Origin of the sequence: Shewanella pealeana ATCC 700345 (assembly GCF_000018285.1) — a bacterium.
Classification (GTDB): domain Bacteria; phylum Pseudomonadota; class Gammaproteobacteria; order Enterobacterales; family Shewanellaceae; genus Shewanella; species Shewanella pealeana.
On record NC_009901.1, the window covers coordinates 5,087,083 to 5,132,500 of the forward strand.

Here is a 45,418-nt window from a genome sequence, read left to right on the forward strand (position 1 = left end):
TCGATGAGCCCACCCGTGGCCTAGATGTGATGAGTACTCGCGTGCTACGTGACATCTTGCGTGACCTTAAGAATCAGGGCCACTGCGTGTTGTTTTCAAGCCACGTGATGCAAGAAGTGGCCGCCCTGTGTGATCAGGTGATTGTAATGGCCGAGGGCCGAGTCGTTGCCGTTGGTAGCCCAGATGCACTTTGTCAGCAAACTGGTAAGGCTTCTCTGGAAGATGCCTTTATCCAACTAATTGGTACCGACGAAGGCATCGCAGCCTAATACTGGCGATAAAAGGATTTCAAAATGAGTAATAAAATAATTTCTATGATCCGCAAGGAGCTGATCGACGCCGCTCGTGATAAACGCTCTGTGATGGCGGGCCTCTACTACGCTATGGGCGCCCCGCTGCTGATGTGTGGCATGTTCTTTCTGCTGATCGGTCAGCTAACCAGCCCTGAAGATCTCAATATTAAAATCGATAATGCACAGGGCGCACCCGATCTGGTGAAGTTCCTGTCTAGTCGTGGCATTTCTCAGGGTGATGACACTGAAAAAGCAGACACTAAAGACATTCAACTCATCATCAGCCAAGACTATGCCGCCAATATGGCCAAGGGTCTTAGCGCCGAAGTGACGCTGATTGCCGATGCCTCCGATGAGAAACTGCAGATCTCAATTCGACGTCTCAAAAATAGTCTGCTGGAATACAGCTCAGAGATGGGCAGCCTACGCCTAATTGCTCGTGGTATCGACCCAAGAGTGATGCAGCCGTTAAAGCTCAATATTGAAGATGAAGCCACTCCAGATTCTAAGGCCGGCATGATCTTAGGCCTAGCAACCATGACCATGATCTATGCGGTATTTATCTCTGGTATGAACCTGGCCATCGACACCAGCGCCGGCGAGCGCGAGCGTAACTCGTTAGCGCTACTACTGAGCCACCCGGTTTCTACTTGGGAAATCGTTATCGCTAAAGTAACCGCGGTAACTATCTTTGCCATGGTGGGGCTCGTGCTGACGCTAATCGTGTCTAAATTTGCCTATGCCTTTGTGCCTTGGCAGGAGCTTGGCTTTGCCGTGAGCGTTAATACCAGCTTTATGCTGATGATGCTTATTGTCGGTGCGCCAGTAGCGATTATGGCGGCGTGCTTGCAGCTGTTTGTCTCCTTTATGGCTAAGAGCTTTAAGGAAGCCCAGTCTTACATCACGATCGTGTTAATGGTGCCTATGATGTTAGCCATGGCCGCCAGCTACAACATCGCGCCGGAGACCATTCAGTGGTTACCTGTATCGGGCCAACTTCAGGCTCTTATTGAGTTTATTAAGGGCCGTGAGCTGCCAATGTTGCAACTTGCCGTTTCATCGGCGTCGACGCTAGCGATTGCCTTAGGACTTGCTATCGGTATGCAAAAATCGCTCAAGAGCGAGAAGATCGTCTTTGGTTTATAACTAATCAAAAGGGCTTAACGCTATAGCGTTAAGCCCTCACTAGTGTGAACTTTTCTTGAAGGAATAAGGAGTACCACCATGGATATCCCAATGATTGTGTTAATTGTCGCTATCGTGGCTATCGCCACCGCCGGTGAAGCCTTTAAACACTATTTAAAGTCGCGCAAAATCACTAGCTCAGAGATCACTAACAATGAACTTGAACTGCTGCGAAAGCAAAATCGTCACCTTGAGCAACGTGTGCAAGTGTTAGAGAAAATCGTTACCGACAATAGCTACGAGCTAAAGTCTCAAATTAACTCGCTATAAATCCATATAGCCCCAATACTCATAGCGCTAACAAGCCATTAGCAGCAGTCATGAGTATTAAACTTTTGGCGATAAGCTCGCGGCGACAAGCTTGTGGTTTGTATGAATAGCTTCCTAAAGGAACTCACATCCTCATAGCCGACCTGTTCGACTATCTGCTCTATACTGAACGCAGTCGTTTCGAGTAAGCGCTTAGCCTCATCGACCCTAAGCCGCTGAATATAGCTGGCAGGCGTTTGATTAACCGCACTCTTAAAACGGCGGATCAAGGTGCGCTTTCCCACGGCAAATTTGTCGGCAATGTCATCTAACTGCAAGTGATGCTTAAGGTGCAACTGCATCCAATCTTGAATACGAGTCACTAGCTCATCTTTATGTTGCGGCTCAGCATCTAAGGTCACAAAAGCTTGTTGCGAGGTTCGATTCGGATCGATAAGCAGCACTTTAGCCATCTGCATCGCAATTTGCTCTCCCGCCAATTTTTGTACCAGTTGCAACGCCAAACTCAAGTTGGCACTGGTGGCTCCCGCCGTATAGTACTGACCGTCGTTCATGACCACGTGCTCACTACATAAATCAACCCTAGGAAAGCTACGCCTAAACAACTCGGCTAACCACCATACGCAGGTGGCCTTCTTATCGTCGAGCAAACCAGAAGCCGCCAACATTAAGGTGCCCGAACAATAGGCCGCTATCGGTTTATTGGTCTGGGCAAATTTTTTTAGGGTCGCAATATGGGGTTGAAAATCATCTAGGTAGGTGTTGAGCTGCTTACGATTAGTGATAGTCGCCGAAGCGACGACTAAGGCGTCGGCATGACTAAAGTAATGATCGGCTTCATCATGGGCTATGACTGGCAGCTGCATATTATGATCGCTGTTAATCGGCTCACCATCGGGCGAAATAATCGCACACTCAAATAACACCTCATCGGCATCGGGATGAGTCACTTTCCAGTAGGTATTACAGAAACTGAATACATCCATAAAACTCAGAATGCCCCCCGCCACCGCATTGTCGGCCGCTAGCACTACGATTCGTTTCATAAACGCTCCTCCTTCTATACCACTGTCACTTTTCACCTTTATTTTGTCAATAATGACACTTAAAACCCATTTGTCTAGTTTTTATACTGAAGTCAGTTGAAAGACGTTGTCGCAGGAGCGCCGTTATGAAAAGAGATATCGATGGAAATATTGACCAAAAGATAACTAAGCTGATGAATACTATCCCTAACGACTGGAGAAGCAGCTACGGGTCATTGAGCAGCAGAAAAGCCCCCTATAAATTATTAAGCCTAGGCTACTTGATCCCCAGCTGGGGGCTGCTATTTTGGCTCAATTTCAGCACTGAACCTAGCCTGTTTGGCCACTTTATTGCTATTCCTAGCCTGTTTATGATGACCGGATACTGTGCTTATTTAATTGCTCGTAAAGGTGAATAGACAATACTGAGATTAAAGCTAGCACGCTCTCTAGTGCTAGCCTTTAGCCTTATCTCATATTAAATCTTAAACTCTTGTACCAATCCCGACAGGCGCTTGGCCATTTGGGCTAAGTTTTCGCTTTCTTGAGAGCTGCTCATTGTGCCTGCTGCAGTTTCTTCCGCTGCATTACTAATATTGACGATGTTGGTATTAATCTCTTCAGATACCGTGCTTTGCTCCTCAGCTGCGGTGGCAATTTGAGTGTTCATATCGGTAATCGTCGCAATGGCTTTGGCAATACTTTGTAAAACTTCGCCTGCACTACGGGCGTGATTAACGCTGTCATCCACATATTGGCGGCTATCTGACATGGCGTCGGCAGCGAGTTTTGCGCCACCTTGTAACTTTTCAATCATTCTTTGAATTTCTTCTGTCGACTCTTGGGTGCGACTCGCCAGCGTTCTAACTTCGTCGGCCACCACAGCAAAGCCTCGACCTTGCTCGCCAGCACGTGCAGCCTCAATTGCAGCATTCAATGCCAATAAGTTAGTTTGCTCAGCAATCCCCTTGATAACATCCAAAATTGAACCAATTTGATGGCTGTCATCCTCAAGATCTTTAACTACCTGTGATGCTCTTTCAATGCCAACGGCTAAGCCTTCAATGGTTTGCACTGTATTATTCACCACGGTTAAACCAGCTTGAGACTGGGTATCCGTTTGCACAGCAGCATCAGCGGCATCATTAGCATTTTTGGCAACCTCAACCACGGTAGCAGTCATCTCATTCATCGCCGTCGCGACCATTTCTAGTTCATCACGCTGTGTTTGCACAGAACTAGCTGAATCGGCGGTAATTGCTGCCATACCTTGAGATGATTCGGCTAGTGACGCCGAAGTTTCGGCGACACTTTGTAAACTGGTTTGGAATTTATCTAACATCAAATTAAATGACCTTGATAACTGACCCAGTTCGTCTTGAGAGGTTATGTGGATTCTGCGAGTAAGATCTGAATCGGCTTCAATGGAAGTGATAGATAAACGCATACTATCGACGGTACGTAAGATGGTTCGTGAAACAAACAACAAAATCAATCCGGCCAATGCAAACGAGCCAAGTGTAATAGCACATAGCTGTAAGCGCATGCTAGATAACGCACCAGCAGCTTCGGCCTGAATATAGACTCGTAAAACCTCTTCAGCTTCAGTTAAATCTCTGAAAGTACGTCTAGCCTCATTAGCAAACGGGCTAGCGCCTACACGATACTCAGCCCAAGCCTGTTGCAATACCTCTGGAGAACGTTCAACAGATTTAAGAGCTAACATACGATTACGACCATCTTCTAAAAATGCCTCTGTCGCTTGTTGAGATAAATCGGCTAACTGACGAATCTCACTTCGTGATTCATCATTATCAATAGCACTAATTGCTGTATCTAATCCTTCAAAATGGTTATAGATATCTTGGATCCGGGTTTCGAGTAGCTTGTAGTTTTTGCTGAAATCATCGCCTAGCATGATGCTACGAGATAAGCGTGACACGTAATTCATATCGCGGTTGATAGATAACAGATATTTTTGACTACTTACGGCAGCTTGGTCATATTCATTAAAACGCTGCTCAACTGCGGCAGTGCTATTCACCACATCAACTAAAATCGCACATCCGGCGAAGCCAAATACCAACATTACCGCCATCAATTTTCGTTTAATACTAAATGAAGCTAGCCAATCCATTTTACCACTCCGAATATTCTTCCAATGCGTAAGCGCAATTTTCATTCAGAATAGAACAAGTCATTTATAGTTATTGAGATATAAACACATGAATTTTATAAAAGTTTGTGAAGAAATATAAAAGTCGAGTAAAACCCCAGCTCTGCCGTGGCTGGGCAGGGCTGTGCAATAGTTGAATATAAATAAATCGATGTAGAATTTATTTTGCTTAAGGTCTAAAAAGCCCCTAAACACTCCAAATGACGCAATACTCGGGATTTAATTAACATTCTCCGCCAAAACAGCCCTATCTGAACAACAGCAGAATAATTAAAAAATCGACCAAGCAGGCTCTCTAAGTTACTGATAAAGCGGAAGTACATCACGGGGTTGAAAGGGTAATTGATGGCTTGATCACCGACTCATCGCATTCTAGGAATGGACCGTCCATTAGATCGATGCAGTATGGCGTAACAGAGGGGGGGATAATCTCTGATAAATAGAAAGAGCGCGCCTGTTAATGAAAACACGCTCTTTAAATCAAAATCGCCTACTTGGCCTTTGGTCTGAACAGTTTAATCACCGACTCATCACACTCTAAGAATGGACCGTCCATTAGATCGATGCAGTATGGCGTAACTGAGGGTAATCTCTGATAAATAGAAAGAGCGCGTCTGTTAATGAAAACACGCTCTATCTGACCAAACCGCTTACTTAGCCTTAGGTCTAAACGGCTTAATCACCGACTCATCACACTCTAAGAATGGACCGTCCATTAGATCGATGCAGTATGGAATAGCTGGGAATACTGCGTCTAAACACTCACGGATCGACTTTGGCTTGCCCGGTAGGTTAACGATGAGTGAGTCACCACGTAGGCCCGCTGTTTGACGCGATAGAATTGCCGTTGGTACAAATTTCAATGATTCGGCGCGCATCAGCTCACCAAAACCTGGCATCATGCGGTCACATACCGCTTCAGTGGCTTCAGGTGTTACGTCACGCTTAGCTGGGCCAGTGCCGCCAGTGGTCACGATAAGGCTACAATTTTGCTCATCGGCCATCTTAATCAAGGTTGCAGAAATCACATCCTGCTCATCAGGGATCACCTCATAGACAGGCTCCCACTCAGAAGTCAGGTATTCATTCAGTACATCGATAATCGCCTTACCCGAGAGATCTTCATAGATACCCGCACTGGCTCTATCACTTACTGTCACAATACCGATTCTAGCTTTGCTCATTCTCTGTTCCTCAATCTGATCATAGATAAACTGCTTGTCTGATAGTTTATCGTGAACTTTAGCGTCTCTATAGTGTGGCGTTAAAGTAGCACAAAGTTAACGAATTAGACTCGATAAATCTGGCGTTAAATATAAAAACTTCGCCCTATGATTTATTGGTTATTCACTCGTCCACACGCCCCTTGTGCTCAAAATACAGCCACAAATAAATACATTTGCCACAAACGAGATATAGCTCGCATTTTTTTGAGATTACAGCCTGTAGCAACACTTGTTTTCGACAAATTCTACCGTACTCTTGCGCCTACTCGAATTCAGGCCGAATTCATACCATGTCGAGGGGCAATCTTTGAACATCACTCAGGGCTTATTGCGCGTTAGTTTAGCGTTAGCAAGTATGCTTTTTTCTCACCTTATCTATGCCGAGCAAATCCAGCAAACTTTGCCAACAAAGAGCAGCGAACAACCATTCTTCAGTAGCCAACAACAGGCTGAAGAGCGCAGCCAAGCCTACGATGATGCTATCGATACTCTCGACACCAAAGAAGACAATTGCACCACAGACCAAGCTTGTGATGATATAAGTAAAGCCATCACAGATCTTGAGTACGCCAAGCGCAACCATATCGATAAAAATGGCCTAGCCATGTTCGATATTTTAGGTGGCCCAGCGTTCACCCCGGAAAACGGCCTGATGATGGCCCTCGGCGGCTTATACTCCTTTAAAACAGAACGCGAGCAAACTGAACTGCAACGTTCAAGTGTGTCTCTTTTCGGCATAGTCAATAAAGGCGATGGCGATCTTGGTTATAGCATTCGTTCGCGACAAAACCTGTTTTTCGATAACGACGATATCCGCTATAACGGCCTGTTTGTGTTAGCCGATCAGAGCGAAAACTTCTGGGGTGTGGGTTATGACGCAGGTAAAAAGCAGCCGGCATCTGACGATACACTATTAAATAAAACCGCATTGACCTACAGCGGCAACTTAGACTTTAACAGTGGTTACGGCTTCTACTTTGGTCCGGCACTGCGAGTGAATTATTTTAAGCCTGATGAAACTAGCTTGCCGCCTACGGCGATTGAAGATGAAAACTTTCAGCAGTTTAAAGATAAGCCTCTGTCGATAGGTTTAGGTTTCTCTATCAATTACGATAGCCGAGACGTCACGGTTAACGCTTGGCAGGGCCAGTACCTTAACTTTGAATACATCAACTATAACCCAAGCTTTGGCAGCGATAACCGTTACCAAAAAGCCCTTGTCGACCATCGCTACTATCTGACGTTAGCGCTAGGTAAGGTGCTGGCTTTCTATAACGCTTACCAGTGGAGTGAAGGCGATGTGCCTTTTTATGATCTGCCTACCCTTGGTGGCCAATCATCACTACGCGGCCTGTATCAAGGGCGCTACCGCGACAACGAAGCCATAGAGCACACCTTAGAATATCGCCACACCTTCTTGCGTGACAACGGCGAGTTATCGGCTCATGGGGCAACCGTGTGGGCTGGTGTCGGCTCGATTGCGGGCACTGACACAGAACTTTACCAGACACTGCTATACAGCTACGGCTTGGGCTACCGCTACGAGTTACAACCTAGGATGAACGTACGCGTTGATCTTGGCTTTAGTGACGGCGACAGCGGTTTCTACCTCACCTTTACCGAAGCTTTTTAATTTAATCCAGAGATCGAAATAAATGAACAAACACCTTGTTATGGTGATGCTACTCAGTGCAATCACCCTTAATGCCTGGGCCAACAATACTAGCGACACGACCGACATCGAACGCCAACAACCTGCTCACTGGAGTCACCTGCCGATTTGGGGCGATAAGGCTCGCGAGCTTGGATATGAGCTCCCTATTCCTGTTGGCCTGAATATCTACTATAACAAGCAGTCTGTTGCTTATGATGCCAAAGACAACTTCAATCTTGGTCTAACCGGTAGTGGTTGGTTGAACAAAATTAATGCCGATGTAGTGATCCCAGCCGATGACGTGATCATTACCGGCGAAGATGAAAGTATTCAGCTTAGAGCCGATGCTTGGGTGCTGCCATTCCTTAACGTCTATGGCCTTGCAGGCTATACCAAGGGGCATAAAGATATCCTTGCCGATCTAAGCAATGCCGAAGTCATGGTTAACGGTAGCTTAGTTAGCAATGGACTAAACATGACGCTACCAATCCCTATCGAGTACACCGCCTATAACTTAGGCTTTGGTGCGGTGCTGGCAGGGCAAGCCGAGGTGATCCCTGGCATGCATCCGTTTATCTTTACCGGTGTAGCGGCATTTACCAACTCTTGGACCACGACTACCGACAGCACGATTCAAACCTATATCGGCTCAATCCGTATGGGACAAAGATATGATGTGGGCGGTGATAAACTGGCTTTCTTAGTCGGCTACAACTACCAGATGATCAATCAGAAGATTGGTGGCAGCTACGACTTCAATATTCCGTTACTGGGGCGTCCAGGTGGAATTGTCATCGACTATGATGTGCACTTAGTCAGCTCAGAAAGCCACAATATGTCGGTGAGCATGGTGTACGATTTTGGCCCTAAAGATGAGTGGAATGTGTTTATCGAGTACGGCTTCTTAAACTGGGATCAGCTACTACTCTCGGTTGGTCGCCGCTTCTGATCCCGAGCAATAACCCCGAGCAATGTTACTCGCGCTCTAATTAGAGCGCTGCAGGCTCAAAGTGCTCGCTTAAGCAGGCATTTTGAGTCTCTTCATTCACAGTCTTCTCGATAACCAATATTTTTGCTTCCAGTAGCTATTATTCAGGCTAGAGATCATTACGCCTTGGCTGGTTGAAGCATGTAAGAATTGCGAGTCTCCGATATAAATCCCCACATGACGAGTACTCCAGCCTGTCTTGAAAAAGACCAGATCACCGGCGCGTAGCTGACTCTTGCTGACACTGTTACCCATCTCTTTTTGCTGCGCAGTGGTTCTTGGTAGCTGCACGCCAAAGCGACTTTGAAAGGTCATCAATACAAACCCTGAGCAGTCGATACCGCCTTTACTCATGCCACCTAAACGATAAGGTACGCCCTTCCACTCTCGATGCACTTGTATTAATTGGCTTTTTGTCTCGGCAGCATTCGACAGAGAAGAAGGCTTACCCGAAGAGACTGACTCAGATGGCGCACTGGAACAGGCGCTAAGTAGTACCGCAAACAATAAAGCCGCTAGAAGTCTCATTCTTATCCCAATATTAAAACGGTCATTTAAATTTTAACCCACAGTTCTAAAAATAATATTAATCGTAAATAAATTTTCTTATTAGGCGATCAAAGTTGTTTTTTAAACTATACATAATTAAACAGGCTAGCTAATTAATGGAATGCTTATATGGAAAACTACTTTTTTAACACCTATAACCAAAGCAATCTTAACCTCAGTGACTTAGCTCTATGTAAAGTGACCGGTGACGAATCCGATATCAAGGATGAGCATGCTCAGGAGGAGCGTGAGGAGGAAACTCCCAGTTACATTCTGGGCTACAACTAGATGCCTTACTATATCAACATTCGGCCGCGACTCATTAATACAACAGCTTCACTATCAATGACGCGGCTTATTTTTTATTAGTTTGATAGCCTCATTATTCATTTTTTAACGTAAATTAATGCCTTGAAAATACGATACAGGATACGGTTAAAGCTATATAAAATTGGTTTTCAATTAATATCAAACAAAGCCGAGTGCAATTATTTATTCAAAAATAAGTCAACCACCCAACTTATTAAGCATAAAAACAAAATATTAAGTCAATCACTATTAACTAAGGCTACTGAAGCTAGGTTAAATTAACCGAGATTCTTTTTAAAGCGCATCGACGCCACAATTAAGCCAATGACAGTAAATATCGCCAACCAAGTCACATCGTAAGTCATATCGATAATTTCAACATCACGCAGCACTACGCCACGGATCAAGCGCATAAAGTGAGTCGCGGGTAACGCCTCAGCAATATACTGCGCCTCTATCGGCATGCCCTCGTAGGGGAACATAAAGCCCGATAGCAAAATCGACGGTAGCAGCACAAAAATGGTCATCTGCATCGATTGCAGCTGGCTTTTGGCTATGGTCGAGATAACTAAACCTAAGGTTAAACTCGCCATAATAAACAGTAGAGTCGCCCCAGCTAACTGCAATAGGCTACCGTTTATCGGCACATTGAAAACGCTATATCCCAAGCCAAGAATGATGATTACCTGTAGGATCCCGATAAACATATAGGGGATGATTTTGCCCAGCATCAGCTCTATGGAACGGATTGGGGTGGTGATCAGCATCTCTAAGTTGCCACGTTCTCGCTCGCGCACTATGGCTGCCGAGGTAAACATGATCATGGTCATAGTGAGGATCACGCCCACCAGCCCAGGTACAATATTTACCGCAGTGCGCTGCTCTGGGTTATAAAATAGCGCCACCTCAAAGGTCGGTGTCATGCGGTTTGCTGGCATGCCAAGTAACTCTGTTAGCGGCATGGCGCGCAAGCCTTTGATTGCCGCAGCCACCATGGTATCTGAGCCATCCACAATCCACTGCGCTACTGGGCGGCTGGTTTCTTCATCGCTAGACGGTGGCGTACCTAACCCCACGGTTTTATGACGCACTAGACGCTGGCTAACATCTTGTGGGATCACTAATACCGCTCGCACTTCACCACGGGCGATGGCGGCATGAGCCGCCTCGATGTCATAGAAATGCTCGGTAAACTCCACTACTTGGGTCGCTGTTATGGTCTGAACTAACACCCGACTCAAGGCGGTCTGGCTCTGATCCACCACGCCAACGGGGATATCGCGAATATTGGTATTAATGGCAAAGCCAAATAGCATCAGCTGAATAAGCGGGATCATAATCACCATGCCAAAGGTCATTCTGTCACGCTTAAGCTGAGTCAGCTCCTTGACGACTATCGCCTGTAATCGATAAAGGGATTTCATTGGCGCCCCTTCCCCGTACAAGTGACGAATACATCTTCTAGGCTAGGTCGCACCAGTGTTAGCGTATCCAAGCCCAAGGATTGTTTTTCACTTAAAAAACGCACCGGATCACTACAACTGGTTTTGACCAAGACTCTCAGTCTGGAGCCAAGTTGAGCGGCACTGATGACTTCGGGAAGAGCCAATAACTCTTGCTTTAGTCGTCTTAAGTTTGTCGATTCGACTTCTACTACTTGCGCGCCCATATTCTGCATCAGCTGCTCCGGTGAGCCATCGGCGCGCTTTACCCCCGCCTCCAGTATGGCAAGTTTATGGCAACGCTCGGCTTCATCCATATAGTGGGTCGAAACTAAAATCGTGGTGCCTTGTTCACACAAGTCGAATAGCTTCTCCCAAAAGTCACGACGATTCTCTGGATCCACAGCCGAAGTTGGCTCATCAAGGAACAGTAGCTCAGGTTTATGCATGGTGGCCGCCGCTAACCCTAGGCGCTGTTTCTGGCCACCACTCATGCTACCGGCAAGCTGATCGGCCTTTTGGTCTAAACCGTAGGTATCTAATAACTCTTTGATCCGCGCAGCTTGCTCTGCTCGAGATAAGCCGTAAATTTTGGCAATAAACTTAAGGTTCTCTTTCACGGTTAAGTCATCATACAAAGAGAATTTTTGCGTCATATAGCCAATTTTAAGGCGTAGCTTTTCGGCATCTCGTGGCAATTTAAGCCCTAAAATCTCAATCTCACCAGAGGTTGGCAACAGTAGACCGGTGAGCATACGAATAGCCGTGGTCTTGCCGCAGCCATTAGGGCCGAGAAAACCATAGATTTGGCCTTTTTCGACCTCAAAATCGAGGTCATCGATTGCCTTTAAGCTACCAAAATGACGACATAGACCTTTGGTTTTGATGACCGGATTATTACTCTTGCTTGCTGACTGACCGCTTTTGATGACCGGACGATCATTCAGGCTGGCCGACTGGCTACTTTTGATGACCGACTGGCTCATGGCATCTCAACCTGAGCAGGTACACCGCTGGGCAGCGAAGCTGAGCTGTCGGGCAGTTGCACCTCGGCTAAATACATCAGACGTGAGCGCTCTTCTTGGTTAAGCGCATAGTAAGGCGTAAAGGCGGGTTCATTAGAAATCCAACGTACCTTGCCCTCTATGGGATTGTCGATGCCATCGACATGAACCAGCAGCACATCGCCAATACTAATCTTCACTCGATATGGCTCTGGCACATAAACACGCGCAAAAGGCGCTTTACCCGCTAACACCACGGCTAATGGGCTACCTTGAGTGACACGCTCACCTAAGTTCCAAGGCAGATTATCGAGAATGCCATCGCGGGTGGCTCGAATGGTTAGGTCATCGAGTCGCTTCTGCTCACCCAATAATACCGCCTCGCTGGCCTGTAGGTTTGCCAAGGCGAAGCGAATGTCTTCTTCCCGTGAGCCACTAACAAGCTCCCTTAGGTTTTCCCGTGCGCTCTCAAGGCTGGCGGTATCGGCATCACGGCTAGCTAAGGCTCGATCGAGATCTGCCTTACTGGCGAGATTATCTTTGGCCATGCTAGCAATCCGACGGTAATTGGCTTCACTTTCTTGCACAGTGGCTTTAGCGCCTGAGACTTTAGCCCTAGCCGCCGCGATCTCTTCTTCACGGGCGCCTTTTAGTAACTTCTCATAATTAGCCGTCGACTGGGCGACATCGGCCAAGGCCTTAGCCACCTGTGCTCTTTGCTGCGTATCATCGAGCTGTACCAGCACTGTACCTTTGGTCACCATACTCCCTTGCGCCACAGGCAAGGCAACCACGACTTCGTTGCTGGTTGCCGTCAATGCTATACGTTGTCGCTCAAGGCTGCCTAACGCCATAGATTTTGAGCCGCTATCGCATGCCGTTAAAGTAAGAAAGCAAAATATCAGTATCAGTATGCGCACAGTTACCATCCTTAAAAACTTGTTGCAGACTCGCCGTTTATTTAATCACAATACGCCTAATCTTTGACTAATCAAGCCTATGAGTTGCTAAAACTAAGCCATTTTCATCGGGTTGCAGCTAAGTAAAGAATCCACCTTCTGAAGAAGTTAGCTTTGCCATCTGTTGCAAATAAGACTCCCTAAAAGGAAGCTTTCCAATCGTGCTTTAGCAAGACGCCGTAAATATATCCCTATAGGCTCTGCTAAATCATCCCTGATTTAGAAGCTTGTAATGCACTTCTAGCAAAGCTTAACTTTATCACTGAGCCTAACGTGGATATGTTTAAATGAGCTTATAAGCCGTGTATCGCAGGGATGCGATAAGCGAGCCTCCATGGAACCTTTCTTTTCAAGCAAAAGTCGGCGTGCTTATAAGTCGTTAAACATTGCCTTACTCCGCAATACCATTGAACGTACTTCAGGCAATGCCTAATTGATAATAACCACCTACTGAAGTAGGTGGTTTAGGGCTGAAAACAAAAAGAGCACCTAAGTGCTCTTTTCTCAATACGACGGCCTATGCTTGCGCTAATTCCGTTTAGCTCGCTCAGAAGTATAGATATTCCACATCATCTCAGTTCCCGACTCCTCCCAAGTTGCGACGGCAACGAGGCGATATTCGCGGCCCGATACCGATTGAGGAATATGGTTTTGCTTAAAGTAAACTTCCTCTTTAATCCCACTGGCGGGAAAGCCCTGATCTACTGCAAGTTGAGTGATGTAGTCCACGCGTCGCTTGGCTAAGGCGTGGTTGTAATCTTCACTACCTTCGACGCTGGTATCACCAACCAGATAGAGTGACGGTGACTGCTTCTGCACTAACCCCGCAATAATGCCTCGCCATTTATCAGCCTGCTCGGGTGCTAAAGTATCTTTATCGAAGCCAAACATAATCACTCTAAAGTCTTCCTTCACGCTTACAGTGCTAGTTGGACAGCCATCATTATTGATGACCGACCCTTTAGCTGTGCCTGCACATTTATCACGAGCATTAATCACACCATCGATATCGGTGTCGAGTAAGTCTCGTGTTTGTGGTTCCACAGCAAATGGCTCGGCGGTTTCGGCGCAGCCCTGTAGTAACACTAGGCTAGCGAAAATTAATTGAGTCAGTAAGATGCGCATATTACTTCTCCTCCGTCCAAGCTTCTGGGGTATCGACACGGAATGACTCCATTAAATAGCCGGTTGCGTTAATAAGACGATAAGCAGCAATATTGTAGTTATAGTGCGCTGTGATGTAGTGCTTGCGCGCTAAGAACACCTCGACCTTGGCATCGAGTACATCGAGCAGTGAGCGGCGACCCAACTCAAACTGTTTAGCATAACCTTGCTCAGCTTTAACCGCTTGATCGACATTCTCGCGATAGAACCCTCGCTGCTGACCAATAAATTCATAGGCATTCCACGCGAGGCGCGTGCCCTCTTCAACCTGCTTCTGGGTATTCTTACTAATCGCGAGTGATTGCTGATAACGCCAAGAGGCGGCTTCAGTGCGGTCAGTCGTCGAGCCACCACTGAATAGATCATAGCTGAGCATCAACATAGCTCTGGCATCTTCATCTGGGCCTTCGATGCCGCCAATGTTGTCGTTTTTATTTGCTTGTAGCTCTAAAGATAAAGTCGGCCAAAAGTCACTTTTCTCGCGTTCATATTGGGCGTTAGCCGCCTGAGTATCGAGAATTGCAGCGTCGATCTCTGGGTGGTTTTCCAACGCGAGGCGAATAGCATCGGGCAAGTTAGTCGGCACAAACTCAAAATCTGGCTGCGGATCATGGAGGTCTTTCGGAAGTTGCCCCACAAGGTCATAGTAACGCGCCTGTTTATCCATCTGGTTATTACGCGCAGAAAGATAACCCGACTGACTGGTTGCCAAACGCGCCCGCACCTGCGCAACATCGGAGTCGCTACTCAGGCCTTTATCTCTACGTGACTCAATATTTTTAAGCACCTCTTGGTGCTCTTTTATATTACGCTCAGACAGCTCGACGATTTTATTGGCCATCGACAATTCAAGGTAGACTCGGCTGACTTCTAAACTCAAGTTCTCTGCATCGGAAAGTAGACCTAAACGCTCGGCCTCTTTCTCAAAATCTAGCCTATCAATCTCAGAGGTCGTGCGGAAACCATCGAAGAGTAGCTGTGATACACGTACACCTATTTCGGTACGGTCCAGCTCGGTATCGATACGCTGTCCGCTGTTATAGCGGACACTTTCATAGCCCACGCCACCGTAAAGTTTCACCTGTGGCAGGTAATCCCCTACTGCCGCACGTTTATATCTTACCGCAGCTTCGAAACTGGCATATTTCTGCCAAATTGTTGGGTGGTGATTAATCGCTTCCGCCACAGACTCTTCAAGTGTGAGAGCCTGCGCCTGAGCCGATAATGCCAGTATTGGTATAAGTATCAGTCGTCGCATCGTGTCCTTACCTTATGGTTCGCGAAGTGCATTTGCTTTAGCGCGTAATAGAGGCTTTAGCCAATAATTTAAAACGGTTTTCTCACCGGTTAATATGTCGGTACTGGCTTGCATTCCTGAAATAATCGGCCAGCCATTGAGTACGTTTTCTTCTGTTTTTATATGGGCTTCGAAATAGGTGGTGCCGTCATCTAGCTGTTGAGCATCCGGGCTCACATAGATCACCTCACCTTTGAGGCCGCCATATATCACGAAGTCATAGGCGGTAAATTTAACGGTTGCCTGCAGCCCAGTGTGCACAAAGGCGATGTCTTTGGGGGCGATTCGAGTTTCAATGATCAAAGCGCCGTCCTGAGGCACTATGCCCATGATTGATTCGCCTGGCTCAACCACCGCACCAATGGAACGCACTAAGATATTGGTCACATTGCCATTGATAGGTGAAACAATTTGAGTTCTAGCCAAGCGATCGGCAAGGGTTTTGATGCTCTCGGTGAGGGCATTGAGTTCATTAATCACTTCATTACGCTCGGCTTCCGCACGGCTTAAGAAGTCTAAAGCCACGGTGAGATACTCAGCTTCGGCTTGATTCTGCGCCGCACGTAGTTGACGACCGTTAGCCTTCGATGCCGATAACTCGCCTTTCAAGCGGATCTCATCACGCTCAAGCTTTAATAGCTCTAGCTCCGCAACCGCGCCCTCTCGCACCGCCGCGCGGGTCATCACGATTTCCTGCTTTACTAACTGCAAACCACTGAGCTGTGCCTGAGTGGTGATCAGCCCCTCTTCTATCGCTTGTACTTTTTGCTCTATCACCTGCGCCGATTGCTCTAACTGTGATGACAACTGAGATAATCGCGAACGATAAATCGCTTTCGAGCGGGTACTGACCGACACATCGAGTGCACTGATTGCCTTCGGCTTGATTAGCACTTTATCGCGCCAGTAGCTCGCTGCATCATCAATAACCACGCTGCTAATCTCTGCATCTAAGCGTGCCTTTTGCCGTTTAAGCGCAGCGGCTTGAATATTGGCCTCATCGTAGGCCGATGCAAAACGAAGTTCATCGAGCAGTAATAGCGGCTCTCCCGCCGAGACTGACTGTCCCTCCCTAACTAATACCTGTTTTAAGATCCCGCCATCTAGACTCTCAATCTGCTGCACGGCTAATGTCGGCACTACCATGCCTTCACCCACCACTACCTCTTCGAGCTTGGCAAATGAGGCCCAGACTAGGGTCACGACAATCAAGGCCGCCACCAGAAAAATCAGTTGGTTAGCGCGCTTAGCACCCTCAAGGTGCTTTATATGGAGACGGCCGCTCATTTCAGCTCTCCTTTCTGACGCACATTCACCGCTTTGATACGACTCTTGCCACGTTGACGCATCTCATCAGGGGTTTGCTCTTGAATGATGCGTCCCTTATCGACCACTAAAATACGGTCACATAAACTCAGCAATTTAGGGTTGTGGGAGGCGATAACTAGGCTGCTATTTTTGACCTGTGATAGGCAGGCGATAATTTGATTCTCGGAGCGCTCATCCATGGCGCTAGTTGGTTCATCCAGTAGCAGTAATTTTGGCTGGCGCAGCAACACTCTTCCCAAGGCAATAGCTTGACGCTGGCCACCGGAAAGCTGACGACCAAACTCACCCACTTGGCTATCTAAGCCGCTTCCCAGTCGATCCATTAACTTATCTATCCCAGAGCTAACTATGATCTCAGCTAATAAGTTCTCATCAACCTTCTTTAAGCCAAATAACAGATTATCCAGCACTGTGCCGTACACCAATGCTGGCTGCTGTGACATCCAACCCACCTGCTCTCTAACATCGCTAATTGCCCACTGGCGGGCCTCTAGTCGGTTATAAAACAATTGACCACTACTAAGTTGATACTGCCCAGCCATAATAGCTAGCAGGCTCGACTTACCCGCACCAGCAGGCCCAAGCAAACCTATCTTCTCTCCAGCTTTAATCTCTAGATTCACCTCGGTAAACGCTGGCAGAGGCTGGTCGGGATAACTAAAGCTGGCATGACGCAATGACAGCGCACCATTAAAGCCCACCGCAGTGCTAGGTTGGCTGGCTTTAACCTGCTCTTGGGGCAATTCCAAGATGGAGCTGACCGCCGTGATAGCCGACTGAGTCTGTTTAAACTTAAGCAGTAACATGGAGATCTGATTAATCGCATTGGCCGCGCGGCCACTTAGCATGACGATGGCGATCAAGCCCCCCATACTCAAGTTGCCCGCGTGAATTTGATACACCCCAGAGATGATCAAGCCTATGGTGACCAACTGCTGACTATTCATCACGCTATGATTGAGGGTGTTAGAGGCAATTCGAGACTCGTTCTGCCAATCGGCCAAGCTGTTGACCGTGTCATCCCAAATACGCTGCGCCTTGGGTTCAGCGTTATTCTGTTTGGTTTCAACCAGTAAGTTGAGGGTTTCTATCAGGTGAGCTTGGCGCTGAGTAGACAGCTGAGAGGTGTGTTCTATGGTCGCCATCAGCTTCTTTTGCATCACAAAGCTAATAATTAACAGCAGCAACATGCAGGCTAATGGCACCAACACCATATAACCGCCTAACCAAGTGATCAGGGCTAAAAACAACAGAGTAAAGGGCAGATCCACTGCGGTGACTAAGGTGGCCGAGGTGATAAAGTCACGAATACTATCAAACTCTTGCAGCTGCTTAGCAAAGGCGCCAGCGGAGGCTGGCCGGCTCTCTAAACGCATGCCCAATACCTTAGAAAACAAGATATTCGACATCTTAATATCGACCTGCTTACCGGCTACATCGGCTAAGCGTGTGCGCGCTTGCTTCAATAACCAATCAAATACAATGGCGATACAGGCTCCCGTTGCTAGCACCCACAAGGTGTCGATGGCCTGATTAGGCACGACACGGTCATACACATTCATGGTAAATAAGGGGGTAACCAGCGCGAGAATATTGATCGCTAACGAGCCAAGCAAGAAGCTGCCGTAAAAAGGTTTAACTTCGTCGAAGGCGGCTAATAACCAATGGCGCTTAACCTCAAGATGATGCTCTTCACTACGGGCATCGGTAATCATTTTGCGTTTAACGTGCCAGCTGTCTTGATAAAATTGCGCCTTAAAATCGCTTGCCGTTATTGGCGAGGCAGTGCCTTTAGCGTCGATAAGTTGCAACTCGCCACTCTTATCTATGATTAACAGTCCTGGCTGATTTTGCTTAGAGACAACAATGGCTGGCAGCGCCATCTTGGACACAGAGAGCTTCTGCTCTATCGCTTCTATCCCTAAGTTATCGCAAGCCTGCTGCAAGTCATGCCCCGACAGCCCTTTTCGGCTAACCATCTGCCGCAACAGCAACTGCTCGCTATAGGCGAGACCGAGCCGTTGACAGAGCGACTCAATCACATTAGCGGTGACGTCTTGCTCGAGTATCATCATGGCTGCTGACTCAATAAGGCCATCTCATCCTCTAAGCGCGATAATGCATCGTCGGGGGGCGTTGCATATTGCAGCTCAGTGTTAGGGCCACTGTTTAGATAATGCTGCTCATCGGCTTGCTGCACACTTTGCTTTATCGCTTCTGTCAGCTCACTAACCACCAGCTCAGCATTGTCATCCTGCTCGACTGGCTGCATAGACTCAGGCTCTATGCCCAAGGCTGCTCGCGGAGACATAGCAAACCCGCTCGGCCCCGCCATAAAGCTAGAGAAAACGACAGGCGGTACATCCACTGTGACGGTAATGGTTTCTACGATACCACTGGCGGTATCTGTACCTAATACCGCTGTAGGGTCTAAGGTGAGGTTTAAAATATCGCCATCTTGTGCGCCAATAACCGTTAAGGTGGCGACATCATCAATATCCACCAGCCATTTATCACCATTTTTATTACCCGCTGATAGCGTCATAGTGTCGGGCACACCGTAGATGGTTAACACACCCGATTCATTGGTCGCCGGATTTTGCAGGGCTAGACCAAGGTTGAGTGCAACATCATTAATATCCGTTGCTAGCACATCTCCAACCTGAGTCCATACAGGTGCATCAACTTCAGGGGTTATCTCCACCTCAAAGTTCAGCACTTCAGCAGTACTTAAGTCTGTTTGTAAGCTGCCTAAAACTGTCGCACTATCGACCGAAGCGATCTCAAGTTGCACATCTAAGGTGCCAAAGGCGAGCTCACCGGGATAAATTTCGATTTGAGTCAAAGGGCTCGTGGTTGAGAGAGTGGCGTAATAGCTGTCGCTAGCGGCATCATATTTAAACGACACGAATTGGCTCCCCACCTTCACACCTTCTAAGTCCACCAGCGCTGAAGCATCATCAGAGGTGACTATCAGCTTCATCGAAATCGATTCTGTCGCATCAAACTCATTGATTTTGGCGTTTAAGTCGATAGTGATGACTTCATCTTCGGTGCTGGTGTATTGGCTGTTTGGAGCCGTAATGACATCAATACCGTCGGCTATGGGTGAAACCCCAACTAGAATATTCGCTGCGCTGGTCACAAAGTCGGTAGTGCCTAGCTCTTGAGTAATAGCTTGAACCGAGAGGGGAATGTCACCGCTAAAATCTAAAGGCGGTTGCAATACCAGTCCGGCTAACTGCGCAGGAGTAGCTGACCAAGAATAAGTTGGCGAACCATTAAAGCTGCCTCCGTCAGTGCCCTCATTAGGCAACTGCACCAAGTTTGCCCCATCTTGGTAATACAGCACCGCGCCACTGGGTACGCCATGAATGGTCAGGTAGATCGCCTCAGAACCATCTTGGTCAATTAAACCTAAGCCGGATGCACCTAAACCAGACAGGTCGATCAGGCTATCCTCTTGACCCAATATGATGTGCGTATCCGCAGGTAATTCTGCGGCATCGGTTACCGGTGTCACCTCTATGGTAAAAGTATTTTCAAATGGTGCCTGATCGGTGACATCGCCGCCATTTATGCTAGCAGTATCGATACTCGTCGCTGAGAACTTCAGCCTAAAGTCGCCACTTAAGTGCTCTGTCGGCACAAACTCGAGTAGCCCCAACGAAAGGTTTAACAAGGCCATGCTGTTGCCAGTAAATTCCCAAGTATCAGTTGTGCCCGCCTTTAACGACCACAGACCTGTGCTGTCACTGATACTGCCGCCATCGAGCAAGGTAATGGTGATCGGGTTGGCGTTATCGCCAAACAGAATCTGCTCCGAACCACCTGTACTAGGGCTTGAATCTGGATCATCTAACACTAGGCTGATCCCAAGTGGAATAGGGGCGTCTTCTAGCATGACTCGATTCGCGATATGTAAACTCACACCGTCGGCAACTGGAACTATCTCAACTTCAAGGCTTTGAGAGTCATCAATTTTAGTGTCACCACTGATGCTATCGGTGGCAATAATACGAATAGGAATATTCAGCTCACCGGCATAATCTTCGCTGATATTATGTAACTTGAGGTTAGCTAGTGACGCGCTAGTGAACACATATTCGATGACATTCTCACCCGTAGCATCATAAACCGCTTTTACATCGCTGCCGCTAAAGTAGCCACCTTCGGGTAAGTCGGAAGCTAGCACTCTAAAGCTAATCAGGTCATTGCTATCAGGGCTAAGCAACTGATTGAGGTGGCCTGAAAAGTCGATAGCCGTATCTTCGATGGCGTCGACGCTTGTTAACAGTAATGCTCCAACGTCTGTTGCTTGGCTATTTGGCGCATCTTGGTCAAAACGCACCAAGAAGTTAGTCTTAATAATGGCGGCATCGTCTCGGTCCTGCACTCTCGCCTCGACGATTATCTGCTCTAAACCTGTGGCAAACTCGCTGATAATCGTCGCACCGCTAAGTAGGTCCAGCGCATACTCTTGCACCGTATCACTCGTCATGCCAGAAACTGGAATAATCCAGCGGCCATCACCATCGTCAATGGCTCCATTAGGGTGCGACACGTACCAACCGTCACCACTCGGCACTATGATCACCAAATAATCCAGTACCTCAGAACCGTCAATATCGCCATCGAAGAACAGTACTTGCCCTGTTAAGTCGATCGCCGAACCATCACTGCTCACAAGCGTTGGCTGCTCACTTTGCAGATGCGTAGTTAAATCGACAACGGCATCGACAACCACTGTGATTTGGCTTGCAACATATTCACTTATTTGTGCACCGGTGTCAGAGGTGTCGGTCACTTGATAGCTCACATCAAAAGAGAAGCTACCGTCGGCATCTTCTGGTGGTACAGCAGCCAGTCGCCCTGAGTTGAGTAACGCGGTAAGTGTTGGGCTAGTACTATCGACTAAGGTACTGACATCTAACCCAGAAACTGGAATCGTTACCTGTGAACCATCTAAGGTCAAAATAAAACCATCAGCGTCCTGATACGGGATAATAAGCCCAGTAATAGTTTCACTGCCATCAATATCGGCGTTGAGGTTGGGCGTAAAATCTAATGGGATGGCTTGGTCTTCAAAACCATAACTCGTCGTAGCCAGCGAAGCCGCATTGGCATCTATAACAGGAGCAATCTCGATATTGACGGTTAGCTCATAATCCGCAGAATCACCATCCAACTCAGTGCTTTGAGCTAAAATGGTAAAGCTAATTTGGCCACTAAAGTCTGTCACCAGCTTTAGGCTTAAACTGGCCAACAGGGTGGCAGACACCCCATATACCGGCTGATTATTAATGAAACCAACCACAGGTAAGTTAACAGGACTTCCACCAGCATCGACAAATATCACCCCATCGGGTAAGCCTGAAATGCGCAGATCGAGTGATTCTGATCCATCGTCGTCAGAGGTGACGATAGTGAAATCGAGAGCTATCGCCTCATCCTCTTTGAAATCAACCAGATTTGATATAACCCCCGTGTCATTATCTATGGTCCAGACATTAGCATCGCCATTAATAATCGGCTTGTCGTTTGCCACTCCCGTCAGGGTCACTGTTACATGATCCACCTCGCTGTAATTCGGGTTGGGGTGAATAATGCCATCGGCGGGATCCTGTCCATCTTGCGAAGTCTCTGTAGCAAAGCTTCTAACCGCGATGGAAAACTCTCCAAGATTAGCCGAGCTAGCGTCGGCGGCAGGAATAAGCTTAGCCACTCCAGAGTCAACTTCAGAAGCCAGTACCGTCCACACATTTCCACTCACCGTCGCGGAAGGAGCATCGATAGACCAACCATCGGGCAAAGTGAGTTCATAACTTAAAATTTCAGAGCCTGAGCTGTCGGTTAATGCTCCTGCTATCACCGCCTTAAGCAAGATAGGCGCATCTTCGTCGCTGCGAATATCTTGGGTAGTTAATGTGGGCTTATCAGCAACCGGTGTGACATCTATGGTTACGGTCTCAAGGGAACTGAGTTTAGTGTCTTTATTGTCACTTTCGGTGGCTTTAGCTTGAATGGTGAAGGTAAATTCCCCGGCAAGGTTTTCTCCCACCGTCGCAATCAGGTTATCTAACTGAAGCTGACTTATCGACATACCATTGCTGATGGCAAGACCTATCGCAGTCAGGCTTAAACCAGCACTGATGTTGTCGATAACATAAGTGACCGTTTCAGAGCCTTGAGGGTCTGAGCCGGTTTCATCTTTTGAAGTCGCCCCCAGCTTAATATTGAAACTTGCGGCATCTTCATTAACCGCATAACTGAACTCGCTACTCGCATCCCATAATGGGGTATCGGCCACAGACTCAACAGTAATCGGTACAGTAGTAGTAACTGCAGGCTTACCCGTAATGTTGACCGTGATGATAAAAGCTGCGCTGGCGGTGGCATCGGAGCCATCTTCTATCGGCTGATAACTCAAATCACCATTAGGAATCGCCACTCGCGTTAATGGGTCCTCACTCAACAGTCCATTGAGAAGAGACAGGATGTAATTACCATCGGCATCCTTTGGCACCTCGGTGCCGTCAAGCATCAATACTCCGCCCTGCAGAGCGGCTGCATCAAACACCATGCTGATAATAAATTCGCCTTCGTCGATATCTCCCGGCCTAGCCTCAACAGCAAAAATGGTATCCGTGTCCTCGATAAACGCGGTATTAAAGACGATGATTGAACCTTCGGCATCTTTAGCAATAAGGGTTAGGGTGTCGGTAGCAATATCACCGTCGGCATCGGTAATTTGCAATAGTACGTCTTCAGTAAACTGAAGCGCGTTGTAGGCAAACTCAAAAGTGGTCACCGTTGCTAAGCCATTTTCATCCACCACCAGCTCACCATATTTAACTGCGGCTGGATTGGCATCAGTAAATAGCTCAATGACGGTTCCTACTGCGTAAGACACGCCTTTATAGGTGATATCAGTAACCTTAGCGCCATCGGCTCCCTGCTCGGCAGAGTTAAACATCTGCACGCTATGCACTTCATTCACGGCTTCAAAAAACTCTAAGGTCTTTGCGGTATCTTCTGGAATATCATCGACTACGGTAACTGTGATGGTCTGCGAGGCTGACTTATCGTTATCGACATCAATTGCGTTCACTTCAAACAATAGATCTAAGCTGTTTTCACCATCGGCATTAGCATGGTCAAAGGGTCTAAACTGCTTAAACTCCACTTTTCCATTGGCATTAAAGCGGATCTGAAATACCTGCTCCCCCCCGGTCTCTCGTGTAGCTACATGCCAGCCGTCACCGTTAGCTGTGGTATTGAGTATGACTTTCTCGGTGCCGCTATAGTAAGTGCCAAAACTAAAGCTATCAGTCAGGGTGATTTCGGCAATGCTGTCACTGCCCGCCGATGTCGATAACAGCTGCGAAGTTGAGATGGGATTCGTACTTGTGAGGATCCCTTCGTTGATATTGAGTTGCAACGGATCGGGCAGTATGGCGTTTTGGCCATCATAGATATCGACTGAGACCTCTCCCGACGAGATGGTGTTATCACTGTCTCGAATGTCGACAGTGACCTTGAGGGTATCAAATAGATCGGCGGCGCCTAAATGGTCAATCGGCCCCAGTAAGTTAAAGTCTAATGCTATGGTTGCCAGCTGTTCGGGGTCAACGGCGACGTCTGTTGGTAAGCGCATGGTAAAGACAAGCTTGCCCTCTGCCGTCACCGCGTCCAACGAAGCACCATCGTCTTTCACCAGCCAAAACAACTTTGAGCCATTTTGAGTCAGAGTGGTACCTGCGGCGTTTTTTACCTCAGCGCCATCAACCACACTAAATGCTACATCAACAATAGGATCTTTGCTCGCGGTGATATTAAAATGACCTGTGGCACTATCTCCGTAAGCGGTAATGGATGGGTCTTCGCTGACATTGAGGCTAATGTCGTTAATTGAGGCGGCAGCGGCATCTTGCACTGTTACCGTCAATGTTGCACTGGCAACATCGCCGTCAAAATCAGAGATTAACAGGCCAAAGTCGATATCTTCGCTAAGTGTCTGATCAAAGGCTTGGTATAGGGTGAAGTCATAGTTTTGATTCAGGCTATCGGCGCTAGCACTCCAACTGTGACTCAGCTCAATGACAAAAACCGGATCGCTCACATTGCCGAGGTGGGCGGTTAACGTCAGTCCATCGACACTCAGGCTATATTGAATATCTACCCCGCCCGCGGTCAGTTTTGGTTGCAGCGCCGTTGCCGCAAATGACACGCTGGACACAGTATCACTGCCCACCAGCACATCGAATGTGCCACTTTGGCTGATAGGATCATTGACCAGTAAACCTTCATCGAAGGTTAGCTGAGTGATATTTGCCAATGCAGCAGAATTACCGTCACTCACATTCCAGGTTAATCTCCCTTCCTGTATATCGGTACCATCAAGATCCATCGCAGTGACATCGGTAATGATCTCGAGCAAATTAGTGCCAAGATGATCCAGTGGCGCCGACTGGGTGAAAGTAGCATCGACACTGAGATCATCCCCGACATTGCTTGCCGATAATACGATGGTAAATACGGTAATCGGTGACGCCTCATCGGTGAAAGCGGTCAAGGTTTTACCGTTATTCGATAGCACAAACTTCAACGCGATACCGCTGCTAGATAAGTTTTGGTTCTGCAGATGAAACGGAGTGAGTGCAGTAAAGCGAATGGTGTCAGCTTGTAAGGTGTCCGAGCCAGCGGTAACGCTAAAGGTTTCAGTCGTCACCTGCGGGCTAGCATCGATATCGCCCTCTTGGCTCGCTCCTATCACATCAGTCATACCACCAGGCGCGCCATCGCCGACGGTGAAGGTCGCATTCGCCGTTGCTTCGCTGCCATCGGAATCCAACACCGTATAAAATAGCTCAACAACTTGTGCTTGAGTGTTATCGAGATTTTCTGCGATCATGAAGCTCCAGCTACCGTTGGACTGAATAGTCATGATCCCTTGAGGCGTAGCAATAACCGCTGGCACTGCAATAGACACTGGATAATCGACGCCATCATAATGCACCGAGGTCAGGGTTAAAGGTCCTTCGATGGTATAATCGTTACCGAATAAAGAGCCGACTGCGCTGGTGTCCTCAATGACAAACTCATGATCATCGAAAGCGAACGGGCGAGTGTCGCGAATATTAAGCACGGCATAGGTGATGATCTCTTCTGATGTGCCGTCAGCATCAGTTTGCAGGCCACTTAAACGAATGTAGCTCAGCACATTACTGTTATTCAGCTCATCCATAGGCTGAAATAAGGACACATTCAGATCTGTCCCCGACAGATTTGCCGTCATCACTGTCTCACCATCACCGAGACGGATAAGGGTAAATGACTGCCCGTCAGCAGCCACACTGATGCTTAACGCTTGCCCCTCAGAGCTGAGGGTTAATAGCCGACTCTGCTCCGCCGTTATGCTTAAAGCGGCATCGGGGATCTCAATAGGAATCGTGACACTGGTGCTTAAGCTGATGTTGAGTGCAGCTTCATATATCGAAGCAATCGCAGGCACAAATAGCGTCGGCATAGCATCGCTCGCACTGTTACCCGACTTATCGCTAACCTTAACATCGAGTGACCATGGCGCTTGACGATCTAGTCCTGTTACGTCTAAATCTGTAAACGACCAGCTACCACCAGCCTCAACCAGCGCAGTAAAGGTTAACGCATTAATACCATCTGTTAGCGTCAGCTCAACGGCTTGACCAACCTCTACACCTGTTGTTATCCCGCTCAGTGACTTCTCGACACCATAGATAAACAAAGCCGCATCAAATCCATCAGCTCCGGTATCGATATCGATACTAATTTGGGTATCGAGAGTGACCGTATTTGTTCCGGTTGCTGGGTTACCCGCTAAATCTGCAGTATCGGCCTGCAATGATAACTGGCCATCGGCAAATATCGACAAGTCGACATTAGGAACCTGCCATTCACCGTTAACGACAACCGCATTAAAGCTGGCGGTTTTACCATTAATGTCGACCACAGTGACGACGACCGGTCGGCCATCTTCGATATTAATAACTGTGCCGGCGAGTGTTGCATTTGTCGATTCGGCGGCATTAATTAAGCCATTATCATCGACTATTTCGACGGTGATCGTCGCCAAACTATCTTTATCGACTGCGACATTTGCCTCAACTAAGTTGCCTGCGATATCGCTAGCACTCGCAGTAAAACCTAGGCTGCCATCCGCTAAACTCGAAACATCGGCGTCATCTATCTGCCAGCGGCTATCAATCACTGTTGTGGTAAAAGTTAATGCCTTTCCCTCTACATCGGTCACGGTAATAGTGACCAACTGGTTATCTTCAATATCGGTGACACTGCCCGACATATCCAGCAGCAACATCTCGCTGGCATTGATCACGCTATCGCTACCAGTTTCAACTTCAATGCTAATTGAGGCCAAGATATCCACGGCAATTGTATCGCTTGCTGTGGCTAAGTTACCCGCCATATCTGTTACCGAAACAGTGGCACTTAGGCTCCCATCGGCAAAACCCGACAAATCCGCACCGCTCAGCTGCCATCCGCCAGCCACGACAACTGTGGTGAAGCTCCGCTCATGACCTAGGGGATCACTAAAAATAACAGTAACAGTCTGGCCATCTTCAATATGACTGACGCTACCACGCACATGGACGGCTTGCTGCTCTGTGGCATTGATTACATCATCGCTATCGACAAACTCTATCGTCACCGAGGCTAATGTATCTTTGGTAATCGTACTGGAACCTGTAGCAAGATTGCCTTCTAAGTCTGAGGTTACCGCCCTTAGTGTTAACGCTCCCTCTGCAAGAGAAGACAGGTCGACGTCATCGACCACCCATGTGCCATTACGGGTCACGCTAGTAAACAGCAGGGTGTGACCTTGACTATCGGTCACCGAAATCTCTACCGGCCGACCATCTTCAATATTGAAGACCTCACCAATGAGTGTGGTGGCTAGCACTTCTGCCTGATTAAGTAGGCCATTATCGTCAAGTGTTGTTATCGTGATGCTCGCCTGAGTATCTTTATAGGCTTCATCGGTTGCACTCGCGGGGTTGCCCGCAATATCCAGTGCATCAACGTCAAAGGTCAATGGCCCATCGGTAAGGCTTGAGAGATCCGCATCCTCTAACAGCCATAGTCCATCCACTATTGTGGTTACAAAGCTAAGTTGATGACCATCAACATCGGTCACGGTAACTGTGACTGCTTGGCCCTGTTCAATATTTTTAGCTTCACCCTTCATATCGACAGCGAGCACTTCCTGCTCGTTGATCACTGTATCTTCGCCAGTATCAACTTCTATCGAGATCTGCGCTAAGGTGTCTTTAATGCTGCTATCAAACCCGTCGGTGACATCACCGGGGTAAGTTAAAGCTGTAATGGTCGCGGTTAGCTCGCCTTCAGCAAAAGATTGCAAATCTAAGTCACTCAGCTGCCACGCTTGCTGCTGTACTATGACCTCAAAGTTCTGTTGTTGGCCAAGGCTGTCAGTCAGCGTTAGCTCTAACAGCTGTCCATCTGCGGCTTTAATCGCTTGACCAGATAGAGTGACGCTTGGAGATTCGAATCGGTTGATGTAACCGTCAATATCGATAAATTCAACGGTTAAAATGATGGGGGCAAAGGAGTCTTGTTGGTTAGTGCTGAACTGACTGCTGGCGTCTTTGGTTAAGTTATCCCCTTGGGTATCAAATCCTGAGTCGGCAATAACAGCATCTTCATCATGCTCTACGACCTGATAAAATAAACTGGTTCCCTGTTGATGCTCGTTATCTGTTGCCGGCTGATTATCACCCTGATACTGCAGGCTTAACTGACTATCAGGGCCATCATTACCAAGGTTGGAACCACTAATAACACTTTGAGGAATAGTGACTCTCATACCATCAAACACGCCGTAGAACTCGCCATTCGCATCCGTCTGCAACTGTTCGGGGCTCAACTTGTAAATGGGGATGTCAGCTTGGATTTGATAAGGCAAGATCATGACCCATTGGCCATCAGCGGTTACCGCCCAAACCACCGCATCTAGCTGTATATAATAAATCACCTTGGCACTTAGAGTCGGCATCTGAAAATATCCTTTTAACTTCAGTTACTACAGCATTCCGATAAGTTATCGATGCTCTAGTATATATTGACTTTTGCAACCTTCTTTTACAAGTTTAATACAGAGAGTTAACTTACGTTCTAAGGAGGGTGCTGCCAACTTAAGCAGCTAAATAGCAGCTAAATAGCAGCTAAATAGCAGTACAGGATAAAATCAGAACCAAGACCATTGTAAATGTTTGATAAGAACTGTTAATCACTAAAATTCATCCCAATATGCAGATCCGTTCCCTAGTTTTTCAATAACATAATCTAAAAACACTCTTACTTTTGCAGGCAAATAGTGACGCTCAGGGTAGATAGCGTTGAGCTTTTTGCTCGGCATTGTATAGTCTTTAAATATAGCAACCAGATCCCCCCTCTGAATGGCAGCTCCAGCAACAAATGTGGGGAGCCGTGCCGCCCCCATACCAGCTATAACCGCATCTCTAAGTGCAGCGCTATTATTAACTCGATAGTTTCCTGTTACTTTGACTTTGAATTCATCACCATTGTTAGCGTTAAATTGCCATACATCGGCATTTTTGGAATAGCTATAAAGTATGCAGTTTAGATCGGCTAACTGGGAGGGAGATGTAAGCTGTTGTCGGTGTTTTTGATAAAACGAGGGAGATACGCAAACAACGCTATGCAAAGGAACTAACAGACGTGCGATTAAGTTCGAATCGACCAAGTCATCGGCACGAATCGCCAAGTCAAAGCCCTGTTCAATCAGGTTGATTTCATCATCATCCATCACAAGGTCAATCTGAATCTCAGGGTAACGCTCAATAAACTCAGGGATAAGCGAGGCCAAATGCATTTGCCCTATCGTCATCGGCACTTGAATTTTTAACAAGCCTTTTGGTTCACCTTGTAGCTCACTCACCGCATCTTCAGCCTGCTTTGCGGCACGATTGGCTTGAGATGCATATTGATAGTAACGCTCTCCAGCCTCAGTCAGACTAAGGTTACGGGTAGAGCGATAAAATAAACGCGCCCCAAGCTGCTGTTCTAATTGCGTGATACGTTTGCTTACTGCTGACTTTGAAATACCCAATACACGAGCGGCACTGGAAAAACCGGCACTATCTGCCACAGCAACAAAGATCGGAATAGCATTAAAAGTGTCCATTTAATCCTGCTATTGGTTGAGAAAAACTCAACTCTGAGTCTACTTGTTAGCATATTGTTTATCAAACTCGATGATTTAAAGTAAGCCCATCAAATTTAATACTGCAATCAAAAGTTAATTAAGAGGTGTTTATGGTGCGCTTAGAGCATGTGAATTTAGTCGTAAAAGATATTCAACCTACATTGGTGTTTTTGCTAACAGCATTTCCAGAGTGGCGTATCCGTGGTGAAGGGGAGATGGCTTGGGGGAGTGATGAGCATGCATCAAGCCGTCATTGGTTACATGTTGGTGATGATGACTACTACCTCACCCTGAACGACAGCGCCGTTGGAGAAATCAGAGATGTTAAAGGCATTGAACCTGGTGTCGCCCACATCGGCTTTGTCGTCGATGACCTACAAGCTGTAATAGACCGTCTAGCGGCTGAAGGTTTTAACCCTGACATAAAAGGACGCATACATCCGTTTCGACAAACCGTTTACTACAACGACCCCGCAGGCTTGCAGTTTGAGTTTCTGCAATATGCGAGTGATAAGCCTGCCGAGAAAAATATGTATGGTGGCGAGTCTGACGAATTGCAGAAGAAAAACTAACGTTTGTATTTTTAGCTATAGGGAAAGCAAGATGAACATTCAAGAAATCAATACTTTGGTACAGAAACTGTATCAGGCCGTGGATAACAAAGACCTCGATTATCTCCAGAACAATCTGGCAAGCAAGATCCGTTTCCGCCTTGGTAATAACCCAGCAGCTACAGACAAATCCGCTATTCTGGAGGGGAATAAACAGTTTTTCTCTAGCATAGAATCGATGAAACACACTATAGAAGAGGTTATTTATCAGCCCGCTGATAGCTCAGGTACGGTTAGTGCCAGCTGCCATGGCACTGTAGATTATGTTCGCTTGGATGGGAGCAAACACTCAGCGGTATTCTCAACGTTTTTAAAAGTGCAAAATGGTTTGATTACCGACTACCTAATCTTTGCCGATTTATCGGGTTTGTAAAAGGCTCGCTCTCTTCGTCAGCCTGAAACCTGCTAAATTAATTCAATGAAGACAATTCATCTCACTTTAAATTGAAGATTGTCTTCGATTGAATTTGACAAAAGAACCTATGCAGCTTGCCCTGCGGCAACACCTGATGACCAGGCCCATTGGAAGTTAAAGCCTCCTAGCCAACCACTTACATCCATCACTTCACCGACAAAAAATAACCCTGGTACAGATTTAGCTTCCATGGTTTTAGATGACAACTCATCTGTGTCGACGCCACCTAGGGTGACTTCAGCAGTGCGGTAACCTTCGGTGCCGTTCATCACTAGCGTCCACGACTCAATATCTACAGCTAACTGTTCTAACTCGGCGTGTACTAGCTGGTTAAGCGCCTTATTAAGCAAAGACTCTTCAAATAACACTTCGACTAGACGCTTAGGTAACCATTGCGACAAAGCATTACGTAAGCTTTGCTTAGGGCTATTAGTTAAAGCCAATTGCAACTTAGCGCGCACATCTTCACCCGGTAGCAGGTTGATGCTGATCGCTTCGCCAGGGTTCCAATAATTGGAGATTTGCAAAATTGCAGGGCCAGATAGACCTCGGTGAGTAAATAGCAGTGCCTCGCTAAACTGAGTGCCATCCTTAGCAGTAATAGTACTGGGTACCGCAATGCCAGATAGTGGCTCAAAGCGCTGCTTTTGCTCACTATGCCAGGTAAAAGGTACTAGGCCTGCATGAGTTGAGAGCACTTTTAGGCCAAACTGCTCAGCAATATGATAACCATAAGGCGATGCGCCAAGCTTTGGCATAGACAAGCCACCAGTGGCGATGACCAGAGACTCACAGCTGTATTGTGCTTTATCTGTTGTCAGCTCAAATAGGCCATCGCTATTTTTGCTGATATTACTGATTTCGGTGCGTAATTGAATTTGCGCGCCTGACCACTCACACTCGGTAAGTAGCATGGTAACGATCTCTTTGGCCGAGTCATTACAAAATAACTGACCATGATCGCGCTCGTGGTACTCGATGCCATGACGCTCAACCAATTCGATAAAGTCACTCGAGCGATAGCGTGCCAATGCCGATTTAACAAAGTGGCCATTACCGCAGATAAAGTTACTCGGCTCGACCTTTTGATTGGTGAAGTTACAGCGGCCGCCACCACTTATAAGAATTTTACGACCCGCTTGCTTCGCGTTATCAAGCACTAATACATCACGGCCACGGTAACCTGCAGCCGCCGCGCACATTAGCCCAGCCGCACCAGCACCAATAATGATGACGTCATGATGTTTCACTCGATAACTCCTAAATAAACGGTGCCTATCGTTGGTAAACCCTAGGCATAAAAAAGGGCGCTATTTTAGCACTGTTTTTTGTACAAGGAAGTACTTATCCCATCTTCGCCATGGATGGCAAGAAGTGGGATTTATACATGGAAGTATTTATCCCATCTTCGCCATGGATAATGGAATGGACCCATCCACTTTTAATCGGCCTCGCAATGGGCCACGATGTAGTTGCTTAAACTCATCAGAAAGAGGACGGGTCCACTATGAACATTACTACAATTGGTCTTGATATCGCAAAGTCCGTTTTTCATTTTGTTGGCGTTAATAAAGCCGGAAAGCTTGTCAAAAAGAAGATAATTAAGCGCAAAGAGTTAGTGCTTTTTCTTGCTCAAATAGAACCTTGCCTTGTTGTGATGGAAGCCTGTGGCGGTGCAAACTATTGGGCTAGGGAGTTCGAGAAAGTTGGCCATCAAGTTAAGTTAATAGCACCCCAGTATGTCGTTCCCTACAGACAAGGAAATAAGAATGACTATAACGATGCACTTGCGATAGCTGAAGCAGCACAACGCCCCAACATGCGCTTTGTAGAGCCTAAGCCAGTAGAGCAGCAAGATATTCAGATGCTGCATCGAATGAGAGAAAGACTAAACAAACAATCTACTGCACTGATAAATCAAGTGAGAGGTATGCTCGCTGAGTACGGCATTGTCATCACAAAAGGAAAAGCGTCTTTTAGGACAAAGCTACCAGATATTCTAGAAAATGCCGATAACGAATTAACAGTCAAAGGCCGAAGTGTTTTTTATCAACTATATGAAGAGTTTAATGACATTGAGAAGCGACTTAAAAACTGTGATGCCCAAGTTCAACAAGAGGTGAAAAGTAACCAAGTATGCCAGCGCTTAGAAAGCGTACCAGGCATTGGCCCTGTGACTGCCACAGCATTTTATGCAGCTGTTGGGCAAGGTAAAGATTTTACCAATGGGAGACATTTTTCAGCATGGTGCGGTCTAGTACCCAAACAGCATAGTAGTGGCGGGAAAAATAATTTGCTTGGTATTAGTAAGCGAGGAAACGCTTATTTGAGAACGCTATTTATCCACGGGGCAAGAACTGTCTTACAGCATAGTTCTAATAAAACTGACAGATTTAGTTGCTGGGCTAGCGCACTTGCAGAAAGGCGTGGCTTTAACAGAGCTTGTGTTGCCGTAGCTAATAAGCTTGCACGAATAGCGTGGGTTATAGCAGCAAGAGAAGATGAATACCGTATCACAGTATAAATTAATCATTAACGCGTCAACTTAACGAGATAATCATAAGTTTTGCTAACCACCAAGTTGCCAAGATAATTGATTTGATGATGAGACAGTCAGACTGTTCTGCTTAAAACCTTGCTTCGCCACAGGCTCTAAAGAAGCCGTAAGGATGATAAGGAAAGTAGAAGCAAATATCCATCAGGGCCAGAGGAGTACCTCAATAACAGGCCGAATATATGGGTGCAATGAACTCTTCTCAAAGTCGATATTAAATATCTTGCAAACCGGATGGGTCCATATATGGCATGAAGTGGGATTTGTACAAGGAAGTACTTATGCCAGCTTCGACAAAAAGTGCTTTTGTCATGAGTTAAGCTGCCAACTACCTTGATAGCTCATGTTTCACTTTGTAACCCCCCCTTATTCAATAAGTCCGTATTTGATAATGTAAGAATGACTAACGATTTTTCATGGATAGATTGTTTATTAATAAGGATTTTTATGAAAGTAAGCCAACAATTTACCTATTTAAAACGTACAGCTATTGGGGTGAATATGCTTGCCGTTCTGAGTATCTCGCTTGGCCATAGCAATGGCCTCTTCTTGCTTTTAGGGACAATCATGTTTTGGGGACTATTCTTGGCTACTGCGTTAGAGGAGCTTATTCAGGAAAAAAGAAAGGAATAACTGACCGGTATTACGGTCGTGAAAACAAAAAAACCGAAGCTAGGCTTCGGTTTTTAATCTACTAAATGAATTATTCAGTCTATTAGCAGTAAAACTATTCTGCCGACGATGTCTCAGACTTCTTCTCACGGCTGAGTAGCTCTTTAGCTGCATCAACTGGAGACTTGCCCTTATACAAGACTTGGTAAACCTGTTCGGTGATAGGCATCTCGACGCCTAAACGCTTAGCTAGCGTGTAGACCTCTTTAGTGTTGCGATAACCTTCAACCACTTGACCAATTTCGTCTTGTGCGGTTTCAACATCTGAGCCTTTGCCCAATGCTAAACCAAAGCGACGGTTACGTGACTGATTGTCGGTACAAGTCAGTACCAAGTCACCCAAGCCAGCCATCCCCATAAAGGTTGAGGCTTGCGCACCCATAGCTTCACCAAGACGGGTCAACTCAACTAAGCCGCGAGTAATTAGTGCTGTTCTTGCATTCGCACCAAAACCGATACCGTCTGATAAGCCTGCGCCAATCGCGATAACGTTTTTAACTGCGCCGCCAAGCTGTAGACCAATAAAGTCGTCATTGGCGTATACACGCAGACGCTTAGGGCTGTGTAACAGCTCGACCAAATCCTTAGTAAACTGAGGATCGGTACCTGCAATCGAAATCGCAGTTGGCATACCGGCAGCTAACTCTTTGGCAAAAGTCGGGCCCGATAACACGGCAAGAGGAAACTCATCGCCAATGGCTTCACGGGCAACATCTTGTATTAAGCGGCCAGTTTCAGGCTCTAGACCTTTAGTGGCCCACACAATACGCGAATCTTTGCGTAACAGCGGTTTTGCTTGAGTCAGCACTAATCCAAAAACATGACTAGGTACAACCACTAGCACATTGTTAGATGCCGCTAATGCTGTTGCTAAGTCCGCTTCTGGGATCAGTAAGTCTGGTAATGGAATACCTGGCAAAAACGCTTCGTTGGACTTGTCGTTTTTCAGGTTTTCTATGTGCTCGGGTTCGTGGCCCCAAAGCATGGTTCTGTGGCCATTGCTCGCTAAAGAAATGGCAAGGGCGGTCCCGTAAGAGCCCGCCCCCAGTACCGTAATGTCGGCAGTGTTTTTCATGCGATTAAGCGTTAGCTTCTTCTGCTGGTGCTTCAGCTGCAGCAGCTTGACGCTGTTGAACATACTGAGCAAATAGTGCGTCAAAGTTAACTGGCGCTAGGTTAAGTTGTGGGAAAGTACCACGGCTTACTAGGCTACCAATTGCTTCACGAGCATATGGGAAAAGAACGTTAGGGCAGTATGCACCTAGAGAGTGAGCTAGCTGCTGTTCAGTTAGACCAGCGATAGCGAAGATACCCGCTTGCTGAACTTCACATAAGAATGCTGTTTCTTCGCCGTTCTTAGCTGTAACAGTCAAAGACAGTACAACTTCATATACGTCATCAGATAGTTTGTTGCTGCGAGTATCTAGATCAAGCTTAACTTCTGGGTTCCACTCTTTCTGAAAAACAGCTGGGCTGTTTGGTGTTTCAAAAGAGATATCTTTTGTGTAAACACGTTGAATATTGAATTGTGGACCTTGTTGTTCGTTGTTTGCTACTTCAGCCATACTATCCTACCTTAAAATTAATGAGGCTACTTCAAAAGAGCCAGTCTCAGGGCTTGGCAAGCTTGATCTTAAACCAATTTGCTGTCCCCATTTTTGATTTATTTAGTCAACAGACGCTTTTTTGGAGGGGAAGCCCCTCAGTTCAATGCCGGTAACCACAATAAGTTGAGAGCTAACACTCTAATCAATTACTCAACAAAAAAGCAATGGCTACACCGACACTTCTATCTTTTGCTTTTTGAAACAGGCAAATTATTTGACTGCCATTCACCCATACCACCTTTCAGATTGCTCACGTTTTCAAAACCGTGCTTAATCATCAGCTGAGCAGCTTGAGACGAAGTCATGCCAGCGTTGCATACCATTATAATGGGACTGGCTTTTGAGTTTTCAAGGGTAGAAAGCTGATTATTTTTTATATCGGCTAGTGGCACGTTGATAGCACCTACGATATGACCCTTCTTAAATTCTTCTTTTCCGCGCACATCAACGACTTTGGCGTCTTGCTTGTTCATCATCATAGTTGCTTCTTGATGATTAACATTTTTCACTTTAGAAACACTTGTCTTAATCGTTACGACGATAACACCGATAAACAAACCAACCCAAGCCACGCTTAACATAGGGTTCGCTTTAAAAAATTCCATATATTCTTGCATCGTTAACTGCCTACTATTTTTAGGGCCAAATATAATGAGGGCACAGAGTATACCACCGCTTGGTGCAGAATACAGAATGTTAGTCACGCTTGCCGTGACTCTTCGGCAGGTAAATAACAGCAATAGCGCAATCCGATAACGCCAATCTGGGTAAATGTCTTTATGCACGACCATAATTGGTAGTAATATTTAACCAATTCTGATTTCAATTTTATTTTTTAAACTTAAAGGTACTACCATGACGACACGCAAACGCCCGCTGGCACTGCTGATCCTCGATGGCTGGGGTTACCGTGAAAACACACAAAAAAATGCTGTTTTTCATGCCAACACACCGGTTCTTGACCAGTTAAATGCCAAATATCCAAATAGTTTAATCTCAGGTTCTGGCATCGATGTTGGTTTACCTGACGGCCAAATGGGTAACTCTGAAGTCGGACACATCAACATTGGCTCTGGGCGCATCGTTTACCAAGAGCTAACTCGTATTAGCAAAGCTATCGATGATGGCGAGTTTGATACAAACCCTGCACTAACCAAGGCTATCGATGATGCAATCGAGGTTAATGGTGCGGTCCACATCATGGGACTCTTATCGCCAGGTGGCGTTCACAGTCACCAAGATCATATCGAAGCCATGTGCCGCCTTGCGGTAAAACGCGGCGCGAAAAAAGTCTACCTACACGCATTCTTAGATGGCCGCGATACACCGCCACGCAGCGCTAAACCAGGCTTGGCTCACTTTGAAGAACTATTCAAATCCTTAGGTACAGGTCAAGTCGCATCTGTGATTGGTCGCTACTACGCGATGGACCGCGACAACCGCTGGGATCGCGTATCACAAGCCTATGAACTCATCACTGAAGGCAAAAGCCTGCACCAAAGTGCTACGGCAGTAGACGCAATTGAAGCCGCTTATACGCGTGATGAGAATGATGAATTTGTTGGCAGCACAGTTATTCCAGATGCTCAGGGCAATATCGCTAAGCTTGTCGACAATGACGCACTGATTTTCATGAACTTCCGAGCCGATCGTGCTCGTCAAATTACCCGCAGCTTCGTCGATGCTGACTTTGATGGCTTCGAGCGAGCCGTTACACCGAAGATCAACTTCGTTATGTTGACCGAATATGCTGCCAACATTAAGGCCGCAATAGCTTATCCATCGAGTGACTTAGTTAATACCTTAGGCGAGACGCTGCAAGACAGAGATCTGACTCAGCTACGTATCTCTGAAACTGAGAAGTATGCCCATGTCACTTTCTTCTTCAACGGTGGTAAAGAGGAGCCGTTCAAGGGTGAAGATCGCATTCTGATCCAGTCTCCAAAAGTCGCGACCTACGACCTGCAGCCAGAGATGAGTTCTACCGAATTAACCGACAAGCTCGTTGCGGCCATCGAGTCAACCGAGTATGACGTCATCATCTGTAACTATCCTAACGGTGATATGGTTGGCCACACGGGCAATTTCGATGCGGCAGTTAAAGCCTGTGAAGCCGTCGATACCTGCATTGGTCGCGTTGTCGAAGCGCTAGAAAAAGTGGGGGGTGAGTGTTTAATTACTGCCGATCACGGTAATGCCGAGCAGATGACGGATGAGTCTACAGGTCAAGCTCACACCGCACACACCAGCGAATTAATACCGTTAATCTATGTCGGGCGTGATGCAGAGATAGAAAATGGCGGTCGTTTAAGTGATTTAGCGCCGACTATGTTAACCTTGATGGGACAAGACGTACCTGAAGAGATGACAGGTCGCTCAATTATAAAACTCAAAGAGTAATAGTTAACAATTGAACATTCGATTTTTTATCAAAGCCAGCATTATTGCTGGCTTTCTATCGCTTCCTTTAACGGTTAATGCGACCGATCTTGAGCGCCGCCAGTCTGAGCTTAAATCTATCCAAGCCCAGATTAACAAGCAGCAATCAGAGGTTAAAAACACCAGTAAGCAAAGGGAGCGATTAGTCTCTTTATTAAAAGCTGATGAAAAAGCGATTGCTCAAGCGGCAAGAAAAGTAAACACGACCAAGCAAGACTTAGCCAAAACAGATAAGAAAATTGCAGAGCTAAGCACTAAACAAGCTCAATTAGAAAAGCTGAAAACCGCACAACAGAAATCTCTGTCAAATCAACTTGCAAGTGCCTATTTGGCTGGCAATCACGATTACAGCAAAATGCTGTTAAATCAGCAGTCTCCTGCAAGTATAGAGCGCCTACTGGCTTATTACGAATACTTGAATAACGCTCGTATCGATTCGATAGAACAATTGCAAACGACCTTGAAAGAGTTAGACCAAATTCAAGCGGATCAGCAAGAACAGCAAAGCCGTCTTAATAAGCTGGTACTCGACCGACAGCAGCAAGCTAAAAAGCTAAGCCAAGAGCAGTCACAAAGACAAAGTACTCTTACGCAACTACAGAGAACATTAAGCAGCAGCGGCGCAAAGTTAGAACAACTTCAAATAGAAGAAGCTAGCCTTAAGCGAGTAGTAGAACAAGCAGTTACCGCTATGAAAAATAATCCTTCTTACGAGGGATTATCAAGCCGCAAGAAACTCAATTGGCCAGCTAACGGACGCATAAGATCAGCCTTCGGTAGTAAGCGATCTGGGCAAGTAAAATGGAAAGGTGTCATCATTTCAGCCGATGAAGGACAAAATGTAAGCGCGATTGCTGGCGGTAAAGTTATTTACGCCGACTGGCTACGCGGTTTCGGTATGGTTTTAGTCGTCGATCACGGTAAAGGTTACATGAGCCTATACGGCCATGCACAGGCCTTACTCAAGAATGCGGGCGACTCGGTTAGTAAGGGCGAGTCGATTGCTTTGGTCGGACGTTCGGGTGGACAGACCGAGCCTGGCCTATACTTTGAGGTAAGGCATAAGGGGCAAGCTGTCGATCCTGCAAGATATTGCAAACGTTAGACCATATAACCCCTTAAGATATAAGGGGTTAATATGTCACTGTACATACGCTATTTTTGTTGCCTCGCGGCGGGGCTCGCTCTGGGTTTGTCTATCACCCTGTCAGGGCAAGAGCACACGCAACAATATAAGTCTCATATAAGTTATCCAGTTCTTCTCGATATTATCGACACTGTAGAAACTTATTACGTGCAAAAACTCACTGAAGAGGAGCTTATCGAAGCCGCCATAGAAGGTATTTTCAATAAGCTCGATCCCTACTCAAGCTTCCTCGACAGACAAACCTTCGCCAGCATGCAAGAAATGAACAATGGTGAGTATTTCGGTTTTGGTGTCGAAATCGCAACAGACAACGACCAGATCACCATAGTCACGCCGTTTGCTGAGTCTCCTGCCGAAGCCGCAGGAATAAAACCCGGTGACCGTGTATTAAAGCTCAATAAGCAGCTGGTTACCGCTGAAAAGCTAGAAAGCATGCTCAATGAGATTAAACAACACAGCTTAAATAACCGACCTATCGAGCTTGAAATGGTGAGAGCCAACTCAAACACTCATTACTCTGTCACTCTAAGCCCAACTCTAATTGCCATTCACTCAATAGAAGCAGAGATCCTTGATAATAAAATTGGTTATATTCGCCTTTCTAGCTTTCAGGAAAACACGACTCAAGAGCTGGTAAAGCAGTTGTCTCTCTGGCATCCGCAGCAGCTTAACGGAATTATTCTGGATCTAAGAAATAACCCCGGCGGGCTGCTAGATCAAGCCATTACGATAGCAGACCTCTTCCTAGATAAAGGCCGCATCGTAGCGACAGAGGGGCGCTTCTTCGACGCTAACTCTGACTATTACGCCTCACCACAAACCATGGCAACAAATATCCCTATGTCAGTATTAATCAACAAGGGATCGGCCTCAGCCTCAGAAGTACTCGCCGCCGCACTGCAAGATAATGGTCGAGCACAATTAATAGGACAAACCAGCTTCGGCAAAGGCACCATACAAAGTCTGATCCCGACCCTTATGAATGGTAATGCGATTAAGCTCACCATCGCAAAATACACCACTCCAAATGGCAATGATATTCACTTAAAAGGTATTGAACCAGATATAAAAATTGAATTAGAAGCTGTATCGGATAGTGAAAGTATGCCTATAATCGAGACAAATTCACTCCGTGAGTCCGTTGCACAAGACAAATTAGTCAACTCGGCGATTGCATGGATTAAAGCAGAAAAATAAAAACCTGTGCGCTATTTTCTATTATTGATATTTTTGTTGTTACCGAGCGCTAGTGTATTCGCCAGCCAAATTGCCATCATCATTGATGATATTGGATATCGTCAATCTGATAAAGCAGTGCTGAGCCTGCCAGCCAATATCACTCTTTCTATATTACCGCATACGCCATTAGGAAAAGATCTCGCCTCAAAGGCCTATATCCAGGGGAATGAGATCTTAGTACACCTACCTATGCAGGCGCTAAATGGTAAGACTATTGGACCCGGTGCTCTCACCAATACAATGTCTGAAATCAAGTTCAAGGCCCAAGTTGAGGACTCGATTAATAGCGTGCCCCATGCTAGCGGCGCCAACAACCATATGGGCAGTTTCTTAACCCAGTTAAATGAGCCTATGCGCTGGGTAATGGAGTCACTACGGCAGCACAATATCTATTTCATCGACAGCATGACGACCAAATATACCCGTGCAGGCATAGTTGCAGAATCTATGGGGATACCAATATTAAGAAGGGAGATATTTTTAGATAATGATAGGTCGCAATCAGGATTAGAAAAGCAGTTTAAGCATGCTATATCATTAGCGCACGCTAAGGGCAAAATAGTTGTTATTGCACACCCATACCCAGAAACAATCGCTTTCCTTACCAAAAACTTACAGCGTTTGGCGAATGCAAATATCGAGTTGGTACACACATCGCAACTAGTATCGCCACATGTGAACTCAGAAGTTTCGGCTAAACAGGTGTTATTGCAGGATTGAGATTGATAGATCAGGTAGCAGAGATTTTAACTCCTGCTTATTAGTGACAATCATATCTAAGGTATAGCCATCTAAAACCGCTAAATAAGCATTCACTGCATCGGCTAACGCTCCCCTAAGCTTACAAGCTGGTGTAAACAGGCAGTATGGCTTACTACAATCAATTGGCGCCAAAGAATTTTCTAGCGCTCGAACGACTTGGCCAATATTTATTTCAGAAGCTGGTTTAGCTAGTTTAAAGCCACCACTCTTACCACGAACGGTTTGCAAATAGCCTAATTTCCCTAAGTGATGAACAACCTTAGAGATGTGGTTAGCAGACAGATCGAATACTTCAGTGATTTCAGCAATACGGAAGAGCGACTCACGCTCTGAATGCAATGCCAAATACATCAGCGTTCTTAAGCCATAATCTGTGTAACGAGTTAACTGCATTGATTAACAATCCGTAAAGTAAATATTTGAAAGGCTCTAAAAAAGCATTATCAAGCGTTAGTAGCCGCTTCTAAAGAGCTAATTAACCACAGAGCTTCTGTATCAGTCTTGCCACAAACATCTTCGGTAGCCGCAAATAACCCACATACTGCTGGTCGCTGTGTTTGCCCGAACAGTTTACATAAGTTGCTATCATCTAGCTGTATACACCTAATCCCAGCAGGCTTGCCTTCTGGCATTCCGGGGATAGCTGTGGTGATAGATGGCGCAATACAGCATGCACCGCAGCCCAAACGACAATTCATCTTATAACCTTAGTTCTTACGGCACTCATTATAACTCTATAAACTGATTGAGAGTTGTACGACTTCACATACTATACAACAAGGCGACAATCAGTTTGTAAATCCGTGATCAGTGTATACAATTCTGATTGAACTTTTTACAAAATGCTAAACTTAACTTTCATCAAAACAAAAATGAAAAAAGCCCTAACACTCTTATATAAACAAGAAGTATTAGGGCTTATCGTAATGCTGAACGAAAGCCTCTACATTTCTGTAGAGGCTTTCGTCTTAATGTTTGTGGGTGAGTACAGCGATAGCTGTGAGCTTACGAACGCAAAGTGAAGCGTAGCTGGGGCGGATTCATCCGCGACGTCACGACTAAATTAATAAATATTACAAAACGAAAAAAGCCTCTGCATTGCTGCAGAGGCTTTCATCTTTATGTTGGCGGAGCGGACGGGACTCGAACCCGCGACCCCCGGCGTGACAGGCCGGTATTCTAACCAACTGAACTACCGCTCCTTTAGCAAATTGCTTACGCATTATGCTAAATTCTTTTTAAGTCGCTAGCTTGTCAGGGCTAGGAGACTCGCTTTTCTCTATGAGTAAAGCAATGTTTAGCGCCTGGAAATGACCTACTCTCACATGGGGAGACCCCACACTACCATCGGCGATATTGCGTTTCACTTCTGAGTTCGGAATGGATTCAGGTGGTGCCACAACTCTATGGTTTCCAGACAAATTTGGTAAATTTAGAAAGCTGGACTCGCTATGCAAGTCTTAATAAATTGAGTTCGAACACACATTAAGTGTTTTCTAATTCTGGTTTCTACAAGAAACATAGTTAACTCATAAAACCCATCAGGGTTGTATGGTTAAGCCTCACGAGTCATTAGTACAAGTTAGCTCAACGCCTCACAACGCTTACACACCTTGCCTATCAACGTCCTAGTCTCGAACGGCTCTTTAGAGGAATTAAATTCCTAGGGATGACTCATCTTAGGACTCGCTTCCCGCTTAGATGCTTTCAGCGGTTATCGATTCCGAACGTAGCTACCGGGCAATGCTATTGGCATAACAACCCGAACACCAGCGGTTCGTCCACTCCGGTCCTCTCGTACTAGGAGCAGCTTCCTTCAATCATCCAACGCCCACGGCAGATAGGGACCGAACTGTCTCACGACGTTCTGAACCCAGCTCGCGTACCACTTTAAATGGCGAACAGCCATACCCTTGGGACCGACTTCAGCCCCAGGATGTGATGAGCCGACATCGAGGTGCCAAACACCGCCGTCGATATGAACTCTTGGGCGGTATCAGCCTGTTATCCCCGGAGTACCTTTTATCCGTTGAGCGATGGCCCTTCCATACAGAACCACCGGATCACTATGACCTACTTTCGTACCTGCTCGACGTGTATGTCTCGCAGTTAAGCTGGCTTATGCCATTGCACTAACCGTACGATGTCCGACCGTACTTAGCCAACCTTCGTGCTCCTCCGTTACTCTTTGGGAGGAGACCGCCCCAGTCAAACTACCCACCAGGCACTGTCCCGAACCCCGATTCAGGGGCCGCGGTTAGAACATCAAAACTACAAGGGTGGTATTTCAAGATTGACTCCACTCCATCTAGCGACGAAGCTTCAAAGTCTCCCACCTATCCTACACATGTAGGTTCAATGTTCAGTGCCAAGCTATAGTAAAGGTTCACGGGGTCTTTCCGTCTAGCCGCGGGTATACGGCATCTTCACCGCAATTTCAACTTCACTGAGTCTCGGCTGGAGACAGCGTGGCCATCATTACGCCATTCGTGCAGGTCGGAACTTACCCGACAAGGAATTTCGCTACCTTAGGACCGTTATAGTTACGGCCGCCGTTTACCGGGGCTTCGATCATGAGCTTCTCCGAAGATAACCCAATCAATTAACCTTCCGGCACCGGGCAGGCGTCATACCGTATACTTCCTCTTGCGAGTTTGCACAGTACTGTGTTTTTGATAAACAGTTGCAGCCACCTGGTATCTGCGACTCCCGGCAGCTTAGAGAGCAAGTCTCATCACCGCTAGGAGCGTACCTTCTCCCGAAGTTACGGTACCATTTTGCCTAGTTCCTTCAGCCGAGTTCTCTCAAGCGCCTTAGTATTCTCTACCCGACCACCTGTGTCGGTTTGGGGTACGATTCCTGCTAACCTGAAGCTTAGAAGATTTTCCTGGAAGCATGGCATCAACTACTTCAGTCCCTTAGGACCTCGTCATCAGCTCTCAGCCTTAAGTACACCCGGATTTGCCTAAGTGTACAGCCTACAACCTTAAACGCGGACAACCAACGCCGCGCTAGCCTAGCCTTCTCCGTCTCTCCATCGCAGTTAGCAGAAGTACGGGAATATTAACCCGTTTCCCATCGACTACGCCTTTCGGCCTCGCCTTAGGGGTCGACTCACCCTGCCCCGATTAACGTTGGACAGGAACCCTTGGTCTTTCGGCGAGGGGGTTTTTCACCCCCTTTATCGTTACTCATGTCAGCATTCGCACTTCTGATACCTCCAGTGTGGGTTACCCCTTCACCTTCAACGGCTTACAGAACGCTCCTCTACCGCACTAGTGTAAACACTAGTACCCATAGCTTCGGTGTATTGCTTAGCCCCGTTAAATCTTCCGCGCAGGCCGACTCGACTAGTGAGCTATTACGCTTTCTTTAAATGATGGCTGCTTCTAAGCCAACATCCTAGCTGTCTAAGCCTTCCCACATCGTTTCCCACTTAGCAATAACTTTGGGACCTTAGCTGATGGTCTGGGTTGTTTCCCTTTTCACGACGGACGTTAGCACCCGCCGTGTGTCTCCCGTATAGTACTCATTGGTATTCGGAGTTTGCAAAGGGTTGGTAAGTCGGGATGACCCCCTAGCCTTAACAGTGCTCTACCCCCAATGGTATTCGTACGAGGCGCTACCTAAATAGCTTTCGAGGAGAACCAGATATCTCCGAGTTTGATTGGCCTTTCACCCCCAGCCACAAGTCATCACCGCATTTTTCAACATACGTGTGTTCGGTCCTCCAATTGATGTTACTCAATCTTCAACCTGCCCATGGCTAGATCACTCGGTTTCGGGTCTACACCTTGCAACTAAACGCGCAGTTAACACTCGGTTTCCCTACGGCTCCGCTATTCGCTTAACCTTG

Annotated in this window: 34 protein-coding genes, 1 tRNA gene and 2 rRNA genes (2 of these 37 running past the window's edge); 15 read left to right on the forward strand and 22 right to left on the reverse strand. The window is 46.6% G+C overall.

Translation table 11 applies throughout. The features are described 5' to 3' along the window. The 3 genes from SPEA_RS21975 to SPEA_RS21985 all read left to right on the forward strand — a co-directional run. Window positions 1-269 carry the 3' end of an ABC transporter ATP-binding protein gene (locus tag SPEA_RS21975; RefSeq protein WP_012157379.1) on the forward strand. 466 nt of this gene lie to the left of the window's left edge, so 269 of the gene's 735 nt are visible here — the last part of the coding sequence; the start codon falls outside the window, past its left edge; it ends in the stop codon at window positions 267-269. Window positions 270-293: 24 nt separating this feature from the next. Then, entirely contained in the window at window positions 294-1,439 is a 1,146-nt protein-coding gene (locus SPEA_RS21980) for an ABC transporter permease (RefSeq protein ID WP_012157380.1), read from the forward strand. Between the two features lie 78 nt (window positions 1,440-1,517). Further along, window positions 1,518-1,748, forward strand: a complete 231-nt coding sequence (locus SPEA_RS21985) for a hypothetical protein (protein ID WP_012157381.1) — start codon at window positions 1,518-1,520, stop codon at window positions 1,746-1,748. 38 nt (window positions 1,749-1,786) lie between these two features. On the opposite strand, the gene SPEA_RS21990 is transcribed toward SPEA_RS21985, so the two are convergent. Beyond that, complete coding sequence (locus SPEA_RS21990) at window positions 1,787-2,794, reverse strand: GlxA family transcriptional regulator (RefSeq protein WP_012157382.1); 1,008 nt, start codon at window positions 2,792-2,794, stop codon at window positions 1,787-1,789. Window positions 2,795-2,919: 125 nt separating this feature from the next. Between SPEA_RS21990 and SPEA_RS21995 the strand changes: the two genes are divergently transcribed. Next, complete coding sequence (locus SPEA_RS21995) at window positions 2,920-3,192, forward strand: hypothetical protein (protein ID WP_223296544.1); 273 nt, start codon at window positions 2,920-2,922, stop codon at window positions 3,190-3,192. A gap of 59 nt (window positions 3,193-3,251) precedes the next feature. On the opposite strand, the gene SPEA_RS22000 is transcribed toward SPEA_RS21995, so the two are convergent. Further along, complete coding sequence (locus SPEA_RS22000) at window positions 3,252-4,910, reverse strand: methyl-accepting chemotaxis protein (RefSeq protein ID WP_012157384.1); 1,659 nt, start codon at window positions 4,908-4,910, stop codon at window positions 3,252-3,254. A gap of 689 nt (window positions 4,911-5,599) precedes the next feature. Further along, window positions 5,600-6,133: a molybdopterin adenylyltransferase gene (gene mog, locus SPEA_RS22005; RefSeq protein ID WP_012157385.1), complete on the reverse strand. Its 534-nt coding sequence runs from the start codon at window positions 6,131-6,133 to the stop codon at window positions 5,600-5,602. A 397-nt stretch (window positions 6,134-6,530) separates the two neighbouring features. On the opposite strand from mog, the gene SPEA_RS22010 reads away from it, so the two are divergent. After that, complete coding sequence (locus SPEA_RS22010) at window positions 6,531-7,808, forward strand: BamA/TamA family outer membrane protein (RefSeq protein WP_012157386.1); 1,278 nt, start codon at window positions 6,531-6,533, stop codon at window positions 7,806-7,808. 22 nt (window positions 7,809-7,830) lie between these two features. Beyond that, a complete protein-coding gene (locus tag SPEA_RS22015; RefSeq protein ID WP_012157387.1) occupies window positions 7,831-8,778 on the forward strand; it encodes a hypothetical protein in 948 nt (315 codons plus the stop codon). Window positions 8,779-8,874: 96 nt separating this feature from the next. Here SPEA_RS22015 and SPEA_RS22020 read toward each other — a convergent pair whose 3' ends face one another. Continuing rightward, window positions 8,875-9,345: an NlpC/P60 family protein gene (locus SPEA_RS22020; RefSeq protein ID WP_012157388.1), complete on the reverse strand. Its 471-nt coding sequence runs from the start codon at window positions 9,343-9,345 to the stop codon at window positions 8,875-8,877. A 150-nt stretch (window positions 9,346-9,495) separates the two neighbouring features. On the opposite strand from SPEA_RS22020, the gene SPEA_RS23330 reads away from it, so the two are divergent. Further along, window positions 9,496-9,654 carry a hypothetical protein gene (locus SPEA_RS23330; RefSeq protein WP_190272088.1) on the forward strand — a complete coding sequence of 53 codons (159 nt, stop codon included), beginning with the start codon at window positions 9,496-9,498 and terminating at the stop codon, window positions 9,652-9,654. 299 nt (window positions 9,655-9,953) lie between these two features. Here the strand turns inward: SPEA_RS23330 and SPEA_RS22025 are convergent, their stop codons facing one another. From SPEA_RS22025 to SPEA_RS22065, 9 genes are all read right to left on the reverse strand, one after another. After that, on the reverse strand, window positions 9,954-11,099 hold the full coding sequence (locus tag SPEA_RS22025) for an ABC transporter permease (protein ID WP_012157389.1): 1,146 nt from the start codon (window positions 11,097-11,099) through the stop codon (window positions 9,954-9,956). Continuing rightward, on the reverse strand, window positions 11,096-12,103 hold the full coding sequence (locus SPEA_RS22030; protein ID WP_012157390.1) for an ABC transporter ATP-binding protein: 1,008 nt from the start codon (window positions 12,101-12,103) through the stop codon (window positions 11,096-11,098). The genes SPEA_RS22025 and SPEA_RS22030 overlap by 4 nt, the downstream gene beginning before the upstream one ends. Next, a complete protein-coding gene (locus SPEA_RS22035; RefSeq protein WP_012157391.1) occupies window positions 12,100-13,050 on the reverse strand; it encodes an HlyD family secretion protein in 951 nt (316 codons plus the stop codon). Before SPEA_RS22035 ends, SPEA_RS22030 begins: the two co-directional genes overlap by 4 nt. A gap of 558 nt (window positions 13,051-13,608) precedes the next feature. Further along, entirely contained in the window at window positions 13,609-14,205 is a 597-nt protein-coding gene (locus SPEA_RS22040) for an OmpA family protein (RefSeq protein ID WP_012157392.1), read from the reverse strand. Window position 14,206: 1 nt separating this feature from the next. Further along, entirely contained in the window at window positions 14,207-15,502 is a 1,296-nt protein-coding gene (locus SPEA_RS22045) for a TolC family outer membrane protein (RefSeq protein WP_012157393.1), read from the reverse strand. Window positions 15,503-15,514: 12 nt separating this feature from the next. Beyond that, a complete protein-coding gene (locus tag SPEA_RS22050) occupies window positions 15,515-16,828 on the reverse strand; it encodes an HlyD family type I secretion periplasmic adaptor subunit (protein WP_012157394.1) in 1,314 nt (437 codons plus the stop codon). Further along, window positions 16,825-18,945, reverse strand: a complete 2,121-nt coding sequence (locus SPEA_RS22055; protein ID WP_012157395.1) for a type I secretion system permease/ATPase — start codon at window positions 18,943-18,945, stop codon at window positions 16,825-16,827. The genes SPEA_RS22050 and SPEA_RS22055 overlap by 4 nt, the downstream gene beginning before the upstream one ends. After that, window positions 18,942-28,943, reverse strand: a complete 10,002-nt coding sequence (locus SPEA_RS22060; RefSeq protein ID WP_012157396.1) for a T1SS-143 repeat domain-containing protein — start codon at window positions 28,941-28,943, stop codon at window positions 18,942-18,944. The genes SPEA_RS22055 and SPEA_RS22060 overlap by 4 nt, the downstream gene beginning before the upstream one ends. Before the next feature lie 237 nt (window positions 28,944-29,180). Next, window positions 29,181-30,095, reverse strand: coding sequence for a LysR family transcriptional regulator (locus SPEA_RS22065; RefSeq protein ID WP_012157397.1), 915 nt, complete (start codon window positions 30,093-30,095; stop codon window positions 29,181-29,183). A 131-nt stretch (window positions 30,096-30,226) separates the two neighbouring features. Between SPEA_RS22065 and SPEA_RS22070 the strand changes: the two genes are divergently transcribed. Next, entirely contained in the window at window positions 30,227-30,688 is a 462-nt protein-coding gene (locus SPEA_RS22070; RefSeq protein ID WP_041411183.1) for a VOC family protein, read from the forward strand. A 31-nt stretch (window positions 30,689-30,719) separates the two neighbouring features. Beyond that, complete coding sequence (locus tag SPEA_RS22075; RefSeq protein WP_012157399.1) at window positions 30,720-31,100, forward strand: nuclear transport factor 2 family protein; 381 nt, start codon at window positions 30,720-30,722, stop codon at window positions 31,098-31,100. Window positions 31,101-31,207: 107 nt separating this feature from the next. On the opposite strand, the gene SPEA_RS22080 is transcribed toward SPEA_RS22075, so the two are convergent. Further along, window positions 31,208-32,392 (reverse strand): BaiN/RdsA family NAD(P)/FAD-dependent oxidoreductase, encoded by a 1,185-nt coding sequence (locus tag SPEA_RS22080; protein ID WP_012157400.1) that lies wholly within the window; start codon window positions 32,390-32,392, stop codon window positions 31,208-31,210. Window positions 32,393-32,649: 257 nt separating this feature from the next. Here SPEA_RS22080 and SPEA_RS22085 point away from each other — a divergent pair, with 257 nt between their 5' ends. Both SPEA_RS22085 and SPEA_RS22090 read left to right on the forward strand, forming a co-directional pair. After that, on the forward strand, window positions 32,650-33,666 hold the full coding sequence (locus tag SPEA_RS22085; RefSeq protein ID WP_012153491.1) for an IS110-like element ISSpe2 family transposase: 1,017 nt from the start codon (window positions 32,650-32,652) through the stop codon (window positions 33,664-33,666). A 477-nt stretch (window positions 33,667-34,143) separates the two neighbouring features. Next, window positions 34,144-34,329 (forward strand): hypothetical protein, encoded by a 186-nt coding sequence (locus tag SPEA_RS22090; RefSeq protein WP_041411184.1) that lies wholly within the window; start codon window positions 34,144-34,146, stop codon window positions 34,327-34,329. Between the two features lie 94 nt (window positions 34,330-34,423). On the opposite strand, the gene gpsA is transcribed toward SPEA_RS22090, so the two are convergent. From gpsA to SPEA_RS22105, 3 genes are all read right to left on the reverse strand, one after another. Continuing rightward, entirely contained in the window at window positions 34,424-35,443 is a 1,020-nt protein-coding gene (gene gpsA / locus SPEA_RS22095; RefSeq protein ID WP_012157401.1) for an NAD(P)H-dependent glycerol-3-phosphate dehydrogenase, read from the reverse strand. A 4-nt stretch (window positions 35,444-35,447) separates the two neighbouring features. Next, complete coding sequence (gene secB, locus SPEA_RS22100; RefSeq protein ID WP_012157402.1) at window positions 35,448-35,933, reverse strand: protein-export chaperone SecB; 486 nt, start codon at window positions 35,931-35,933, stop codon at window positions 35,448-35,450. Between the two features lie 224 nt (window positions 35,934-36,157). Further along, window positions 36,158-36,592: a rhodanese-like domain-containing protein gene (locus SPEA_RS22105; protein WP_012157403.1), complete on the reverse strand. Its 435-nt coding sequence runs from the start codon at window positions 36,590-36,592 to the stop codon at window positions 36,158-36,160. 238 nt (window positions 36,593-36,830) lie between these two features. Here SPEA_RS22105 and gpmM point away from each other — a divergent pair, with 238 nt between their 5' ends. The 4 genes from gpmM to SPEA_RS22125 are packed head-to-tail and all read left to right on the forward strand — an operon-like array spanning window position 36,831 to window position 41,520. Further along, window positions 36,831-38,375 (forward strand): 2,3-bisphosphoglycerate-independent phosphoglycerate mutase, encoded by a 1,545-nt coding sequence (gpmM, locus tag SPEA_RS22110; RefSeq protein ID WP_012157404.1) that lies wholly within the window; start codon window positions 36,831-36,833, stop codon window positions 38,373-38,375. Between the two features lie 10 nt (window positions 38,376-38,385). Then, the gene (locus SPEA_RS22115; RefSeq protein ID WP_012157405.1) at window positions 38,386-39,519 is read left to right on the forward strand and encodes a murein hydrolase activator EnvC family protein; all 1,134 of its coding nucleotides are present in this window, start codon (window positions 38,386-38,388) and stop codon (window positions 39,517-39,519) included. 33 nt (window positions 39,520-39,552) lie between these two features. After that, window positions 39,553-40,758, forward strand: a complete 1,206-nt coding sequence (locus SPEA_RS22120) for a S41 family peptidase (protein ID WP_012157406.1) — start codon at window positions 39,553-39,555, stop codon at window positions 40,756-40,758. A gap of 6 nt (window positions 40,759-40,764) precedes the next feature. Further along, the gene (locus SPEA_RS22125) at window positions 40,765-41,520 is read left to right on the forward strand and encodes a divergent polysaccharide deacetylase family protein (protein ID WP_012157407.1); all 756 of its coding nucleotides are present in this window, start codon (window positions 40,765-40,767) and stop codon (window positions 41,518-41,520) included. Here the strand turns inward: SPEA_RS22125 and SPEA_RS22130 are convergent. From SPEA_RS22130 to SPEA_RS22155, 5 genes are all read right to left on the reverse strand, one after another. Beyond that, window positions 41,506-41,955 (reverse strand): Rrf2 family transcriptional regulator, encoded by a 450-nt coding sequence (locus SPEA_RS22130; RefSeq protein WP_012157408.1) that lies wholly within the window; start codon window positions 41,953-41,955, stop codon window positions 41,506-41,508. The two genes, SPEA_RS22125 and SPEA_RS22130, sit on opposite strands and share 15 nt — an antisense overlap. Window positions 41,956-42,005: 50 nt before the next feature. Beyond that, window positions 42,006-42,260 carry a YkgJ family cysteine cluster protein gene (locus SPEA_RS22135; RefSeq protein WP_012157409.1) on the reverse strand — a complete coding sequence of 85 codons (255 nt, stop codon included), beginning with the start codon at window positions 42,258-42,260 and terminating at the stop codon, window positions 42,006-42,008. A gap of 427 nt (window positions 42,261-42,687) precedes the next feature. Continuing rightward, window positions 42,688-42,764 (reverse strand) — tRNA-Asp (locus tag SPEA_RS22145). 100 nt (window positions 42,765-42,864) lie between these two features. Then, a 5S ribosomal RNA gene (gene rrf, locus SPEA_RS22150) occupies window positions 42,865-42,980 on the reverse strand. A 133-nt stretch (window positions 42,981-43,113) separates the two neighbouring features. Further along, window positions 43,114-45,418: ribosomal RNA gene (locus SPEA_RS22155) — 23S ribosomal RNA — on the reverse strand; it runs 590 nt beyond the window's last position.

What these genes read in the sequence shown, in the direction of transcription:
- SPEA_RS21980 (WP_012157380.1), top strand. Translation starts at nt 294, where the DNA reads ATGAGTAATAAAATAATTTCTATGATCCGCAAGGAGCTGATCGACGCC.
- SPEA_RS21985 (WP_012157381.1), top strand. Translation starts at nt 1,518, where the DNA reads ATGGATATCCCAATGATTGTGTTAATTGTCGCTATCGTGGCTATCGCC.
- SPEA_RS21990 (WP_012157382.1), bottom strand. Translation starts at nt 2,794, where the DNA reads ATGAAACGAATCGTAGTGCTAGCGGCCGACAATGCGGTGGCGGGGGGC.
- SPEA_RS21995 (WP_223296544.1), top strand. Translation starts at nt 2,920, where the DNA reads ATGAAAAGAGATATCGATGGAAATATTGACCAAAAGATAACTAAGCTG.
- SPEA_RS22000 (WP_012157384.1), bottom strand. Translation starts at nt 4,910, where the DNA reads ATGGATTGGCTAGCTTCATTTAGTATTAAACGAAAATTGATGGCGGTA.
- mog (WP_012157385.1), bottom strand. Translation starts at nt 6,133, where the DNA reads ATGAGCAAAGCTAGAATCGGTATTGTGACAGTAAGTGATAGAGCCAGT.
- SPEA_RS22010 (WP_012157386.1), top strand. Translation starts at nt 6,531, where the DNA reads ATGCTTTTTTCTCACCTTATCTATGCCGAGCAAATCCAGCAAACTTTG.
- SPEA_RS22015 (WP_012157387.1), top strand. Translation starts at nt 7,831, where the DNA reads ATGAACAAACACCTTGTTATGGTGATGCTACTCAGTGCAATCACCCTT.
- SPEA_RS22020 (WP_012157388.1), bottom strand. Translation starts at nt 9,345, where the DNA reads ATGAGACTTCTAGCGGCTTTATTGTTTGCGGTACTACTTAGCGCCTGT.
- SPEA_RS23330 (WP_190272088.1), top strand. Translation starts at nt 9,496, where the DNA reads ATGGAAAACTACTTTTTTAACACCTATAACCAAAGCAATCTTAACCTC.
- SPEA_RS22025 (WP_012157389.1), bottom strand. Translation starts at nt 11,099, where the DNA reads ATGAAATCCCTTTATCGATTACAGGCGATAGTCGTCAAGGAGCTGACT.
- SPEA_RS22030 (WP_012157390.1), bottom strand. Translation starts at nt 12,103, where the DNA reads ATGAGCCAGTCGGTCATCAAAAGTAGCCAGTCGGCCAGCCTGAATGAT.
- SPEA_RS22035 (WP_012157391.1), bottom strand. Translation starts at nt 13,050, where the DNA reads ATGGTAACTGTGCGCATACTGATACTGATATTTTGCTTTCTTACTTTA.
- SPEA_RS22040 (WP_012157392.1), bottom strand. Translation starts at nt 14,205, where the DNA reads ATGCGCATCTTACTGACTCAATTAATTTTCGCTAGCCTAGTGTTACTA.
- SPEA_RS22045 (WP_012157393.1), bottom strand. Translation starts at nt 15,502, where the DNA reads ATGCGACGACTGATACTTATACCAATACTGGCATTATCGGCTCAGGCG.
- SPEA_RS22050 (WP_012157394.1), bottom strand. Translation starts at nt 16,828, where the DNA reads ATGAGCGGCCGTCTCCATATAAAGCACCTTGAGGGTGCTAAGCGCGCT.
- SPEA_RS22055 (WP_012157395.1), bottom strand. Translation starts at nt 18,945, where the DNA reads ATGATGATACTCGAGCAAGACGTCACCGCTAATGTGATTGAGTCGCTC.
- SPEA_RS22060 (WP_012157396.1), bottom strand. Translation starts at nt 28,943, where the DNA reads ATGCCGACTCTAAGTGCCAAGGTGATTTATTATATACAGCTAGATGCG.
- SPEA_RS22065 (WP_012157397.1), bottom strand. Translation starts at nt 30,095, where the DNA reads ATGGACACTTTTAATGCTATTCCGATCTTTGTTGCTGTGGCAGATAGT.
- SPEA_RS22070 (WP_041411183.1), top strand. Translation starts at nt 30,227, where the DNA reads ATGGTGCGCTTAGAGCATGTGAATTTAGTCGTAAAAGATATTCAACCT.
- SPEA_RS22075 (WP_012157399.1), top strand. Translation starts at nt 30,720, where the DNA reads ATGAACATTCAAGAAATCAATACTTTGGTACAGAAACTGTATCAGGCC.
- SPEA_RS22085 (WP_012153491.1), top strand. Translation starts at nt 32,650, where the DNA reads ATGAACATTACTACAATTGGTCTTGATATCGCAAAGTCCGTTTTTCAT.
- SPEA_RS22090 (WP_041411184.1), top strand. Translation starts at nt 34,144, where the DNA reads ATGAAAGTAAGCCAACAATTTACCTATTTAAAACGTACAGCTATTGGG.
- gpsA (WP_012157401.1), bottom strand. Translation starts at nt 35,443, where the DNA reads ATGAAAAACACTGCCGACATTACGGTACTGGGGGCGGGCTCTTACGGG.
- secB (WP_012157402.1), bottom strand. Translation starts at nt 35,933, where the DNA reads ATGGCTGAAGTAGCAAACAACGAACAACAAGGTCCACAATTCAATATT.
- SPEA_RS22105 (WP_012157403.1), bottom strand. Translation starts at nt 36,592, where the DNA reads ATGCAAGAATATATGGAATTTTTTAAAGCGAACCCTATGTTAAGCGTG.
- gpmM (WP_012157404.1), top strand. Translation starts at nt 36,831, where the DNA reads ATGACGACACGCAAACGCCCGCTGGCACTGCTGATCCTCGATGGCTGG.
- SPEA_RS22120 (WP_012157406.1), top strand. Translation starts at nt 39,553, where the DNA reads ATGTCACTGTACATACGCTATTTTTGTTGCCTCGCGGCGGGGCTCGCT.
- SPEA_RS22130 (WP_012157408.1), bottom strand. Translation starts at nt 41,955, where the DNA reads ATGCAGTTAACTCGTTACACAGATTATGGCTTAAGAACGCTGATGTAT.
- SPEA_RS22135 (WP_012157409.1), bottom strand. Translation starts at nt 42,260, where the DNA reads ATGAATTGTCGTTTGGGCTGCGGTGCATGCTGTATTGCGCCATCTATC.